General features: G+C 68.9%; 60 protein-coding genes and 8 pseudogenes (1 of these 68 running past the window's edge). 33 read left to right on the forward strand and 35 right to left on the reverse strand.

Features of this window, described 5'->3' with window-relative positions; translation table 11 throughout:
* Positions 1-117 precede the first annotated feature (117 nt).
* The 10 genes from ABZ567_RS20160 to ABZ567_RS20205 all read right to left on the reverse strand — a co-directional run bounded on the left by ABZ567_RS20160 (position 118) and on the right by ABZ567_RS20205 (position 5,358).
* Entirely contained in the window at positions 118-501 is a 384-nt protein-coding gene (locus tag ABZ567_RS20160) for a hypothetical protein (protein WP_360791731.1), read from the reverse strand.
* Between the two features lie 278 nt (positions 502-779).
* Positions 780-1,388, reverse strand: a complete 609-nt coding sequence (locus ABZ567_RS20165) for a hypothetical protein (RefSeq protein ID WP_360791733.1) — start codon at positions 1,386-1,388, stop codon at positions 780-782.
* A gap of 187 nt (positions 1,389-1,575) precedes the next feature.
* The gene (locus tag ABZ567_RS20170; protein ID WP_360792308.1) at positions 1,576-1,914 is read right to left on the reverse strand and encodes a gas vesicle protein K; all 339 of its coding nucleotides are present in this window, start codon (positions 1,912-1,914) and stop codon (positions 1,576-1,578) included.
* Between the two features lie 79 nt (positions 1,915-1,993).
* Positions 1,994-2,215: a gas vesicle protein gene (locus ABZ567_RS20175; protein ID WP_360791736.1), complete on the reverse strand. Its 222-nt coding sequence runs from the start codon at positions 2,213-2,215 to the stop codon at positions 1,994-1,996.
* Positions 2,212-3,048, reverse strand: coding sequence for a GvpL/GvpF family gas vesicle protein (locus ABZ567_RS20180; protein WP_360791739.1), 837 nt, complete (start codon positions 3,046-3,048; stop codon positions 2,212-2,214). Before ABZ567_RS20180 ends, ABZ567_RS20175 begins: the two co-directional genes overlap by 4 nt.
* A complete protein-coding gene (locus ABZ567_RS20185) occupies positions 3,045-3,407 on the reverse strand; it encodes a gas vesicle protein (RefSeq protein WP_360792310.1) in 363 nt (120 codons plus the stop codon). The genes ABZ567_RS20180 and ABZ567_RS20185 overlap by 4 nt, the downstream gene beginning before the upstream one ends.
* Positions 3,408-3,482: 75 nt before the next feature.
* Positions 3,483-3,731, reverse strand: coding sequence for a gas vesicle protein GvpG (locus tag ABZ567_RS20190; RefSeq protein ID WP_360791742.1), 249 nt, complete (start codon positions 3,729-3,731; stop codon positions 3,483-3,485).
* 40 nt (positions 3,732-3,771) lie between these two features.
* Complete coding sequence (locus ABZ567_RS20195; protein WP_360791745.1) at positions 3,772-4,491, reverse strand: GvpL/GvpF family gas vesicle protein; 720 nt, start codon at positions 4,489-4,491, stop codon at positions 3,772-3,774.
* Positions 4,492-4,494: 3 nt separating this feature from the next.
* Positions 4,495-4,953: a gas vesicle structural protein GvpA gene (locus ABZ567_RS20200; RefSeq protein ID WP_360791748.1), complete on the reverse strand. Its 459-nt coding sequence runs from the start codon at positions 4,951-4,953 to the stop codon at positions 4,495-4,497.
* A gap of 27 nt (positions 4,954-4,980) precedes the next feature.
* The gene (locus tag ABZ567_RS20205; RefSeq protein ID WP_360791750.1) at positions 4,981-5,358 is read right to left on the reverse strand and encodes a gas vesicle protein; all 378 of its coding nucleotides are present in this window, start codon (positions 5,356-5,358) and stop codon (positions 4,981-4,983) included.
* A 221-nt stretch (positions 5,359-5,579) separates the two neighbouring features.
* Here ABZ567_RS20205 and ABZ567_RS20210 point away from each other — a divergent pair, with 221 nt between their 5' ends.
* Positions 5,580-6,536, forward strand: coding sequence for a histone protein (locus ABZ567_RS20210; protein WP_360791753.1), 957 nt, complete (start codon positions 5,580-5,582; stop codon positions 6,534-6,536).
* A 3-nt stretch (positions 6,537-6,539) separates the two neighbouring features.
* Positions 6,540-7,643, forward strand: a complete 1,104-nt coding sequence (locus ABZ567_RS20215; RefSeq protein WP_360791756.1) for an SRPBCC family protein — start codon at positions 6,540-6,542, stop codon at positions 7,641-7,643.
* A gap of 113 nt (positions 7,644-7,756) precedes the next feature.
* On the opposite strand, the gene ABZ567_RS20220 is transcribed toward ABZ567_RS20215, so the two are convergent.
* From ABZ567_RS20220 to ABZ567_RS20230, 3 genes are all read right to left on the reverse strand, one after another.
* Positions 7,757-7,930, reverse strand: a complete 174-nt coding sequence (locus tag ABZ567_RS20220) for a CsbD family protein (RefSeq protein WP_360791759.1) — start codon at positions 7,928-7,930, stop codon at positions 7,757-7,759.
* A gap of 471 nt (positions 7,931-8,401) precedes the next feature.
* Complete coding sequence (locus ABZ567_RS20225) at positions 8,402-9,070, reverse strand: hypothetical protein (protein WP_360791761.1); 669 nt, start codon at positions 9,068-9,070, stop codon at positions 8,402-8,404.
* Positions 9,061-9,639: a sigma-70 family RNA polymerase sigma factor gene (locus ABZ567_RS20230; protein ID WP_360791764.1), complete on the reverse strand. Its 579-nt coding sequence runs from the start codon at positions 9,637-9,639 to the stop codon at positions 9,061-9,063. Before ABZ567_RS20230 ends, ABZ567_RS20225 begins: the two co-directional genes overlap by 10 nt.
* 211 nt (positions 9,640-9,850) lie before the next feature.
* On the opposite strand from ABZ567_RS20230, the gene ABZ567_RS20235 reads away from it, so the two are divergent.
* The 5 genes from ABZ567_RS20235 (at position 9,851) to ABZ567_RS20255 (ending at position 12,308) form a co-directional block, all read left to right on the forward strand.
* Complete coding sequence (locus ABZ567_RS20235) at positions 9,851-10,330, forward strand: Asp23/Gls24 family envelope stress response protein (RefSeq protein WP_360791767.1); 480 nt, start codon at positions 9,851-9,853, stop codon at positions 10,328-10,330.
* Between the two features lie 63 nt (positions 10,331-10,393).
* On the forward strand, positions 10,394-10,573 hold the full coding sequence (locus ABZ567_RS20240) for a hypothetical protein (protein WP_360791770.1): 180 nt from the start codon (positions 10,394-10,396) through the stop codon (positions 10,571-10,573).
* Positions 10,570-10,974: an Asp23/Gls24 family envelope stress response protein gene (locus ABZ567_RS20245; RefSeq protein ID WP_360791772.1), complete on the forward strand. Its 405-nt coding sequence runs from the start codon at positions 10,570-10,572 to the stop codon at positions 10,972-10,974. Before ABZ567_RS20240 ends, ABZ567_RS20245 begins: the two co-directional genes overlap by 4 nt.
* A gap of 34 nt (positions 10,975-11,008) precedes the next feature.
* Positions 11,009-11,656: a DUF6286 domain-containing protein gene (locus tag ABZ567_RS20250; RefSeq protein WP_360791774.1), complete on the forward strand. Its 648-nt coding sequence runs from the start codon at positions 11,009-11,011 to the stop codon at positions 11,654-11,656.
* Positions 11,657-11,708: 52 nt separating this feature from the next.
* Positions 11,709-12,308: an alkaline shock response membrane anchor protein AmaP gene (locus tag ABZ567_RS20255; protein ID WP_360791777.1), complete on the forward strand. Its 600-nt coding sequence runs from the start codon at positions 11,709-11,711 to the stop codon at positions 12,306-12,308.
* A gap of 624 nt (positions 12,309-12,932) precedes the next feature.
* On the opposite strand, the pseudogene ABZ567_RS20260 reads toward ABZ567_RS20255, so the two are convergent.
* Positions 12,933-13,947 (reverse strand): annotated as a pseudogene (locus tag ABZ567_RS20260) (IS1380 family transposase); the annotation flags it as partial.
* A gap of 149 nt (positions 13,948-14,096) precedes the next feature.
* The gene (locus tag ABZ567_RS20265; protein ID WP_360791780.1) at positions 14,097-14,771 is read right to left on the reverse strand and encodes a LysE family translocator; all 675 of its coding nucleotides are present in this window, start codon (positions 14,769-14,771) and stop codon (positions 14,097-14,099) included.
* 1,137 nt (positions 14,772-15,908) lie between these two features.
* Here ABZ567_RS20265 and ABZ567_RS20270 point away from each other — a divergent pair.
* Complete coding sequence (locus ABZ567_RS20270; protein WP_360791782.1) at positions 15,909-16,673, forward strand: hypothetical protein; 765 nt, start codon at positions 15,909-15,911, stop codon at positions 16,671-16,673.
* On the opposite strand, the gene ABZ567_RS20275 is transcribed toward ABZ567_RS20270, so the two are convergent.
* Positions 16,666-17,160: a hypothetical protein gene (locus tag ABZ567_RS20275; protein WP_360791784.1), complete on the reverse strand. Its 495-nt coding sequence runs from the start codon at positions 17,158-17,160 to the stop codon at positions 16,666-16,668. The genes ABZ567_RS20270 and ABZ567_RS20275 overlap by 8 nt on opposite strands.
* A 210-nt stretch (positions 17,161-17,370) precedes the next feature.
* Positions 17,371-17,655, reverse strand: coding sequence for a DUF6233 domain-containing protein (locus tag ABZ567_RS20280; RefSeq protein WP_360791787.1), 285 nt, complete (start codon positions 17,653-17,655; stop codon positions 17,371-17,373).
* Between ABZ567_RS20280 and ABZ567_RS20285 the strand changes: the two genes are divergently transcribed.
* A complete protein-coding gene (locus tag ABZ567_RS20285) occupies positions 17,639-18,037 on the forward strand; it encodes a hypothetical protein (protein WP_360791790.1) in 399 nt (132 codons plus the stop codon). The genes ABZ567_RS20280 and ABZ567_RS20285 overlap by 17 nt on opposite strands.
* A 412-nt stretch (positions 18,038-18,449) precedes the next feature.
* Here ABZ567_RS20285 and ABZ567_RS20290 read toward each other — a convergent pair whose 3' ends face one another.
* The 3 genes and pseudogenes from ABZ567_RS20290 to ABZ567_RS20300 form a co-directional block, all read right to left on the reverse strand.
* Positions 18,450-18,842: a hypothetical protein gene (locus ABZ567_RS20290; RefSeq protein WP_360791792.1), complete on the reverse strand. Its 393-nt coding sequence runs from the start codon at positions 18,840-18,842 to the stop codon at positions 18,450-18,452.
* Positions 18,843-19,067: 225 nt separating this feature from the next.
* Positions 19,068-19,476, reverse strand: a pseudogene (locus tag ABZ567_RS20295) (DUF6415 family natural product biosynthesis protein).
* 271 nt (positions 19,477-19,747) lie between these two features.
* Positions 19,748-20,698, reverse strand: coding sequence for a glycoside hydrolase family 16 protein (locus tag ABZ567_RS20300; protein ID WP_360791794.1), 951 nt, complete (start codon positions 20,696-20,698; stop codon positions 19,748-19,750).
* Between the two features lie 347 nt (positions 20,699-21,045).
* Between ABZ567_RS20300 and ABZ567_RS20305 the strand changes: the two genes are divergently transcribed.
* From ABZ567_RS20305 to ABZ567_RS20315, 3 genes are all read left to right on the forward strand, one after another.
* Positions 21,046-21,282 carry a hypothetical protein gene (locus ABZ567_RS20305; protein WP_360791797.1) on the forward strand — a complete coding sequence of 79 codons (237 nt, stop codon included), beginning with the start codon at positions 21,046-21,048 and terminating at the stop codon, positions 21,280-21,282.
* A 233-nt stretch (positions 21,283-21,515) separates the two neighbouring features.
* Entirely contained in the window at positions 21,516-23,591 is a 2,076-nt protein-coding gene (locus tag ABZ567_RS20310) for a glycosyltransferase (RefSeq protein ID WP_360792312.1), read from the forward strand.
* Between the two features lie 2 nt (positions 23,592-23,593).
* Entirely contained in the window at positions 23,594-24,853 is a 1,260-nt protein-coding gene (locus ABZ567_RS20315) for an acyltransferase (RefSeq protein WP_360791800.1), read from the forward strand.
* 97 nt (positions 24,854-24,950) lie between these two features.
* Here the strand turns inward: ABZ567_RS20315 and ABZ567_RS20320 are convergent, their stop codons facing one another.
* The gene (locus ABZ567_RS20320; protein ID WP_360792314.1) at positions 24,951-25,241 is read right to left on the reverse strand and encodes an aldehyde dehydrogenase family protein; all 291 of its coding nucleotides are present in this window, start codon (positions 25,239-25,241) and stop codon (positions 24,951-24,953) included.
* 279 nt (positions 25,242-25,520) lie between these two features.
* Between ABZ567_RS20320 and ABZ567_RS20325 the strand changes: the two genes are divergently transcribed.
* From ABZ567_RS20325 to ABZ567_RS20335, 3 genes are all read left to right on the forward strand, one after another.
* A complete protein-coding gene (locus ABZ567_RS20325) occupies positions 25,521-26,057 on the forward strand; it encodes a DUF4240 domain-containing protein (RefSeq protein WP_360791804.1) in 537 nt (178 codons plus the stop codon).
* 91 nt (positions 26,058-26,148) lie between these two features.
* Positions 26,149-26,553, forward strand: coding sequence for a hypothetical protein (locus tag ABZ567_RS20330; RefSeq protein ID WP_360791806.1), 405 nt, complete (start codon positions 26,149-26,151; stop codon positions 26,551-26,553).
* Between the two features lie 32 nt (positions 26,554-26,585).
* Positions 26,586-27,383, forward strand: coding sequence for a DUF4253 domain-containing protein (locus tag ABZ567_RS20335; RefSeq protein WP_360791809.1), 798 nt, complete (start codon positions 26,586-26,588; stop codon positions 27,381-27,383).
* A gap of 58 nt (positions 27,384-27,441) precedes the next feature.
* On the opposite strand, the gene ABZ567_RS20340 is transcribed toward ABZ567_RS20335, so the two are convergent.
* A complete protein-coding gene (locus ABZ567_RS20340) occupies positions 27,442-27,936 on the reverse strand; it encodes a DUF5958 family protein (RefSeq protein ID WP_360792316.1) in 495 nt (164 codons plus the stop codon).
* Here ABZ567_RS20340 and ABZ567_RS20345 point away from each other — a divergent pair.
* Both ABZ567_RS20345 and ABZ567_RS20350 read left to right on the forward strand, forming a co-directional pair.
* Positions 27,906-28,316, forward strand: a pseudogene (locus ABZ567_RS20345) (helicase associated domain-containing protein); the annotation flags it as partial. The gene ABZ567_RS20340 and the pseudogene ABZ567_RS20345 overlap by 31 nt on opposite strands.
* Positions 28,316-28,447: pseudogene (locus ABZ567_RS20350) on the forward strand (IS630 family transposase); the annotation flags it as partial. The pseudogenes ABZ567_RS20345 and ABZ567_RS20350, both read left to right, overlap by 1 nt.
* 29 nt (positions 28,448-28,476) lie before the next feature.
* Here ABZ567_RS20350 and ABZ567_RS20355 read toward each other — a convergent pair.
* Together ABZ567_RS20355 and ABZ567_RS20360 are read right to left on the reverse strand one after the other, a co-directional pair.
* On the reverse strand, positions 28,477-28,740 hold the full coding sequence (locus ABZ567_RS20355) for a hypothetical protein (protein ID WP_360791812.1): 264 nt from the start codon (positions 28,738-28,740) through the stop codon (positions 28,477-28,479).
* Complete coding sequence (locus ABZ567_RS20360) at positions 28,740-29,033, reverse strand: DUF6247 family protein (protein WP_360791815.1); 294 nt, start codon at positions 29,031-29,033, stop codon at positions 28,740-28,742. The genes ABZ567_RS20355 and ABZ567_RS20360 overlap by 1 nt, the downstream gene beginning before the upstream one ends.
* Positions 29,034-29,139: 106 nt before the next feature.
* Between ABZ567_RS20360 and ABZ567_RS20365 the strand changes: the two are divergent.
* Together ABZ567_RS20365 and ABZ567_RS20370 are read left to right on the forward strand one after the other, a co-directional pair.
* Positions 29,140-29,433 (forward strand): annotated as a pseudogene (locus tag ABZ567_RS20365) (helix-turn-helix domain-containing protein); the annotation flags it as partial.
* Positions 29,434-29,646: 213 nt separating this feature from the next.
* A complete protein-coding gene (locus ABZ567_RS20370; protein WP_360791818.1) occupies positions 29,647-31,551 on the forward strand; it encodes a rhamnogalacturonan lyase in 1,905 nt (634 codons plus the stop codon).
* Positions 31,552-31,828: 277 nt separating this feature from the next.
* On the opposite strand, the gene ABZ567_RS20375 is transcribed toward ABZ567_RS20370, so the two are convergent.
* Positions 31,829-32,395, reverse strand: coding sequence for a TetR/AcrR family transcriptional regulator (locus tag ABZ567_RS20375; RefSeq protein ID WP_360791821.1), 567 nt, complete (start codon positions 32,393-32,395; stop codon positions 31,829-31,831).
* 93 nt (positions 32,396-32,488) lie between these two features.
* On the opposite strand from ABZ567_RS20375, the gene ABZ567_RS20380 reads away from it, so the two are divergent.
* From ABZ567_RS20380 to ABZ567_RS20395, 4 genes are all read left to right on the forward strand, one after another.
* The gene (locus ABZ567_RS20380) at positions 32,489-33,085 is read left to right on the forward strand and encodes a DUF2867 domain-containing protein (protein WP_360791823.1); all 597 of its coding nucleotides are present in this window, start codon (positions 32,489-32,491) and stop codon (positions 33,083-33,085) included.
* Between the two features lie 172 nt (positions 33,086-33,257).
* Positions 33,258-33,884 carry a class I SAM-dependent methyltransferase gene (locus ABZ567_RS20385; RefSeq protein ID WP_360791826.1) on the forward strand — a complete coding sequence of 209 codons (627 nt, stop codon included), beginning with the start codon at positions 33,258-33,260 and terminating at the stop codon, positions 33,882-33,884.
* Between the two features lie 471 nt (positions 33,885-34,355).
* Positions 34,356-35,096: a class I SAM-dependent methyltransferase gene (locus ABZ567_RS20390; RefSeq protein WP_360791829.1), complete on the forward strand. Its 741-nt coding sequence runs from the start codon at positions 34,356-34,358 to the stop codon at positions 35,094-35,096.
* Between the two features lie 277 nt (positions 35,097-35,373).
* The gene (locus ABZ567_RS20395; RefSeq protein ID WP_360791832.1) at positions 35,374-35,706 is read left to right on the forward strand and encodes a DDE-type integrase/transposase/recombinase; all 333 of its coding nucleotides are present in this window, start codon (positions 35,374-35,376) and stop codon (positions 35,704-35,706) included.
* Between the two features lie 54 nt (positions 35,707-35,760).
* Here the strand turns inward: ABZ567_RS20395 and ABZ567_RS20400 are convergent, their stop codons facing one another.
* Positions 35,761-36,423, reverse strand: a complete 663-nt coding sequence (locus ABZ567_RS20400; RefSeq protein WP_360791835.1) for a response regulator transcription factor — start codon at positions 36,421-36,423, stop codon at positions 35,761-35,763.
* On the reverse strand, positions 36,420-37,547 hold the full coding sequence (locus ABZ567_RS20405; RefSeq protein WP_360791838.1) for a histidine kinase: 1,128 nt from the start codon (positions 37,545-37,547) through the stop codon (positions 36,420-36,422). The genes ABZ567_RS20400 and ABZ567_RS20405 overlap by 4 nt, the downstream gene beginning before the upstream one ends.
* A gap of 198 nt (positions 37,548-37,745) precedes the next feature.
* Between ABZ567_RS20405 and ABZ567_RS20410 the strand changes: the two genes are divergently transcribed.
* Positions 37,746-38,168: a DUF6223 family protein gene (locus ABZ567_RS20410; RefSeq protein WP_360791841.1), complete on the forward strand. Its 423-nt coding sequence runs from the start codon at positions 37,746-37,748 to the stop codon at positions 38,166-38,168.
* 895 nt (positions 38,169-39,063) lie between these two features.
* The gene (locus ABZ567_RS20415; protein WP_360791844.1) at positions 39,064-39,585 is read left to right on the forward strand and encodes a hypothetical protein; all 522 of its coding nucleotides are present in this window, start codon (positions 39,064-39,066) and stop codon (positions 39,583-39,585) included.
* 552 nt (positions 39,586-40,137) lie between these two features.
* On the opposite strand, the gene ABZ567_RS20420 is transcribed toward ABZ567_RS20415, so the two are convergent.
* Positions 40,138-40,707: a TetR/AcrR family transcriptional regulator gene (locus tag ABZ567_RS20420; RefSeq protein ID WP_360791847.1), complete on the reverse strand. Its 570-nt coding sequence runs from the start codon at positions 40,705-40,707 to the stop codon at positions 40,138-40,140.
* A gap of 82 nt (positions 40,708-40,789) precedes the next feature.
* Between ABZ567_RS20420 and ABZ567_RS20425 the strand changes: the two genes are divergently transcribed.
* Both ABZ567_RS20425 and ABZ567_RS20430 read left to right on the forward strand, forming a co-directional pair.
* Positions 40,790-40,936 (forward strand): hypothetical protein, encoded by a 147-nt coding sequence (locus ABZ567_RS20425; protein ID WP_360791850.1) that lies wholly within the window; start codon positions 40,790-40,792, stop codon positions 40,934-40,936.
* On the forward strand, positions 40,933-41,460 hold the full coding sequence (locus tag ABZ567_RS20430; protein WP_360791852.1) for a hypothetical protein: 528 nt from the start codon (positions 40,933-40,935) through the stop codon (positions 41,458-41,460). Before ABZ567_RS20425 ends, ABZ567_RS20430 begins: the two co-directional genes overlap by 4 nt.
* A gap of 61 nt (positions 41,461-41,521) precedes the next feature.
* Here the strand turns inward: ABZ567_RS20430 and ABZ567_RS20435 are convergent, their stop codons facing one another.
* The 3 genes and pseudogenes from ABZ567_RS20435 to ABZ567_RS20445 form a co-directional block, all read right to left on the reverse strand.
* Complete coding sequence (locus tag ABZ567_RS20435; RefSeq protein WP_360792318.1) at positions 41,522-41,962, reverse strand: DUF4396 domain-containing protein; 441 nt, start codon at positions 41,960-41,962, stop codon at positions 41,522-41,524.
* A gap of 620 nt (positions 41,963-42,582) precedes the next feature.
* On the reverse strand, positions 42,583-43,290 hold the full coding sequence (locus ABZ567_RS20440; protein ID WP_360791855.1) for an SDR family oxidoreductase: 708 nt from the start codon (positions 43,288-43,290) through the stop codon (positions 42,583-42,585).
* A 187-nt stretch (positions 43,291-43,477) separates the two neighbouring features.
* Positions 43,478-43,818 (reverse strand): annotated as a pseudogene (locus ABZ567_RS20445) (alpha/beta hydrolase); the annotation flags it as partial.
* 401 nt (positions 43,819-44,219) lie between these two features.
* Between ABZ567_RS20445 and ABZ567_RS20450 the strand changes: the two are divergent.
* From ABZ567_RS20450 to ABZ567_RS20470, 5 genes and pseudogenes are all read left to right on the forward strand, one after another.
* Positions 44,220-44,336: pseudogene (locus ABZ567_RS20450) on the forward strand (IS5/IS1182 family transposase); the annotation flags it as partial.
* A gap of 306 nt (positions 44,337-44,642) precedes the next feature.
* Positions 44,643-45,608, forward strand: coding sequence for a hypothetical protein (locus tag ABZ567_RS20455; RefSeq protein WP_360791858.1), 966 nt, complete (start codon positions 44,643-44,645; stop codon positions 45,606-45,608).
* Between the two features lie 122 nt (positions 45,609-45,730).
* On the forward strand, positions 45,731-46,198 hold the full coding sequence (locus ABZ567_RS20460) for a hypothetical protein (RefSeq protein ID WP_360791860.1): 468 nt from the start codon (positions 45,731-45,733) through the stop codon (positions 46,196-46,198).
* Positions 46,199-46,597: 399 nt separating this feature from the next.
* Entirely contained in the window at positions 46,598-46,894 is a 297-nt protein-coding gene (locus tag ABZ567_RS20465; RefSeq protein ID WP_360791863.1) for a DUF1778 domain-containing protein, read from the forward strand.
* Complete coding sequence (locus ABZ567_RS20470; protein ID WP_360791866.1) at positions 46,891-47,277, forward strand: fic family toxin-antitoxin system, toxin component; 387 nt, start codon at positions 46,891-46,893, stop codon at positions 47,275-47,277. The genes ABZ567_RS20465 and ABZ567_RS20470 overlap by 4 nt, the downstream gene beginning before the upstream one ends.
* 277 nt (positions 47,278-47,554) lie before the next feature.
* On the opposite strand, the pseudogene ABZ567_RS20475 reads toward ABZ567_RS20470, so the two are convergent.
* Both ABZ567_RS20475 and ABZ567_RS20480 read right to left on the reverse strand, forming a co-directional pair.
* Positions 47,555-47,818, reverse strand: a pseudogene (locus ABZ567_RS20475) (HNH endonuclease); the annotation flags it as partial.
* 18 nt (positions 47,819-47,836) lie between these two features.
* Positions 47,837-48,487 carry a hypothetical protein gene (locus tag ABZ567_RS20480; RefSeq protein WP_360791869.1) on the reverse strand — a complete coding sequence of 217 codons (651 nt, stop codon included), beginning with the start codon at positions 48,485-48,487 and terminating at the stop codon, positions 47,837-47,839.
* 633 nt (positions 48,488-49,120) lie between these two features.
* On the opposite strand from ABZ567_RS20480, the gene ABZ567_RS20485 reads away from it, so the two are divergent.
* Complete coding sequence (locus ABZ567_RS20485) at positions 49,121-49,405, forward strand: hypothetical protein (protein WP_360791871.1); 285 nt, start codon at positions 49,121-49,123, stop codon at positions 49,403-49,405.
* A 49-nt stretch (positions 49,406-49,454) separates the two neighbouring features.
* On the opposite strand, the gene ABZ567_RS20490 is transcribed toward ABZ567_RS20485, so the two are convergent.
* Positions 49,455-51,890, reverse strand: coding sequence for a polysaccharide lyase 8 family protein (locus ABZ567_RS20490; RefSeq protein WP_360791874.1), 2,436 nt, complete (start codon positions 51,888-51,890; stop codon positions 49,455-49,457).
* Positions 51,891-52,201: 311 nt separating this feature from the next.
* On the reverse strand, positions 52,202-52,742 hold the 3' portion of the coding sequence (locus tag ABZ567_RS20495; RefSeq protein ID WP_360791877.1) for a GAP family protein. It continues 104 nt past the right edge of the window; 541 of the gene's 645 nt are visible here — the last part of the coding sequence; the start codon falls outside the window, past its right edge; it ends in the stop codon at positions 52,202-52,204.

A 52,742-nucleotide genomic window follows, 5' to 3' on the forward strand; every position in this document is an offset into this window, starting at 1 on the left:
CGCCAACCTCATATCTGACCGCTGCACCACCGCCTGAGAACAGGCCATGAGCAGGTCAAACACGCCTCACCCACTATCACGCACCAACTCGTTAGCAGTTGCGCCCACGGCGGCGCATCACGACGAAGACGAGGAAGGCGGCTGTCGCCGAGAGCAGCGGAACCCACTTGGACCCTGCGCGTGCGCCGTCTGAGCAGCCTTTGCGCGGACGGCGTCGGGGGTCTTGTCGGCTGCGAGGTGGCCGGCTCGGCGGGCGGTGTCGCGGACGTGCGAAGCGGTTTGGTTCACGGTGTGCAGGAGTGGCTCGGGTGTCTTGTTCTTTGCCAGCTCGGTCGCGTGGCCGGCTTTCGCCCGGGCCTGGGCGGTGGCCTGTTTGGCTGCGGCGATGGTGTGGTCTTTGATCGCGGCGGTCCTCTCTTTGGCCGTGGGCTGGCCGTCGGCTCCGGCGCCCGGTTCTCCAGAGGGATAGGGAGACTCGTTGCTGTCATGCGGGCTGGTCATCGGGGTGCTTCTCCGTCCCGGCCGTATCGGCCGCGGCTGCGTCAGTGGTGCGCTCCCAGGCACGCTGGCTTTCCGGCTTCGATCCTCGTCGGGGGCCCGCGCCCTGAGTGCCCGTGCTGTGATGATTGCCCGCTGAGCGGCTGTACGCCCGGAGCCGGGCTGGTGGGCTACTTCTGTCGGACGCAGCAAGGACCCGATGAGCGGTACCGGCCCGACTGCACTATGGCTGGCGGCGGGATCGCCGTAAGCAGTGCGTGTAGCTAGCCCGCGTGAGGCCATCACCGTGTGCGGTATCGATTCCGGACGTCTTGCACGTCGGGTACGTGGGGAGCAAGCTGACTGGCGCGCTGCCACATGCCGCGGAGCTGTGATGTGGGCCGTTGCTGTTCGCCGTGGAGGGCATTGAGGATCAGCAGGCCGCCCGTGAGAGCCGGAACCGCCCACTGCGCGTAGGAAAGCTGACGTTCAGCTTTGACCGTGTCGTATGGGCGGCCTTCGGCGTCTTCTGCGTCTTGTGGGAGGCCGACGGAGACCAGCTCGATCTTCTTGCCCAGCGTCCGGGCGTATGCGGTGACGGCGAGAGCGGCCCCGGTGAGGACGGTCTTGGCCAAGGTGGAGGCCGTGACGCCTTGCTGGGTGGCGACACGGGCAGCGTTGGTCCCGAGCAGTCCGCCGGCGCCGACCAGGTGCATGCCGATCGCGGCAGCGCTGACCGGTGTCCACCTCGCCCAACCGGAGCTGGCGAGTGCCGCGTTCTCTTTCCATGGCCTGGGATGGTGTTTCACTGCGCCGTTGAGGCCGACCGCGCCCATCAACGAGCCGCCGAACCAAGCGGCGAGCCCGACATCGTGGAGGCTGCGCAGGACTGTGTTGCGTTCGGACGTCATGTGGCTCCCTACGGCATGCGGCGGGGACGCCGTCGTCGTAGGAAGCGGCGCTGCTACCACCGTCCACCGCGGATGCCGCCGACGGCCAGCGCAGCTGCTCCGAACGCCTGAGCGGTGGGAGGTAGCTGAGTCGAGCGGCGGGGCGCTCGGGGCGGCGGCAGGGTCGGTGGGCCCGCGGGAGCTTGCGCTAGGTGCGGGGCGGCAGGAGGGGGCCCAGCGGGCCGAGATCGAGGTTGAGGTCCTCCAGTGCGTAGCCGTGCTGGGCGCACAGGTCGGCCAGGCGGTCGTGGAGGGCCAGGAGTGTGGCTCCCAGCTCCTCTTCCTGTTCGTCGGTGAGGTCTCCTGCGTCCACGCGGCGCAATGCCTGGCGCTCGATGAGCTGGCGCAGGAGTTCGACGAGGGTGAGCACGAGTTTGAGGAGGTCTTCTTCGACCGTGTCGCGGTCGGTGTACATGCGGTGGGCTGGGCGTGGGGTTGCCTCGCGTGGCGTGGGGGGTGCCTGGAGCAGCCGGAAAGCCTGGGACATGGTGTCGCCGACGCCGTCCAGAGCGGGTGGTGGGGGCGGGGATGGGCGGCGGGACGGCCGCTGGGAGTGTTCGCGTTCTTCACTCACGGGGGCCGCCCTCCTGCGGTGCGATGGCTGGGCGTGTCTCGGAGCTCACGGACACGATGAGCGCGCGCAGGGAGATGCGGACGAGGTCGATGTCGGCGATGGAGAGAACGATGTCGCCGGTGATGACGACGCCGCCGCTGAGCAGCCGGTCGAGAAGGTCCACGAGCGCCACCTGGCGCCCGGGAAGCGGCTCTCCATACCTGTCGACAGTCATGGGGTGCGCTCCTCGCCGGTAGCCGCGTTGTGGCGTTCGGCCGGCGGCATGGCGAAGGAGTAGGGGGCCCAGGGACCGGTCACCTCGACACGAACGTCGTCGAAGACTCCGGCGGCCTCGGCGATGGCGGCCTGAAACTGTTCCGCGTACGGGTCGGGGATCAGGTAAGCGTCGTTGAGGACGTTCTCAGCGGGACCACTCAGGGTGCCGCTCTGGGTGGGGTGGCGCACGCGCTGTGAGGCGTATCGGGAGGTGATGGCATCGATGGCTGCGGCGGCCTTCTGCGCCTGGCTGTAGACGGCTTCCTGGGCGTTGTGCTGGGCCCTGCGGCGTTGGAGGTACGCCTTGCCGGGAGTGTTGCCGGCGTCGGCGGCGGGCCCGGTATCGGGCGGGGCGGTGGTGGAGGCGAGGTAGATTTTCACGCCGAATTCGGTGTGGTCGGCGAGCTGGGCGATTCTGTCGGCGAATGCGTTGTGCTGTTCGGCGAGCGCTTGGCGGGCGCGGTCGTCGTCCTGATAGACGGTGGCCATACGCAGGGGCAGGACGGTGGCGTGCAGGGAGAGTGCCTGGACGACATCGTGGTGTGCGCGGGCGACGCTCTCGAGCCAGTCCAGGTCCTCGAAGTGGTTCTTCAGCGCGTGCTCGCTGAAGTCACGGTGGGGAACGTGGCTGGTGGCGAAGCCCAGGGCCGGCTGGGTGGCGGTAGGGCCGGCGGTGAGGAAGAGAACGGGTGATCCGTAGATCCCGCGGAGGCTGCCGGCGGCGTCGCGGAGGTCTTTCGTAAGCAGGGCCGCGGCGTAGACGTAGGTGAGGGTGTCGTCGGTTGTGTTCATGTGCGGCGCCCCCGTGCGGTTCCCCCGCCCGTCTCGGGTTCCTCGCCGGTGGTGCGGGGCGGGAATTCTTGGCCGTCGATGCGGTCGCGGCGCAGGGCCTCCAGCTCGGCGCGCAGGCGGCGGTTTTCCTGCTCGAGGGGGCTGCCTGTGTGCCGGGAGGAGAGTGAGGGGTCGTGCTCCCACCAGTCGATGCCCATCTCTTTCGCCTTGTCGACGGAGGCGACCAGGATCCGGAGTTTGATCGTCAGCAGTTCGATGTCGAGGAGGTTGATGCGGATGTCACCGGCGATGACGATGCCTTTGTCCAGGACTCTCTCCAGGATGTCGGCGAGGCTGGAGGTGCTTTGTCCGTACGGCATCGGGGCGGCGCGGGACGGGAAGGATCCCAGCCGGTCGGGTAGTGGCTCAGACACGAGGGAAGCCTCCCTTGCCCATCAGGGAAATTGCTGGCGGAACTCCGCGATCTCTGTCAGCCGGTCGATCAGTTCATCCTCCCGGAGGTCGAAGGTCTCCTGGTCGATCTCGCCGCGCAGCAGGCGCCGCTCGAGGTCGGCGAGTTCGCGCCAGATCGGGGCCGGGTCGTAGTACTCCTCTTCGGCCTTCTCGGCGATCCGATGGGCTGCCCATACGACGGCTTCCACCGGTGCGATGGGAAGGGTGAACAGGCGGCTCAGCAGTCCCATGGTTCGTCTCCTCCTTCCGCGTTCGAAGCATCGCGGCTGGTCATTGGACGAAGCTGTAAGGGGGCAGGGGGCCGGTGAGCCGGAAGTCGACGCCGCCGTCGATCTGCGCGGCGAGTCCGGTCTGCGCTGCCAGGAAATCGTCTTTGCGCTCGTGCGGTACGAGCAGCGACAGATTGAGGAAGTCAGGGGGCGAGGGCGGATGAGTGACGTGCTCTCGCGCGTAGGGAGTCAGTGCTTGGACCAGCCCGGCGGCCAGTGCATCCTGGCGTTCTTGTACTTCGCGGGCGACGAGTTCGCCGAGCGTGAGGGGCAGCTGCGGATCCTGCGCGCCAGATCGGATCCGCTCGTTGAGTTCCCTCGCCTGGGGGGAGTCCTGCAGGATCTGGCGCAGCAGTTCATCCTCGTTCGCCTGGGTCGCCCTTGCGTGGTACTCGGCGCAGCCGTCTAGTCGTTCGAGAGTGGCCAGATAGCCATCCGGATTCTCTTCCAGGGCCTGCCGTACGGCCTGCTCATCGCGGGCGATGTAGCCGAACTGCAGCGGTAGGACCACTGCACCGGCCATGAGGCGCTCTTGGACTTCCTGGTGTGCTTGGAGGTCTCGGCGCTTGGGCCGGATCTCTTCGGAGATGTCGCTGACCACCGCGTACAGGGGCCCGGCGGCGACCGCGCGCACGGGTGCGGGGTGCGAGCCGACTCCGGTCAGGCCCTCCAGGCGTCGCGGGTGGTCCTTGCCGGTAATCGCGTATACGTAGAGCGCCATCGGTCACTCCCTCTCCCGGCGTACCGGGCGCCGGGCGGGACGCCGCTTTCTGGGGGCGGCTTCCTCTTCGGCTTCCTCCTCCAGTTCCTCCTCCTGCTTGGAAGGTCGGCCAGTCAGGGATTCGGTCACGGCGTCGACCGCTCCGCTGAGCGCGCCCTTGGACTTGCCGCGGGCGCCGCCTTCCATCATCGTTCCGACGACCTCGGGGAGCTGGGCGGGCGCCTTGCGGCCTGCTTCGAGATCGAGGCGGTTGCACGCTTCGGCGAAGCGCAGGTAGGTGTCCACACTGGCCACCACGATGCGGGCGTCGATCTTGATGAGTTCGATGCCTACCAGCGAGATGCGGACGAACACATCGATGACCAGACCGCGGTCGAGTATGAGTTCCAGGACGTCGTAGAGGCTGCCCGAATTGCTTGTGCCTCTGCTTACGCTGCTGCCGCTCTGCGGCACCATGGTCATGGCGCTTCCCTTCCCGGCGATCTGGTGTCAGGTCGGCCGGTCGATCATGCCTCGGCTGTAGCGGCGGGTGCGTTCGTAGGAGACCAGTTGTCCCTCCGGATCCAGAGTGACTTTGTAGCTGGCCATCACGCTGGTCGTGTCGGGGATGCGTTCCAGTTCCACTACTTCCACCTGTGCTTGCCAGCCGTCCTCGGTCGGTTTGAGGGAGGAGACGGAGTCGGGGGTGCGGCCCAGGAGTTGGGCCAGCTGCCCGGCTGCGGAGCGCATCGCCGAAGCCGCGCTGGGAACCCCGGCCTTCCGCTTGGAGGCGGAGGTGCGGTGTGCGGGGGCCCTGTCCTGCGTCTCGACGTGTTCCTCGGTCGGGCGGGGACGGGCTCTGCGTGGTCGTGCCGGTTCTGCGGCCATCGGACGCTCCGCTGGGGGAATACCGCTAGCAGAATCTATAATGTCAGCATATAGGGAAATATGTTCCGCGTTAGGGGAGGCGGCCTACAGGCCGCCTGAGCGGGGCGTACTTCAGCCGGCGCCAATCACACAGCAGTCGGCACATCCGCAGACCCACCCAGACGGTGTTCCTGGGCAGCGTCGTACAGCCCGCAAGCGCCCTGGTGAAGGGACAGCAGCTCATGCAGGACACAACCAAAATCGCGCTCGCGACCGCCGTGGCCGGGGGCTACGTACTCGGACGGACAAAAAAGGGCCGCCTCGCGTTCACCGCGGCGACCTACCTCGCCGGCCGACGCTTCGGTCTCGAGCCCGGCCAGCTCATGGCGCAGGGCCTCACCAAGCTCAAGGAGACGCCTCAGTTCGCTGAGATAAGCGACCAGCTTCGCGGTGAAGCCCTGGAGGCAGGCAAGAAGGCTCTGGGAGCCGCGGCCAACCGCAAGCTCGCCGACCTCGCCGGCTCGCTGCACCAGCGGACCTCCGAACTGGGCAGCGTCACCGCAACGGAAGACGAAGAGGACCAGGAGGAGCCCGAGGAGTACGAGGACGCAGAGGAAACCGAAGGCGAAGACGAGGACGAGGAGGGCTACGAGGAGCCGGAAGCCGAAGAAGGCTACGAGGAGTCTGAGGCAGACGAGGAAGAAGAGGGCGAGGAAGAGGAGGGCGAGGAGGAAGAGGGCGAGGAGGAAGGGGGCGAAGCCGAGAACGCCTACGAGCCCGAGGAAGAGGAACCCGAGGAAGAAGAGGAACCTGAGGAGGAACCCCCGCCCCGCAGGCGCGGCCGGCCCCGAACCAGGGCTGCCCAGGACGCACCCGCTCGCACGGCGCGCCGCTCAGCTCCCTCAGAGGCCCCGGCACGGAAGACCGCTGCGAAGAAGACCGCTGCGAAGAAGGCGCCGACGGCGAAGACCACGTCGAAGACCGCAGCCGCGAAGAAGACCGCGCCGTCCAAGACCGCTGCCAGGAAGACAGCGACGAAGGCCCCGGCGAAGGCCCCGGCGAAGAAGACCGCGGCGCGCGGCGCGGCGGGCAAGACAGCCGCGAAGAAGACCGCAGCGCGCACTCCGGCACGCAAAACGGCAGCCAAGAAGACTGCGGCGAAGAAGACACCGGGCCGCAAGCCGTCCACGCGGAGGTAGGTCATGGCAGAGTCAGACCGCGCCAGCGCGCAAGGGCCCAAGTCCGGGCTTGACCAGCTGCTCGAAGCGCTGACCACGTTCCTGGGGGCTCAGGCCGGGCAGCTCGCGGACAAGGCGTCGGACAAGCTGGGTGATGTGACAGGCCAGCTCCAGGACGTGGCGGAAGGCAACGGGAAGCTGTCCGACGTCGCCGGTATCGGGGGGCGGATGCTGCAGGGCGACTCGCCCATGAAGGCGATGATGAGCCAGGGCATGAGCGGCCTCAAGGACAAGGTGACTGGCGCCGCCTCCCAGATGTTCGGCAAGGGCAAGAAGGGCCGTAAGAGCGGCGGCAAGGTCATCAACATCGTCGAGTTCCTCGATGTCGGCCTGCCGCTGCGCACCGTGTACGACCACTGGACGCAGTACGAGGACTTCAGCGGCTTCGCCAAGGGTGTACGCGACGTCTCCCGCAACGATGACACCACCAGCGACTGGAAGGTCAAGGTCGGGCCGTCGACACGTGGCTGGAAGGCCACCGTGCAGGAGCAGGTACCGGACGAGCGGATCGTATGGACCTCCGAAGGCCCCAAGGGCACCACACGCGGCTGCGTCAGCTTCCACGAGATCACGCCGACGCTGACCCGCATCATCGCAGTGGTCGAGTACTACCCCTCCGGACTCTTCGAGAAGACCGGCAATGTGTGGCGCGCTCAAGGCCGGCGCCTGCGCCTGGACCTCAAGCATTTCCTTCGGCACGTCTCGCTCACGACCGATGAGGCGGAAGGCTGGCGTGGCGAGATCCGTGACGGCGAGGTGGTCCGCACCCACGAGGAAGCCCTGGAAGAAGAAGGCGAAGCGGAAGACCAGGACACCGACGAGGAGGAAGGCGCATACGAAGGCGAGTACGAAGACGAGGAAGGGCAGGAAAGCGAGGACGGACAACCTGAGGAGGACGAAGATTTCGGGGAGGACGAAGAGGAACCCGGGACGTACGCCGACGAAGCGGACGAGGAGGAGTACGAGGACGAAGAGGGTCCTGAAGAGGACGACGAAGAAAACGAGGACGACGAGGACGACGAGGACGACGAGGACAAAGCAAGCCGTCCGCGTCGGCGGCGCAGATAGCCGCACACAAGGCCGTGCCATCCGGGCGGCCGCCGACAAGGGCCGACGTGAGACGTCGGCCCTTGTCTATGGGTTTCCCGGAAGTCCCCGGTACCGGGGCTCCAAGTGTGGGGTCAATGCTTGAGCGTGTCCTTGGCCTTCTGCATGGTCTGCTTCGCATCGCCCGCCATCTGCTCGCGGGCCCCCTTCGCCTCCAAGCTCTCGTTGCCGACAGCCTGACCGGTGGTTTCCTTCAGTTTGCCCTTGGTCTTCTTGGCTACGTTCTTGACCTTCTTGCCAGCCGCCATCTCTGTCACCTCCCGCACCCGTGCATGGCGCGGTCTGTCGATGAGCTGCCCTGTGCCATATCCGGACGGGGCACCCTAAGCGAATTATGCACCCAAAACGGAAAAAGACCGGTCTTCTACTCTGCCTTCTTCTGGTCTGGATGCGGCTTGCAGCGCTCCCGGGGGGATAGCGGCACAGCGCCGACCGGGGAGCTGGCGCAAGCGGGGCCCGCCATGAAGATTGTTTCCTCCGAACACGTCGCGGACCCGTGTCTGCGGTGCCGGGACCGGCGCGTGACGGGCCTCTACGACGCGGTCGTCAGCGTGCAGGCTGCAGCGCGCCTATCCGCTGCGGGTATGCGCGGCGGATACCGGCCCGGCTTGTGGTGGCTGCGCTTGTCGCGTGGTGCGCGCGTGAGACTGCGAGCGGCTACGCCGGGAACGGCGATGATCTTCGGCCGCGGTTCGCTGAATCCCCTCCTGTGAATGCGGTCATCTTTCGCTCAGTTCTGCCCGCTCGCCGCTCGGTATGCGGGAGGGCTCCAGCACGGCGTTGACTTCTACGTCGACGGTGGTGACGGCGAGACCAAGAACATGCTCGGCTGCGTGCAGTACGGCTTGGCGCACTGCTTCGGCGCGCTCTCGCAACGGCTTGTCGAGCTTGGCCGCGACCGAGACAACGGCATGGACGGTGCGGTTGCCGTTGGACGGGGTCAGACGGCAGCCGGCTGTACGGGCACCGGGCACGGTGTCGGCTGCCCGGCGCAGAATTTTGGTGCTTTCTGCGATGCGCAGGTCGTGCTCGGGGTCGGCCAGTCCCAATAGGGTGCCAAGCCGTACCTCCGCGCGGACAGCGCTGATGACTCGGTTGGCAAGGCTGTGACCGTCGGGGCGTTCCTCGGCGCGCAGAGCACGGGTGGCCCGGTCCAGCGCTCTCAGCCCTTTAATGGCTTCCCGGCAACTGGGGCAGTGGCTGACGTGCGGATCTGTCGTGCCGACGGGGGTGCGGGCTTGTTCCCAAGCGTGGCCCAGGGGGCGTCCGCAGGGCAGAAACTCCGCGCCGGCAAGCATGTCGGCTTGTCCCCCGCGTGCTTCGGCGCTCGTGGCGCTCACGCTTTCGGGCTGGTCGCCGTCGGCCAGTGGCGGGTCTTCTAGCGCCATGGGCGCATCGCCTCCATCAGTATGCGTCGGGCGCGAGCAAGTCTGCCGCGAACCGTTTGTTCGCTGCTGCCCACCACGTGGGCGATTTCGTCGTAGTGCAGGCCGTGCAGTTCCCGCAGGACCCAGCACGCGCGAAGCTCGGGGCGCAGTCCCAGTAGCGCTCGCATCAGCGCGGTTGTAGCTGCGTCGGCCTCTGCCACTCGGGGCGGTGAGCTGCCCGCGTCCGCGGCAGCAAGTTCCGAAACGGTGTCCAAGGGAAGCGGGTGGGGCGGGCTGCGCAAGGTGTTGAGACAGCAGTTCGTCACGATGCGGTACATCCACGTGCCGAACGAGGCGCCGTGCCGCAATTCCGGCAGCTGCCTCCAGGCGCTGAGGAAGGCGTCCTGAACCGCGTCCTCGGCGTCCGCACGGTTACCGAGCAGATGCTGTGCGAGGGCGAGCAAGCGGCTGCTGTGCCGCCGGACCAGGACGGCGAAGGCCTCCTCATCGCCTTCGCACGCCCATACCACCAGCACGCTGTCGTCCAGGCCCGCGGGGGCCTCCTGATCCACAGCGGCGACGGCGGGCACCGAGTCCGGCCGCAGGGGGAAACCCGTGCTGGGAGGGGGAGGGAAACTCGTCCGGTTGCGCATCCGCCGCTCGCTTCCTGTCGCAGAATCGCGGCCCGCGTATGCCCTCCTCGATGGTACGGCTGCGAGCGTGAGGAATATCCGTGCGGTGTGTCTAAAACATGAGGGCGCCGCACCGGCGCGCCCGGATCGACATCATGGGGAGGTCCTCATGTCGGACACCGTCAACCCCACCGCAGGCGGGAAGACGCCACGCTCTGCGAGTAAAGCCCTCGCGGGTCAGGCCGGAGCCGGGGCCGCGCCTGAGACGCGGGGCCGGACGACCATCGCCGACAGCGTGGTCGAAAAGATCGCAGGTATGGCCACACGTGAGGTGCCGGGCATCCACAGCCTCGGCTCAGGCATGGCCCGCACGCTCGGGGCGGTCACGGACAAGGTTCCCGGCGGCCGTCCCAGCGTGTCCCGCGGCGTGAAGGTCGAGGTGGGCGAGCGGCAGGCCGCCGTCGATCTCGACGTCGTCGTGGAGTACGGCGTCGCCATCGTGGACATCGCCGGCGACGTCCGCACCAGTGTCATCACGGCGGTGGAGCGCATGACCAGCCTTGAAGTCGTCGAGGTGAACATCGCCGTCGACGACGTCCACCTGCCCGACGAGGAGGACGACGAGGAAACCACGGGCCGTGTGCAGTGACCCCTCGACCCGGCACGGCCACCGGGACGAAAGACGACCGACCTGAAAGTTCAGGTGAGTGAGATGAGCGCAGCAATCGTGGGCCTGCTTGCCGGCATGGCCTTGGGCTTCGCCGCCTATTTCGGCGGCTTCTGGGCGTTCCTGCTCGTGGCGTTCCTGGGCCTGGTGGGCCTGATCATCGGCCTCATGATTCAGGGTGACCTCGAGATGTCCGACTTCACCCGTTCCCGGGACCGGCAGTGACAACGCAGCCCGGCGCTGCCCTGCCCGGCGCCGCGGACCCCACCCAGGCGGCAGTCCTGCCGCCGGCCGAACGCGGTGCCACCGTGATTCCGGAGAAGGTGGTCGCCCGCATCGCGGCCCGCGCCGCGAAGGAGGCACTGGCCGCGCACACAGGCACCTCGGCCGCGCACGCGAAACTGGCGGCTCCGCACGCCTCCGCGACCATCGGCGGCGGCTCGGCACGGCTGAGGCTGACCGTGGACCTGCCCTATCCGACAGACCTCGCCACCGCCTCCCGGCAGGTGCAGCACTACATCAGCGAGCGGGTCGCCCACCTCACGGGGATGCGCGTCACAGAGGTGACCCTTGCCATCGAGCACCTGGTTTCCGCAGATGGCCAGGAACGCCGGCGCGTGCAGTGAACCGGAGCGCATTCCCCCGGGAAGGAGAGCCGGCATGGAACGCGACCAAGAACCCCCAGCCGCAACGGAGCAGCTCCCCGCGGCCGACGAGGTGACCTCCCGCACGGTAGAGCAACTGGCCAAACAGCCTGCGGCCGAAGGCCGGCCGACTCCCCGCCCCTGGTCCGCGCGCCGGATACCCGCCGCGCTCACGGCCCTGCTCACCGGGGCCGCGGCAGGCATCCTCTTGTTCGACGTCGTCAGGGTCCGCGCCGGCCAGACTGCCGCGGCCTGGCGCACGCGCCTGGCCGATGAACTGGCCACCCGCCCACTGCATGACATATGGATACAGGTCGGTGCCGCCGTCATCGCCGTCCTCGGTCTTTGGATGCTCGTCATGGCACTCACCCATGGTCTGCGCCACCAGCTGCCCCTGAAAACCCCCGACGCCCAGACGCACGCCGTGCTGGACCGCGCCGGCGCGGAACTCCTGCTGCGGGATGCCGCGATGCGCGTCCCCGGTGTCAGCGCCGCCAGGATCCGGATCCGCCACAACCGCATCGGGGCGCGCGCGGACGTGCGCTACCGCGCCCCCGCCGACGTCAAGGCCGACCTCCGGGTCGCTCTCCTGGCGGAACTCGACCGGCTCGCCCTCGCGCGTCCACCTCGGCTCACCGTCAAAGTGCGCCCACGCCGCAAGTAGCCCGCGCGCCTGGGCATGCCTGCCGCCGAGCGAGAGACAGGGATGGGATCCCATGAAGAGGAAATCCGCCGTCAACCGAGTCCTGCTGGCCCTGGCCGGAATCGTCCTGCTGGGCACCGGCCTCCTTATCCTGGCAGGCAGTCTCGACCTCTACCGGCACTGGCGCATGACCCCACCCGACGGCTGGCCCCTGACCACTCCCCAGGGCGTACTCCTCGATGACGCCGGCCGCACTCGCTGGGTCGACGAGGGATGGTGGTGGCCCGCGGTCATCGCCTTCTTGGCCATCGTCGTCCTCCTCGCCCTGTGGTGGCTGCTGGCACAACTGCGCCGCACTCATCCCGGCCCCACACCCGTCGGCGCCGACCCCGTGGAGGCAGCGGAACTGAACGAGCGTGCCCTCAGCGACGCTCTGACAGCCGACGCCCGGCACCTGCCCGGCGTCCACCAGGCCCGCGCACGGATGACGGGATCCTCCCGCCATCCCGAAGCCCACATCGACCTCGCCCTCACCCCCGACACCGAGCCCGGCCCCGTCCTGCAGGCGCTGTGCGACGGACCCCTGGAACATGCCCGCCAGTCCACCGGCCGGCCCCTTCCGGCAAAGGCGCAGCTGCGGGTGCCCCCGCACAAAGCACACCGCGCTGCATAGGACTCAATGCGGCTCCTAAAACGCCGCACAGGGGGCAGGCGCATCACCACACCGGGAACTCCGGACCCACGGCGGCGTGCCCCGACCCGCGCCTCTCGACTCCAGCCGACGGCGCGGGACCGCTGCGCTGGGGCGGCTGCGTCGACGCGCGGACCATGCGTGCGCCAGTTGCCGCCCCGCGCGGCGACCGCGTACGAAACCACCGTAACCGCCTACCTCAAGCAACACGGCACAACAGTCACCGTCTTGGTTACAGTCCCCCGCCCCCTCAAGCCCACCCGGGCCATGGCGACGGCATGCAACGCCCCCGGACGGCACACGAGAGCACCCGTTTTCAACGGAACAGCGTCACCACCAACGCCACAACGACCGTGCAGCTCGACACGAACAGCATCGAAATGCGACTCAAACCAGACGCAATGTGTGACTCACCAACGAAATCATCCACATAACCACTAACCTCGATCTTTCGTGACGGGTTGTCGGATTCTTCGGTGGCCCGTTTCGGCTTGTCGGGTCGGTGACGGGTAGAGCGAGGGCCCGACTGTCGCGTCGGGTGTGCGCCGGGTTCTACGGGGCCGGCAGTGGGTGGTGCTGCTCGTTGGGGTGGGTGGTTGTTGCTGCTCAGCCGGGATTCGGGAGGGCGTCGAGTCTCTGGATCGCGCTGGTGATCACGTCTGTCCCAGGGCCAGTGGCGGGCGAGTCTCAAGTGCCGGCGGCGGGCGGTGGTGACGAGTTGAGCGGCGGCGCTGAAGAGGCGAAGCCGCAGGCGGCGGGGCTCCCAGAGACGGGGTTTGCCGGTCAGGGCGAGCATCGGCAGCCAGGCCAGCAGGTCCAGCGCGAGCTGGACGATCTCAAGCCAGATCCGGTTCTGGGCGGTGTCGTGAAGGGGCAGGTTGCGCAGGCCGGTGGCGCGAGCGTTGCGGATACGGTCCTCGGCTCTGGCGCGTCGGCGGTGCCGCAGCTCAAGTTCAGCGATGGGGCTGTTGATGGTGTTGGTGGCGAAGCAGTTCAGCCGCAGGCCGTCGGCGTCGGTGAACCGCAACTGAGCGCCGGGGTGCGGACGTTCCTTGCGGACGATCAGCCGCATCTCCTTGGGCCAGCCGGTGAGTACGTCACCGTCGAGCTCGGCGACCCAGGCGCCGTCGCGGATCTCGCCACCCGGTTCGACGGCGGGCGTCCAGGCGGAGGCCGGGACCTTCAGGGCGGCCTGATGAATCTGCTCGGTGATGGTCATCCCGACCGAGTACGACAGCCACCGGCCCCGCTTCGCGAGCCAGGCCACGAACTCGCGCGTCCCGCCGCCGGAGTCGGTACGGATCAGCGTGGACCGGCCCCGCCGATACCTCTTGGGAAGCTGGGCCAGGGCGAGCTGGGTGGCGGTGATGTGGTCGGCGGCGGTGTTGCTGCCCGCGTTCCCGGGCCGCAACAGAGCGGCCACCGGCTCCCCGGTGCCACCATTCTCGTGATCGACGAACCCCATCAGCGGGTGATGTCCGTAGGTCTTCTTCCAGGTCGCGGCCGCGTCCTGCTTGTCGGAGTGGGCCAGCACCAGCACCCCGTCGAGGTCCACGATCACCTGACCCGAAGCGTCCGGCGACGAAGTCCCGGCCAACTTCCAGACTCGCTCGCGCACTTCTCGTAGGTGTCCTCCAGGGCTCGAGGTGCCATTGCGTTCATCACCGCGGTGTCCGCTGGCCACTGCCTCACGTCGCCTCCACGCCCGGAGCGGCGACTTGGTCGGCGCGGGCGACCGGGACGTCTCGGACAGGCTTCGGAAGCGTCGGGTCACGCGACCACGGCGACGCCGATGCCAATGACGATGAACAGCCAGCCCGTCGTCAGATCCCAGCGGTGGCGGATCTTCGGACGGGCCAGCAGGGCGCGCAGCTGGGCTGCGACGGCTACCAGGACGAACCAGAAGACGACTCCGATCAGGACGTCCAGGATGCCGAGGAAGAAGATCTGCCGGGTCGTCGAGCCGCCGTCGTTGACAAACTGCGGCAGGATGCTGAGGAAGAACAGGGCCGCCTTGGGGTTGAGCACGTTGGTGAAGAACCCCTGGACGAAACCGGAGCGCCATCGCGCGCCGCCCGACTGCGTCTCTCCCGCAGGTGCCTGTTCGGCCGCGTACGGCTCCTCGCCCTGGGGTGTCCGCCCCGCGGCGCGCTCCCGGGCGGCCCGCCGGGCGGCGAGCACCGCGCGTACGCCGAGGTAGACGAGGTACGCGGCGCCCAGGAGCTTGATGGCGTCGTAGACGAGAGGCGAGCGGGCGGCGACCATCGAAAGGCCAATGGCGGCGGCGAGCATGTGCACGCACAGCCCGGCCTGGGCGCCCAGTGCCGCCGCCCGCCCCTTCGACGGGTGTTCGGCCGCCGAGCGGACCACCACCAGGAAGTCCGGCCCCGGGACGACGTAGGCCACCAGCACCACGCCGAGGAAGCCGACAAGGTCGACCGACATCCGTACTCCGTTCGTTGGCCCCGTGCTTGGCTGCTCGGGGCTCCTGCTTCTGGTCGGGCCGGGGTGCCGGGTCAGGCCACCAGGGCGCGGTCGCCGACGACGGCCTCGTCGAGTGTCTCCAGGCCCTGCTCCAACTGCCCTTCCTCCACGGAGAGTGGGGCCGCAGCTTGACCACCTCGTCCTGCGGGCCGGCGGTCCCCCGCAGCTGTGGCGCCCTGAAGGCGGCGTCGCACACGTCGCGGGCGGCGCCCAGGCGGTCCATTGGAAGGCCCCAGGCCAGGCCCGGCCCGCGCGGAGCGCTCAGCCCGTGGCACTGTGCGGTCTCGGTGAGGCAGCGGCGTATCCGCTCCCCGAGCGCCGCGGTGCGGGCGGCGAGGGCCCCGTCCGACCAGTGCACCTCCAGGGCCCGGGCGGCGGTGACGAAGGCGGGTTGTAGCCCTCCGGCAGGTGCCGTTGTACTCGCCCGGGCCCCGCATGTCGTACTCGGGGCGCATCAGTGTGAGGGTCATGAGCATCCCGTACCCGCTGATGGACTTGGACAGGCAGATGATGCCACTTGACCCCCGGCGACTCCGCGTAGTCCGACGGTCAGTCCGCGGTACTCATGTGCGCGCCGAGCGGCTCCGGATGCTGATCGCGGGCTGCCTACGGTAGAGGTCAATTGTCGGTAGTGGCCCCGACGTTCATCAGGGCGAGCAGCACACGAAACAAGACGGGTGGCGCGGGCGGGGTCAGTACGGCACTTGGTGAGGATCCGCCAGTTCTCCAGGTGGGCAGAGCTGCGTTCGACGGGGACGCGTCCGGCGGCACGTGCCCTGACATCCTTCTGGCCGGGGGTCAGCTTGCGGGCGCGGGGGGCCTTGAATCCGGTGACGAACGCCGGAGGTGACCAGGACGGGGCATGGACCCTGGCGTCCAGGCCGCTCTGGAGCAGGAGAGCGTGTCAGTCATGTACGGGGCCGACGACACTGACGGGGTACCGAATCCAGCCCAGTGCCCGCACCGCCGTCGTTCTTCAACGACTGTGGCCCGAGCGTCGAGTTTCCGACGCTGCGGGCGCCCAAGGCCAGCGGCGGTCGGAGAGCCTCAGTGTGACGAGCATCCGGCCGTCAGTCCCGTCGCCGTCCCGCAACAACTTTGGCTTCGAAACTCCACCACCGCACCGTCCTGCGAACTGCAAACTGCGGGTACTGCGCCCCGAAGGAGACCGAGCTCACCGACGACGAGGTCGAGGGCGCGCTCGCGCTGATGAAGACGATAACCGAGGGCTCGATCACCGACCTCGACGTCTCCGACCGTTACACCGAGGCGCTCCTCGAGGTCATCCAGGCGAAGGCCGAGCACCGGGCGCTCAAGCCGGTGGACGGCGAGGCGGCACCGGCCGGTCAGGTCGTCGACCTGATGGCTGGCCTGGAGAAGTCGGTCGCCGACGCCCGCGAGCGCCGCGGTGAGACCGGCGACGGGGGCGAGGCGACCGTGCACGACCTGCCCGCGCCGAAGAAGAAGACGCCCGCGAAGAAGGCCCCGGCCAAGAGGCCGCTGCAAAGAAGACGGTCGGCGCACGGCGCCGGAAGTCCGCCTGATCTGGGCCTCGAACGAGGCCTCGCCCCCGTCCCCACCGGCCTTACGCTGTCCTGGAACTCCGCCGTCGTTGAAGGCCACGTCAACCGGATCAGAATGATCAAGCGATCAGGAGTACGGCCGGGCCGGCTTCGACGTGCTGCGGAAGCGAGTCCTCCTAGAGGACGCACTGTTCCCTGGATGGTCGATGCCCAGGAGAAGGCTCGTGAGCTCCACGCGATCGCGGCAGACCACGACGCCATGACCGCCTGGGTCACGCGGGCCGTCGACTCATGCCGGAGCAAGCTGGGCCTGGCTCCCGTGCCGTATGCGATCAGCTGAACAAGCCCGCCCCTCGATCGACAGAGCTGCAGTCAGGCATCGAAGGAGTGTCCGCGTCCCCGAGCAGGGCGGCTGCGATCCCTGAGTCGAAGCTGTCCCAGAGGAACCCGTGCCGGCTCGTGATCACTTCGACCGAGTCCGGCAGAGCGGGGAACCTCTCCCTCAGCGCGGTCACGTTCGCAGCCGCCTGCCGACTGAGTTCGTGTGCCAGCAGTGTGAACTGGTCCTCGGTGCGAAACAGATCGGAGCCGACCCGGACTGCGTCCACGTGGAAGGCCAGGTGGTCCACGTCGTGCCACAGCCACATCGCACCGACGTACAGACGGCTGCCGGCAATCCGCGGTGGGGTGAACTCCACAACCCCAAGCCACCACCCGTGATCATCAATCCACAGCCGCGACCGCCTTCGCCGGGCCAGGCCGAGCGGCTTCAGGGACTCCCGTGCCGCGGAGGTGACGATCCGGAGTACCGGACTGCGATCTGCCATGACCGGCATTATCGACTGCTCTGGACCGGGCCCGAGCTCCAGGAGCTGGACAGGCCGGCGGTCACGTCCTCCTGGTCCCGGTGGGGGCCATGAACAGGGAGCGCCGTCTGGGCGTCAGCCCGCGGACCGCCGAGGTCTGTGACGCGGCGCCCGAAAGGGTCACCGCGAGGCGGGGCGATGGGTGCCGACGATCGTGGCTCAGGGACGACGTCAGTCGAGCAGGCCGAAATCGGAGTCCGGCCGACAGATTTCGCAGGCCGGAAGTCCGCCTTCGGTCAGGGCGCGGCGGGCTTGGTCTCGGGTGAGGGGCTTGGTGTGCTTCCTGGCGAGGCGGCAGTCGTCGATGTGGACGGCGGCGGGTACCGGGCGGCCGTGCTCGCGGAGGTGGGCCAGGACCCAGCCGGGCTCTGTCGGCCCGGCCCGTACTGGTGTGCGTGGTGGGTGGCTTCCAGAAATCGAACAGAGGTACGTTTCTGGTGTGAGTGAGAACGGCACTGCGAAGAAGGACGACCCGTACGGCTTCCCCGAGGACCTGAAGACCCTCCAGGCCCGGCTGCATCAGGCCCGCGCCGAGTACCAGGCGCTGTGCCGCGCCCACCCCTGGTCGGTGGAGCCCCTGCCCGGCTGGCCCGGCACCGTGCACCCTCATACCGGGGAGGTGACGGGCGGGCGTGAGCCGTCCCCCGGCTACACCCCGGAGCAGGCCGCCGAGGAGCGGCGGCTGTGGGATCTCGTGCGGGGCCTGTCGGTCGCGGTGTCGACACATCCGTACTGGAGCGAGCTGGAGCGGGGCCCGGATCTCGTGAAGGCCAGGATGGCGCTGAAGAGCCATGAGGACGTCATGGCCGCTGTCACGGGCGTGGCCGAGGCGGCGTGAGCGGGTGTCCGTCATGGAGATGCCGACAGCCGACCGGCTGGGGAAGCAGCGGAGGTCCTCGCCGAGGCCGCCGCCGAAGCGCGGGCCTTCGGCGCCGGCCCGGCGGCCGCCGTCGACGAGCTGGTGCGCGGCCTGCTCAGGCGGTTGGCCGACTAGTAGCAGTCGATTGGCGAGCTGAGCCGCGCGCTCACCACGGCAACTGAAGGCCGACCGCTACCCGGCTGGTCAACCGACGTCGGCCGCACCGAGGACATCGGGTGACGCCAGGCCCGCACCACGCTGCTCGAGGCCGGCGCACGCCACCACCACGCTCACCTGCTCGCCGCCATCGTCGAGCTCGGCGGTGAGCTGGAGCTCCCAGCTACCCGTAACGGGCGCTTCAGGGGCGCGGTCATCCCAGAAGGCTGCGCGGTCAGCGACGCCGGCCGCCGCCGATGCGGCGGTCGTCGGCCAGTGCGGTAAGCGGGCCGAACTCGCGGGCAAGCTCGTTCCACGTCAGAACCTCGCCACAGCGGGCCGGGAACTCCTTCGGGTTGAACTCGGGCATGGTCCAGGTGCCAGTGCCCCGGTCCCGCAGCCACAGGTCCCCGTCACCGTCGACCACGGTCGGCGGGACCGGTACGGGCTCGGCCTGCTCGGTGGGCTCCCAGGTGACCCGGCCCGGGTGGGAAACGCGGCGAAGCTCGGTGGTGGCCAGCCGCGCGGCCAAGTCACGGGTGGACTCTTCGGCGTCCTTGACCGACTCGAGTCGGAATGCGTCGTCAAGTACGGGCAGGGCTGGATTCTTGCTGCGCTTTGAACTCATACGCTGACTACCTCCGGTGGGGGGCGTCACATCCGTTATGGCACCCCGTAAAGGAACACGGTATCCGAGACGGGAGCCGGGCCAGGCCTCCTCCGCTGGAACGATCAGCAAGCCCGCCGACGCTCAGGAAGATGTTCTGCGCCAGGTCAGCGACTTGTCGGGTGAGGCGAGGAAGGCACTCGACACGCTGACGAAGCAGCTGGAAGCAACCGTCCAGCCCACGGTTCAGCCCCCGCTCGGTGCAACCCTCTCCGGAGCGAGCGCGGCCTCCAGGCGGTCCAGGCGTTCGTCGAGGGCGCGGACGAGGCGGGCGTGGTTCTGGACGCAGCGCACTGTGCCCTCCAGCGTCGCGGACAGCCGGCCTTCCGCCTCGCGCAGGACGACGTCGGCGAGCGCCTTGGGTCCGCCGTCCTGGGCAGCTGGTCGGCGCGGCGGCGGACGTCGGAGGCGACCGCGCGGGCGTGGCCGGTCAGCTGGAGGGCGATCTGCTCCAGGTCACAGGCGGTGAGGGTGTCCTCGTCGGCCCACGCGAGGACGGCCGTGACGAGGCTCTCGTACGGTCCCGATCGAGCGGGAGCCCGGCTTCGATCAGGCCGTCGGGGTCGTACAGGACCGTGTGGGTGCTGGTGTGCATGGCGGACCTCCCTGCGGGAGCGTCCGTGGGCGGGTGGCCGGCGGTCACCGCTGGGGGTCCTCGCCGCCGTCGGCTCCGTCGTCCTGGTCGTCGTCGTGCTGGCCGAGAAGGGCGTGTCGCAACTACGGAGTCAACTGGACCACACCGAGGTGATCGCTGCGTGGGGAGCGTGCCCGTAGGCGTTAACCTCCGGATTCGGGAACCACGCAGGCCGCCCCGTCGGCAGTTCCGTGAAACCCCCGGCCAGTCGCTCACGGTGCAGCGGGTGTGGTCAGGGCTTCGGGACGGTGTTGATGTAGTCGGTGCCGGTGCGGTGGAAGCCGTCAACCGTCTTCTGGACGTCCGCCCGGGAGACGGCGTCATCGGCCTTGTGGTAGACCCAGTCGACCTTCATGTCCCAGATGCGCGGGCCACCGGTGAAGGGGAGGTCGATGAGCCAGTTGCTGAAGTGGATGTCCATCTGCTCGCGCGGGACGTACTTGCCGGAGCTGGTGAAGAGCTCCTCGCCGTCCAGGGAGTAGGTGACCTTTCCGTCCATGGCGGTGATCATCATGGTGTGCCAGCCCTCGAGGCGCCGCTTGAGGGTGTTGTGGACCCGGTCCGGCGGGTCTGCCCTGTACCAGCTGACGTTGTCGAGCTGCGGACCCACCGAACCCCAGCCGCCGTTCGGCAGGTACTCGAAGTCGAGTTCGCTGTAGTTCTCCGAGGAGTCCGAGGGGGAGATCGGGAAGAAGGTCTGGACGACGTGGTCGCCGTCGCGTCCGTTCGTGGGCTTGTCGCTGAGGTGGATCCGGGCGGCGAAGGTGCCCTTGAAGAAGTTCCGGCTCGTGGTCTGCACCTCGACCTGCGTCGTGCCCTGCTCGGTACCGTCGGTGGAGGAGCGCAGTCGTAGGACTTTGCCCCCCTTGGCCGTCGGGTCGGAGAGGAAGGCGGCGCCGTCGGCACTCCAGGTGCCCTTGATCCCCGGGCCGCCCCCGCCGGTACGGATCTGCCAGCCGTGCGCGGCGAGGGAAGGGTCGTCGGCGCCGGTGTAGTTGAAGTTGTCGAACAGGGTTCCCGGCGGTCCGGTGGGCGTCGGCGAGGCGTCCCGCGCGGGCCCGGCGGCGTCGGCGCGGGCGCCGGCCGCGGGGTCGGCGGAACACGCGGCGAGTACGCACAGGAGGACGGGCAGCGTGAGGGCCGTCCACGCGCGGCGACGAGAGGTCCGGCGGGGCTGGCTCACGCAGGCTCCTTGGGGCGTAGGGGTGACGTCTGGGCGCGCCCCTTGCTTGGGGGGCAAACGCTGATCACATGAAGTGAGGCGTCATCCTAGCGAAGGGTTTCGGCCACTCCGTTGCGTGTGCCCGACCGGCACTCATGGGTCGAGACACACTTGTCGACATACCGATCTGGTTACAGCGTTCGATCGGATCACGCTAAAAGTGGACATTATCTGCCAATCGATCAGAGGCGTCCACTACGGTGCGCTCTACGCTTCAGCCGTCTATCTCCTGCACAAAAAGGCCACACGAGATGCGCCAGTCCTCCACATCCTTCGGGCGTGGGTCGGCATACCCGGTACAGGTCGGCGTGGCCGAATCTAGTCTCCAGGAGCCCGTTCCGACACCGGTGTTCGTCGACCAGTCGGGTCTACGCAGTCGTCTGTTCCGGCGCTTCGGCTGGCCGGTCTCCGTGGTCGGCGCGATCCTGGCGGCCGCCATGGGCAGCAGCCTGATCGGTATGCAGTCGGACGCCCCGGCGATGGAGATTCCGCCGAAGCCCTCGTACATGCCCACCAGGGCGCCCCTGCCTCCGTCCTGGCCCTGAAGGGCCCGGTCTGCGAGACCCCACCGGAAAAGTTCGGCCATCACGCCGAACATCGCGACATTCCGCGGCATCCCGCGACCATCGTGCCGCCCGGAGCAACGCCTGCGGGCCGGCCGAGCGTGCCTGATCGTCCGCACCACCCATTTCCAGGAGCGCCCTTGTCCCGCCACCAGCGTCGTCGGCAGTCCCTGCTGAGGCCGCGCCGACTGGCTGCGCCGCCGCTGCGCTTCTTCATGCCGCTGTCCCTGCTGGCCTGCTTGCTCGCGCTCCTCGTCCTGCGCGGCCTCGCCACCAACGAGGCCTTCCACGACGACCGGATCGCAACCTCGGTCGACAAGACGATGGTGCCGCGCCACCTGCTCAAGGGCGGCCCGATCATCGACGCGCGCGGCGACAGGAACGAGCGTCCGGTGAGCTACCGGGTCCCCGACCGCACCGTGGTCCTGAGCTTCGACGACGGCCCCTCGCCTGAGTGGACCCCGAAGATCCTGGACGTGCTCGCGACCCACGACATCCACGCGGTCTTCTTCGTGACCGGCGCGATGACCACGCGCCATCCGGAGCTGATCCGGCAGATCGTCGCGGGCGGCCACGAGATCGGTGTGCACACCTTCACCCATCCCGATCTGGTGTACCAGTCCGAAGCCCGGATCAGCTGGGAGCTGGCGCAGACGCAGTTGGCGCTGGCCGGCGTGGCGGGCGTCCACAGCGCGCTCTTTCGCCCGCCGTACTCCTCCGACGCCTCGGCGCTCGACAACTGGAACTACCCGGTGATCAAGTACGTGGGTTCCCACGGCTACCTCACCGCGTTCATCGACCGCGACACCGACGACTGGAAGCGTCCCGGCGTCGACGCGATCGTCAAGGCGGCGATGCCGCGCAAGCCGGGCGCGGGCGAGCTGATCCTGCTGCACGACGCGGGTGGCGACCGTACCGAGACCATCGCCGCGCTCGAGCAGATCATCGAGAAGCTGCAGGGCGAGGGGTACCGCTTCGCCACCGTCTCCGAGGCGCTCGGCGCCACGGATGCCACCGTGCCGGTGCACGGCTACCAGCTGTGGGCGGGCAAGTGTTTCATCTGGGCCAGCCAGGCAGCCGTGCTCACCCTGCCGGTGCTGGTCGCGCTGCTGGCTGTCGTCGGCTTCCTCAACTTCGGCCGGTTCGCGCTGATGCTGGTCCTCGCGCCGCTCCACGCCCGGCGCTCCCGGCGGCGGGACGCGTGGGGACCACCGGTCATCGAGCCGGTGACCGTCCTCGTCCCTGCCTACAACGAACGCGAGTGCATCGCGAACACCCTCAACTCGCTGGCCGTCAGTGACTATCCGATCGAGGTCATCGTCATCGACGATGGCTCCACGGACGGCACGGCGGACATCGTCGAGGTGATGGCCCTGCCGTTCGTCCAGTTGATCCGCAAGGCCAACGGCGGCAAGTCCAGCGCGCTCAACACCGGTATAGCGGCCGCGTCGCACGACATCATCGTGATGATGGACGGCGACACCGTCTTCGAGCCGTGCACCGTGCGCGAGCTGGTCCAGCCATTCGGCGACCGGGGGATCGGCGCGGTCGCGGGTAACGCCAAGGTCGGCAACCGCGACAGCCTGATCGGTGCCTGGCAGCACATCGAGTACGTCCTCGGCCACAACCTGGACCGCCGGATGTACGACATGCTTAACGTCATCCCGACCATCCCCGGCGCGGTCGGCGCCTTCCGCAAGGAGGCCCTGCAGCGGGTTGGCGGGATGAGCGACGACACCCTTGCCGAGGACACCGACATCACCATGGCGGTGCTCTGCGACGGCTGGCGGATCGTCTACGCGGAGCGCGCCCGCGCCTGGACCGAGGCCCCCGCCAGCATCCAGCAGCTCTGGTCCCAGCGGTACCGCTGGAGCTACGGCAGCATGCAGGCGATGTGGAAACACCGGCGCGCCGTGACGTCCCGGGGTCCGGCGGGGCGCTTCGGCCGGATCGGGCTGCCCCTCGTCGTGCTGTTCGGCGTGGTCGCCCCGCTGCTCGCGCCGCTGGTCGACATGTTCCTGCTGTACGGCGTGCTGTTCGCGGACGCCCCGATCACCCTCGCCAGCTGGAGCGGCTTCATCCTGCTCCAGGCCGTGCTGTCCTGGTACGCCTTCCGACTCGATGGCGAGAAGCCCCTGCATCTGATCAGCCTGCCGATCCAGCAGCTGGTCTACCGGCAGCTGATGTACATCGTCCTGTTGCAGTCCACGATCACGGCGCTGACCGGTGGCCGACTGCGCTGGCAGAAACTCCGGCGCACCGGCGAGGTCGCCGTACCGGTGGAGGCCTGACCATGACCGCATCCTTCGAGTTCGGGGGAACCCAGGACACCGTCCGACTGAGGATCCCCGCCGCTCTGCGACGGGAGGCCCAGCCGGAGCCGGAGCCGTCGACACCGTCCCCGCGCAAGGGCGGACGAGACCGCTATCTCGACCTGTTGCGCGCGGTGGCGTTGGTCCGTGTAGTGATCTACCACAACTTCGGCTGGTTCTGGCTGCCCATCCTCTTCCCGTCGATGGGCGTGATGTTCGCGCTGGCCGGGTCACTGATGGCACGCTCGCTCAGCCGTCCCGCCCTGGGCGTCATCCGGGGCCGTCTGCGTCGGCTGCTGCCGCCGATGTGGCTGTTCGGCGCGGTCGTGCTCACCCTCGAGATCATCGACGGCTGGGAGCCCGAGGCCGAGGGGCATCCCAACTGGTGGTGGGGCAAGCTGCTGTTCTGGCTCGTGCCGCTGAGCACTCCGCCGTACGGCGAATCACTGAACGGTTTCGACCATCTTGTGGGGCAGGGGTGGGCGGCGCAGGTCATCGTCCCGCTCTGGTACCTCCGCGCGTACCTCTGGTACGTCCTGCTCTCACCGTTGATGCTGTGGGCGCTGCGGCGGATGCCGGTGGTGACGCTGTCTGTGCCGCTCGTGCTGTCGATCGTCATGAACACGTTCTTCATCGACCAGGAGTTCGTCTACGGCCGGGTCTGGGAGACCGTCAGCGACTTCGCCACCTTCGGTTCCTGCTGGATCCTCGGCATGGCCCACCAGGAGGGCCTGCTCAAGAAGATCCCGCAGTACGTCGTGCCGTCCGTCGCGCCGCTGATCATGGTGGCCGGCTGGTGGTACCTGCAGACCCGACCGGTTGATCCGACCGTACCCACCGACATCGAGAGCTGGCCGATAGCCCAGGCCCTGTGGTCCTTCGGCTTCGTCGCCATCCTGCTCCACGTGAGTCCCTCCTGGGAACAGTGGTCCCGACCGCTGGAACGCTGGAACGGCCTGATCAGCCTGCTCAATACACGCGCTGTCAGCGTCTACCTCTGGCACCAGGCCGCGTTGGTGGCCGCCATCCCGCTGATCGACCCCCTCTGGTCAGTCGGCTTCTTCTACGAGCACTTCCAGTGGCTGCTGTCCAGCCGCTGGTTTCCGCTGATGGTGGCGATCCCACTGACTGGGCTGCTGGTGTTGACCTTCGGCTGGGTCGAGGACGTGGCCGCGAAGCGCTCTCCGCGGCTCTTCCCGTACCCGCGCCGCGTGCGGGGCAGGCGCCGGGCCGGCGCCTGACGCTGGCCGTCCGCCCCGCACACGTGCAGGGACGGCAGTGACCCGCGCCACCGATTCCGGTGCCGCGGGTCACTGGTCGGGGCCTGAGGCCCGATGCTCAGCCGGCGATGCGGATGGGCTTGCAGTTCGCGAACTCGTCGGCACCGTAGCGGCCGAGCTCCCGAGCGAAACCGGATGCCTTGACACCCCCGAACGGCAGTCGGGGCTCCTCGGCGGCCACCACATCGACGTAGACCATGCCGCCTTCGATCCGGCCTGCGACGCACTGCGCCTGCTCCGGGTTGGCAAGCGCACGCCCCTCCTCCTCGGAGGCCACCCGGAAGACGTGGGCGAAGGAGCCGAAGAACTCCTGCTTGGCGGTCTCGTGCTCCGGGCCGATGTCGACCAGGACCGTCGGTCAATCGCCGTACGCCTCCAGGTCATGCCCGAAGTCGAGCCGGTAGGCCGGCGTGTGCAGGGCCTCCAGGCGCGTGATCAGACGGCTAAGGGTCTGCCGATCATCAACCTGTCGCTTTGATCTTGCTGTCGGGGCTCCCGCCCGGTGAACGGTCCAGTGATCAGCCGGCACACTGAGCGCGTTCGTCCGGGCCTGCGAGTCGGTGTAGACATCCGTGGCAGTGCACCGTGCCGGGAGCCGATGTCAGTACGTGGTGGCATGCTCGCGGCCATGAACAAGGAGCAGTTCCGGACGTTGATCGAGAAGGCCCGTGAACACGTACCTGACACCAGGGACGGTTCCGATATCGCCGGCCACGCCTCCGCGTTGCTTGCTCGCCGCTCAGCCCAAGAGATCACCGCGGCACAGCAGACCCTGTGGGATCTCATGGCCGAGTCCTACCAGAACCCTCTGTGGGCCGCCGCCTATGTCGTCAACGGCGGCTGCTCGGACGACGGCTGCGACTACTTCCGCGGCTGGCTGATCGCACAAGGACGTACGACATTCGAGCGCGTCCTCGCAGCTCCCGATGCACTTGCCGAACTCCCCCACGTCCGCGCCGCCGCGGCTGAGGGTATCGACCTCGAATGCGAAGACATGCTGAGCATCGCCTGGAACGCACACCAGAAGGCCACCGGCCAGGAACTTCCCGCCGACGCCTTCACCATCCGGTACCCGGACCTGGATCCTGCCTGGGACTTCAATTTCGACGACTGTGATGAGATGGCCCGCCGGCTTCCCGCCTTGACCGCGCTGTATTCGTACTGACAGCAGTCGGCAACATCCCGTGATTCCGACAGAGCCCAGCCTGAACTGCCCCGCCTCGAACCGCTACTCGAGTCCTGTCCGGAAGGTCATCATGAGCTGGGACGTGATCCTTCTCCGCCTGCCCGACGACGTCACCTCGGTGCAGGAGATCCCCGCCGACTACACCCCGGACGCGCTCGGTCGGCGACACGACGTACTCGCGGCTGTCACCCAGGCCGTGCCCGATGTTGATCTCTCGGATCCCGCGTGGGGCGAACTTTCCGGCCCCACGTGGTCCATCGAGCTCAACATCGGCTCAGAAGACCCGGTGGACTCCGTCATGCTCCACATCCGGGGCTCCGGCGACGACGTGCTGACGCCCGTCCTCCGTCTCGCCGAGGCTCTGCGGTGCAAGGCGCTCGACTGCGCCGAAGGGGACCTGATCACTCCGGGGCAGACGTCGGGCGGGCACGCTTTCCAGCAGTTCCGCGATCGAGTGATGGGACCCTTTCAGTGATACCTCCCGGCCACAGCGCCGGCATCCACCCCATGCACCCCGAAACCCGATGGGACCTTCCGCCCGGTCGGATGGTCACGTCCGATGAGGGCGAGGGAGATGTACAACCCCTCTGGCTCAGTGAAGGGTCGGCCGCGATCGAGCTGTGGACGCGAATGCACGCTGAACACGCACGTTCCGGCCTGTGGCCGCTGCTGCTCGACTCGCTGGATCCGAATGACGGCGAATTCCGCCCGTGGGGATCCGGAGAGGTCTTTCCCGAGCAGATGTCGTCCTCGGCGAGCCACGACTCTGTCGGCCTCCTCGCCCGGTGGTGGGATACCTACACAGCGGTCGACGAAGACGACATGCTCGACGCAGGCAGGCGCCTCGCCGTCACGACTCCCTTCGGGCAGACTTGGCCCGGTCTCGCGCCCAGTCGGGCGACGACAACGCACCCCGATCAACTGGCCGCCGGGTTCGCGCAGGCCTTCCTCGCTGACCGCCCCCAGACGCGTCTGGGGCTCGTCGCCGCAGCATCCGGTGCCGAGGCGCTGACAGCCGCGGGCTGGACCGGCCCCTGCAACTACGACAACGACACCGCGAAGTTCTCCGCGGTCGTCCGCGACTGGGAGCACCGGTTCGGCGCCCGTGTCGTCGCGGTCGGGTTCTCCACGCTGCACCTCAGTGTCGCCGCGCCGCCTGCGGGCGAGCACGAGGCTCTCCTGGTGGCGGCCGAGCACCTCGCCTTCTGCCCGGACAACATCCGGCAGGGCAGCGGGCCGTGCACACTGCCCGCATACGCCGAGCGGATCACCGACGCCCACCGCTGGGACTTCTGGTGGGACTGATCCTGTCCGCAGAAAACGCTCAACTGGGAAGTGAGCTCAGGGGTGCGGTGCCGGCGCTTCAGGCGGCGGACAGTCTGTGCCACCAGTGACTGCAGCCATGGGAGCAGAAGCGCTCGCGGCGCCGCGCGTCGGCAATCGCGAGCACCGCGATCAGCAGCCTGAACGCCTTGCGGCGTTCGTCGAGAGGCGCGAGACCGGCGATCTTTCCCAGCTGCTCGTCGATCCGGCCTCGTGAGATCAGCACTGCGGGCGTATGCGTCGGGCGCAGCCCGGCACGGCGGATGCTCTCCGGTCCGTCTTCGGGGACTGCGCGCGGCTGGGTGCAGTGGTGAACCAGGAACCGTAGAGTCTGGGCTCTGGTACGTCTTGGCGCAGATGGTCGGCGCGGACAGGCGGACGGGCCGGGTGGTGCGGATGAGGCGGCGTAGCCGGGCGGCCGAGGGCGCCGGGCGGGCGCGGCCGGCTGCGCAGGTAGGAGTGCGCGGGGTGGGCGTCGGCCCGGGCGGCGCCGTGGATGTTGCCGGCCGGGGCAGGGACGCGGAGCGGGCGGCAGAGCGCGCGCAGCGACTGGCTGCGGTCGATGAGGACTGGAACTGCCCGTGGCCGCTGGACTGGCAGTGGCACTACGGCGTCCTCGCGGACCTGGTCGATGCCGATGGCGTCCTGCCGGCCATCGAACCGGGGGTGTTGTTCGGGGGCGACGACCTGGGAAAGTGGCTGGATCGGCAGAAGAGCCCGGGCAGCTGGGCGCAGCTTCTTCCCCAACAGCAGGAGCGGTTGTCGAAGCTGGGCGTACAGCCCAACCAGGCCCCGGCACCCACATTGGCGGCCCCGCGTTCGGCGAAGGGCCCAAGCAAGGCGCAGGCGGCGTTCCAGCGGAATCTGGCCGCCCTGACGCAGCGGGTGGAGCGGGAGGGCTCGGACCGGCCCGTATCTCCAACGCCGCCTTCAGCACACCCGAACACCCCGCCCAGCGCATCCGCCGCGGTCTCGGCCACATCCAGTACCGCAGCCACCTCGTATACGGCTGCCTTGCCGAGACGGGACTGACCATCAACCCCTGATCACCGAGGACGGCAACACGAGTTCAAGCTCAGGAGCCGAGCCAGACGATGTCCAGGACCGCCAGGTGGCGGGTGAGCCGATTCGCCACGTAGACGACGGAAAGCTGTCCAACGGAGGCAGCTCGGACGTCCTCTCCTTCCACGTCGCTGGCATTCCACTGGGGCCAGCCCCATGGGGAGCGCGTCGCGATGTCAAGGACGTCCCGGACGGTCTCCTTGGCGTGGTCGGGGAGATCGGTGAGCGTCTTCGCGGCATGCGGGGAGAGGCGTATCACCCAGGGCTGTTCGGGCATCAGCGGGCACCGAGGACGTCGGCCAAGTCCACGAAGCCGCTCTCGTCCCGGCCGGAGTCCATGTAGGCGTCGACGGCCGGGGCCGCGGCAACGCGCAGCTGCCAGGTACGGACAACGTCATGGAGGGGCGTAAGGCTGAAGGTATGACGGGCGTCCTCCAGGGCCTTGGACCAGTCCCGCTCGAAGGCCGGTACCCAGCTGCCGGCACGTCGATCGGCACGCAGTTGGGCCATCAGCTCGGCTGCGGCGGCCGGAGCCGGCGGGACGGGCACTTCCTCAGGCTGCGCACTCATCGGCACCTCCGGACGGGTTGGTCGTGGCACCACCGTACGCGGAGCACGGGGTACCGGGGAGGGACTCTGCGGTGATGCCCTTCTGGCGAAGTGCTCACCCGCGACCGACCGGCAGGCCATGGCCGAACTCGTCCGGACGGTGCTGGGCCCGCTCCAGGAGGCCCGCGGCGGCGCGCGACCGCTTCCGGACACTCTCACCGCCTACTTCGACACGGGCTGCGTCACCGCCCAGGTGGCCCGCAGCTTCAGCCTCAGCCTCAGCGTGCGGGCCATGACGTACCGCCTCGACCGCATCCACCGCCTGACCGGCGCGGACCCCGCCGACCCGGTCCAGCGCCACACCCCTCCAGACCGTTGTCATCGGCGCCGTCTCCTGGACTGGCCCCACCAGCCCCTGTAGAGCCCGCGGGGTCGACGCGGCAGGGCCGCTCGACGGAGATCCCGCGAAGAAGTCACGAATTCAAACAAGGGGGAACAGAGAGGCGCAGCATGCTTCTTGACCTGGCGTCAGCAGATTCCTACGCTCACAGCCGTGGGAGCGTTCCCACACCCCTTGAGCGCCTAGGCGCTGCGAGAAGCCGCGTCAGGGCACCCCCATGCCACGGAGGTCACCATGACCGACGCACACCGGAGCCACGATTCGGCTTCGCAGCCCACCCCCAAGGCGGGGAGCCGGTCGAGGAGCAGGCTGCTGCGCGGGGTGACCGCCGCCGCGCTCGCCTTCTCCGCGCTCGCCGGACTGCCCCAGACCGCGCACGCGGCCACCGCACGGCAGGTGGAGCGACTCGACCGGGGCCTCACCAGTACCCACACCAGCACCGGGAACCTCGTGTCGTGGCGCTGGCTCGCCACCGATCCGAACGACGTGGCGTTCCACGTCTACCGCGGCACCACCAGGCTCACCTCCACACCCGTCACGGCCTCCACGAACTACTTCGACGCCGGAGCCCCCGACTCGGCCGACTACACGGTCCGAGCGGTGGTCAACGGCACGGAGCAGCCGGCCTCCGAGCACGCCCTCCAGTTCCGCCCCGGATACCTCGACGTCCCGATCTCGCCGCCCGTCGGTGGGTCGACCCCGGACGGCGTGGCGTACACCTACGAGGCCAACGATGCCTCCGCAGGCGACCTCGACGGCGACGGCAGGCTCGACCTGGTCCTCAAGTGGCAGCCGACCAACGCCAAGGACAACTCGCAGTCCGGCTACACCGGCAACACGATCGTCGACGGCATACGACTCGACGGCACCCGGCTGTGGCGCGTCGACCTCGGCCGCAACATCCGTTCCGGCGCCCACTACACGCAGTTCCAGGTGTACGACTACGACGGCGACGGCCGGGCCGAAGTCGCCATGAAGACCGCCGACGGCACCCGCGACGGTACGGGCACGGTCATCGGCAACTCCTCGGCCGATTACCGCAACTCCAGCGGATACGTCCTGGCCGGCCCCGAATACCTGACGATGTTCAACGGCCAGACCGGCAAGGCCATGGGCACCGTCGACTACGTTCCCGCCCGCGGCACCGTCTCCTCCTGGGGCGACTCCTACGGCAACCGCGTCGACCGCTTCCTCGCCGGCACCGCCTACCTCGACGGCGCCCGCCCCTCCCTGATCATGGCCCGCGGCTACTACACCCGTACCGTCATCGCCGCCTGGGACTGGCGGAACGGCCAGTTCACCCGCCGCTGGACCTTCGACACCAACTCCTCCACCAACACGGGCAAGGGCTACGACGGCCAGGGCAACCACAGTCTGTCGATCGCGGACGTCGACGCCGACGGCAGGGACGAGATCGTCTACGGCGCGATGACCGTCGACGACAACGGCGCCGGCCTCTGGACCAACCGGCTGGGCCACGGCGACGCGGGCCACGTCGGCGACCTGGACCCGTCCCGGGCGGGCCTGGAGTACTTCAAGGTCTCCGAGGACAAGAGCAAGCCCGGCTCCTGGCTGGCCGACGCGCGCACCGGACAGGTCCTGTGGCAGACCGCCTCGGGCGCCGACAACGGCCGGGGCATCGCCGCCGACATCTACGCCGGCAGCCCGGGCGCCGAGGCGTGGTCCGCCGCCGACACCACCCTGCGCTCGGCGGCCGGAGCCCCCCTCGGCCGGGAACCGTCCAGCATCAACTTCCTGTCCTGGTGGGACGGCGACCCCGTCCGCGAACTCCTCGACGGCACCCGCATCGACAAGTACGGCACCTCGGGCGACACCCGCCTGCTGACCGGCTCCGGCGTCTCCTCCAACAACAGCACGAAGTCCACGCCCGCCCTGTCCGGGGACATCCTCGGCGACTGGCGCGAGGAGGTCGTCTGGCGGACCGGCGACAACCGCGCCCTGCGGATCTACTCGACGCCCCACCAGACCGGCAGCAGGATCACCACCCTGCTCCACGACACCCAGTACCGCACGGCCCTCGCCTGGCAGAACACCGCCTACAACCAGCCCCCGCACCCGAGCTTCTTCATCGGCGCCGGCATGCCGACCGCGCCGCGCCCGACCGTCTACACCCCCTGAACGACGAGGAGATTCAGCGCCGGCCGGGGCGTCGTACCGCCTGGGTCCGGATCACCAGGAGGCCCGCCGCGGTCAGTGCGACGAGAGCGGGCGCGCGGCCACCGAAGGAGAGGAGCCGGCCCAGGGCGGCAGGAGCGGGCAGAGGTCGTTCACTTGCCGGACAGGGCAAGTGGCCGAGGAGGGTCGATGGAAGAGCCGGCTTCCGTGTGGTGCTGACAGAGGCAGGAGAACGGAAGACGGAGGTGGTCCGTGCGCTCCGTACGCGGTTCTCGGGCCGCTAGGACCCCTCGGCCAACAGTCGGTTCCTGACCGCGGCGAGGACTTCCGTGCGGCCGCGGGGGCCATTGTCGGCTGCGATGAGGTGGTTGCCGATGCGCAGTGAGAAGGTGATCAGGCAGCGGGCCTCGGCATCGCCCTCGTCGGGGCAGAAGGTTGCGTAGAGCTCGCGCAGATAGTCCATGCGCCGGTTGTCGGCCCGTCGGAGGCAGCGTGCGACGGCTTCGTCGCGCCGGGCCCAGTCGCGGATCGCGAGTTCGATCCCGGCGCCGGTGACGGGCGCTTCGCCCGACTCCACGAAGTCGAAGAGGCGCCCGAGTCGCTCGCGGGCGTCGCCTCCGTCGCGTTCGATCCGCTCGATGACATCCTCGGTGACCCCGCGTTCCCAGGTGTCGAGCATTTCCTCCAGCAGGCCGGCACGGTTGCGGAAGTAGCCGTAGAAACCGCCCTTGCTGACACCGAGCGCCTGGGCGAGGACCTCGACCCGGACGGCTTCGGGGCCGCCCGCGGCAAGCGCGCGCAGTCCTTCCTCGATCCACTTCTCCCGCGGTGTGCGGATCGTGCCCATCGGTGTCTCCTCGCATGTCCCACCCCAGTATACGGAGCCGTATGGATGGGCCTATGCTCGATCTATACGCCACCGTATAGACAGGGGTCTGCCATGAGCGATCTACGCCTTCCCGCAACCGACCACACGTCCCGCCCCTGGCGGATCCACGAGATCGCCGGCGACTTCCGGCTCGAGGATCTGTGGGCACTGCCGACGCCGGGCGGCCCGGACGACCTGCACCTCCTGGTCCAGCAGATGGCGGACGGCAAGGACGGCCCGGACGGTGGCAACCCCGTGGGCCGATTCCTCTTCTCGGTGCGCTGGAAACTCGGCGCGCTGCTCGGATGGGACAAGCCGGACTCGGGCGTCGGCGGCCGTGTGGCGACGCTGCGCGACCGGCTGCCGGACGACCTGCGTGAGGGACCGCAAGGGCCGGATCTCAGCGGGGCGCCCTTCACATCGGTCTTCCAGACACACGACGAGTGGGCCGCCGAGTGCGCCAACAAGACCATGCACGGGGTGATGCACATCGGCTGGGTCTCCGACGGGAACGGCGGTTACCGCGGCCAGATGGCCGTCCTGGTGAAGCCCAACGGCCGCCTCGGTTCGCTGTACATGCTCGGTATCAAGCCCTTCCGGTACCTGGGGGTGTACCCGGCCTTGATACGAGCGATCGGCCGGGAGTGGCGAGAGAACACGGCGCGCTGACGCGTTCCCTCCCTGCAGCCCCTCATCGAACGGCGCGGGCTTGGGCGAAAGCACGAGTCGAGGGTGACGACCCGGGTGCCTCGCGAGGTGCGCACCTACGGCCGCACGTAGGGTGATGCCACCGTCTTCGCTCCTGCTTGCTGGGCGAGGCTGACCGGAAGGTACTGGGACCATGACTGGGCAACGCGACCGTTGGGCAGAATTGACCGGCGGACAGTCCGGAGAGGACTACGCTCGGCGCTTCGCGCAGCTCGCCGAATCAGGCCACGACATCCACGGCGAGGCCACCTTCTGCACCGCATTGGTGAAGCCCGCCGCCCGGGTGCTCGATGCCGGCTGCGGCACCGGTCGGATCGCGATCCGACTCGCGGAGCTGGGACACCACTGCACCGGCGTGGACGTCGACCCCTCGATGCTCGCCGTGGCCCGCCGAGACGCCCCCGCGCAGGAATGGCTGTTCGGTGACCTGGCCCGCCTGGACACCCTCGGCCTGGACCAGGGCTTCGACCTGGCGCTCGCCGCCGGAAACGTCATCCCCCTGCTGGCCCCCGGCACCGAACCCGTGGTTGTTCGGCAGCTGGCCGCCGCACTGCGCCCCGGCGGTCTGCTGGTCACGGGCATGGGCTTGGACGCAGCGCATCTGCCGCTACCGGAACCGATGGTGACCCTGACGGAGTTCGACCAGTGGTGCGCCCAGGCCGGACTGACCCTGCGCCAGCGCTACGCCACCTGGAGCGGTGATCCCTACTACCAAGGCTGCGGCTACGCCGTCAGCGTGCACTGCCGCCCCGCCACATGAGTCCGCGCCTCCGTACGTCGGTCCGGCCCGGGCAGGCGCCCGAGTGATCTGATGACTTGATCGTCTGCATCCGGCGACGGGCGGCAGGGTGTCGGACGTGACCACGCATCCGATCCGGAATCCGACCCCGCCGGGACAGAAGACTCTGGCGCCCCTCCGCCCCGAGCTGATGCCTGAGCCTGTCCAACCTGGCATCCGCGCTGGTCAGCGCACTGTCGTTGACAGGCTAACCGAGTCCAGCCCGGGCTCCTGGCCAGATCTTCACCAGTTGACTGGCCTCCGGGGAACTGCTGCAGGGTCCTCCGACTGACAGGTGCTTCAGGTTGACAAAGGCGCACTGATAATCCGGGGTGCGGGTGGTTCGGTCGAAGCTCTGGCAAGGCGACGACGAGTTGTGGGCGGTGCATGCTGCGCCGCGGAGACCTTAAATGCGTCGACAATGCCTCTCGGCACCCGGCAAAGTGGCCACCCGTGACGAGCAGTGAACTGTGGACCCGCGCGACCGCCGACCGCTACGACGCCGAGGAGGCCGAAGCGTCCTCGGCTGCCGTTCTCGGACCGACCCTCGCCTTCCTCGCCGAGCTCGCCGGAGACGGGCGGGCACTGGAGTTCGCCATCGGGACCGGACGCGTGGGCGTCCCGCTCCGGGAACGTGACGTACCGGTCGTAGGCATCGAACTGTCCGAGCACATGGCGGCGGTGCTGCGGCGCAAGGTCGACGAGGATACCCTCCCGGTGATCATCGGGGACATGGCCACCACTGTCGTTCCGGGCGGGTTCACCCTGGTCTATCTCGTCTACAACACCATCACGAACCTGCTTACGCAGGACGAGCAGGTCGAGTGCTTCCGCAACGCCGCACGGCATCTGGAGCCCGGCGGCCGATTCGTCATCGAGCTGGGTGTACCGCCGCTGCGGCTCCTGCCGCCCGGCCAGGTCGCTGTGCCCTTCGACGTCTCCCAGCAGCATCTCGGCTTCGACACCTTCGATCTGGTCGAGCAGATCCTCGTCTCGCACCACTTCACCCGCGACGGCGACGACGGCCACTATCGCCGCGAGAACTCCCGGCACCGGTACGCCTGGCCGGCGGAGCTCGACCTGATGGCACGGATCGCCGGGCTCGAGCTGGAACGTCGCGTTGCGGATTGGGACGGATCTCCGTTCACCCAGGACTCCGCGAAGCACGTCTCTGTGTGGCGCAAGCCAGCCTGAGGTCGGTCACGGTGCCATCAACGTTGGCCGTGCCTGTCTCGAACTTCTATCGGGAGTTCAGGCGTCGCCAGCAGATCTGCCCGTCCAACGTGGCGGCGGCCCGGACCGTGAGTGACGCCCAGGTCGAGGACGCTGTCCGGTCGCCGACCTTCACGACCACCGCGGCCGGGCAGCGTGTGCTGGCTCCGAAAGGGTTCTATGGGCGGAGCAAGATGCTGGCTCTGCTCCGCCGGACTTTGCTGCCCGAGGCCGGATTCGGCGCCGTCGACCGTGCGATGTGCTCGCTCGGGCTGGCCGGCGCCGTCCGTGGGAAGAGGCCGAGAACCACGACCCGGCCGATACCAGGGCCCAGGACCCGCTGGACAGGGACTTCACCACTCCGGCTCTGGACCAGAAGTGGAGCACCGACTTCACCTGCGTGCGCACCTACCAGTCGTTCACCTGCGTGGCGTTCATCGTGGACTGCTTCTCCCAGAAGACCGTGGGCTGGCATGCCTGCATCAGGAAGGACGTGGAGCTGGTCGACGTGCCGCTGCGGATGGCGCTGTGGCGCCGCGACCACGAAGGAAACCCCGTCCCGCGAGGCCAGTGCCTTACCCCGCAGTCATAGCTCACGGAGTTGGTGCAGCGGGCCGATCGGTGACTTTGACGTAGGCGTCGCATGTCAGGAGTTGTGGGGCGTCACCAGGCCGGATTCGTAGGCGAGGACCACGAGCTGGGCGCGGTCGCGGGCCCGGAGTTTGGTCATGGCCCGGTTGATATGGGTCTTCGCGGTCAGTGGGCTGATCACCATGCGGGCCGCGATCTCGTCGTTGGAAAGGCCCTGCGCGACCAGGACAACGGCCTCCCGTTCGCGGCCGGTCAGCTCTTCCAGGGCCGTGCCAGGGGCGGTGGGGGGCGGCTGGGTGACGTACCGGTTGATCAGTTTGCGGGTGATCGAGGGGGCGAGGAGGGCGTCGCCGCGCGCGGCCACGCGTACTGCGTGCAGGAAGTCCTCCGGCACGATGTCCTTGACGAGGAATCCGGCTGCGCCGACGCGCAGGGCGTTGAAGACGTGTTCGTCCAGGCCATAGTTGGTGAGGATGACGACGTGCATTCCGGCGAGGGCGGGGTCGGCTGCGATGCGCCGGGTCGTCTCGATGCCGTCGAGGACCGGCATCTGGATGTCGATGAGTGCGATGTCGGGGAGGTGCTCTCTGGCGAGCTTGAGGCCCTCCTGCCCATTGGCGGCCTCGGCAACGACCTCGATGTCGTCTTCGAGGTCGAGGAACGCGCGGAATCCGCTGCGGATGAGCGGCTGGTCGTCGATCAGCAGGACACGGATCACGATGCTCGTTCCACGGGTAGTTCGGCCTGGACGGTGAAGCCGCCTTCGCTTCTCGGTTCGGCGCGGAGCCGGCCGCCAAGGGCGGTGACGCGTTCGCGCATCCCCAGGAGCCCGATGCCGGGCTCCGGCGCGCTGTCCGGCGTGGCTTTGCCGTCGTCGTCGATGCGGATCGCGAGGGTGTCCGGCCGGTAGTCGATGTGGACCGATGCCGTGCCGGCGTCCGCGTGACGGGCGATGTTGGTCAGCGATTCTTGAACGACCCGGTAGGCGGTCCTGCCCACTGCGGTTGGCACGTCGTGTCGTCGGCCCTCGATCGTCAGCGTCGCCTCCAGGCCGCTCTTGCCGGCCCGCTCGACAAGTTCGGTGACGTGATCGAGCCCGTGCGGCGGGGTGGTGTCGTCGTCGCGCAGCGCCTCCAGGGTGGCGCGGAGCTCGCGGGACGCCTCCCGGCCGGCCTCCCGGATCGCCAGCAGGGCCTCCGGGACCTCTTCACCGCGCCTTTGTGCCACGTGGACGGCGGCTTCGGCCTGCACCTTGATGACGGAGATCTGATGGGTGAGCGAATCGTGCAGCTCCCGCGCGATGTGCAGGCGCTCCTCGTCGGCGCGGCGCCGCGCGGTCTCCTCACGGGTGCGCTCTGCTTCGTCGGCCCGCTGCTCGGCTTGGCGGAGTGCTTCACCGGCGGCGCCGGCGGCGATGAGCCAGGCGATTTGGAGGGCGCCCCGGGCCTGCGCGAACGCCTCGCCCGTGCTGTGCAGGCCCGATACGAGAGCCGCGAGGGGGAGAGAGGCCAGCACGGCCACGCTCACCGCTACCGTGACGATCCGGTGTCCCGCCCGCATGGCCGCGTACACCGCGAAGAGGAACGCGACGGCAGCCACGTCGAACCCGGCCGCCTGGTAGCCCACCGCGCAGAGCCCGGTGACGGCGAGGACGGCGACCGGAGCCCGGCGGCCTGCGGCCAGCGCCAGGCCGCCCACCGCCAACAGCACGTAGCCGAGCAGGCCTAGGCCCGAGGCGGAGTGATGCACCGACAGACCGGTGACCAGAAGCGCCGCCGCCACGCCTACGGCGATCAGCCAGTCCCTGACACCAGTCCGCACGCGGAACCGTCCTTTGTCCATGCGCGCACGGTAGCCCGTGGCCGCCGCGGGCGAATCCCGCTCGCGGACGAGCGGTCGACTACCGCGCGCGCAGTAGCTCGGCGGCACCTGCCGCGTCCGTGGTAGCGCGAGGTGTCTGCGCCTGCTGGACGACCTGCCATGGGCCCGGCCGACATGCTCGAACCACATCCAGACGTGGGAAGAGAAGGAGCACCCCTGATGTCCGCTCATCGCCTGTTCACCGCCTCCGCGACCGCCCTGTTCGCCGGGGTCGGTCTTGCCACACCAGCGGCAGCGTACGACTCGGTCCAGCCCTTCGCCGCCGAGGTCACCGGCTTCAGCCTCGGAAGGCTCGGAGCCACCACCGGCGGGCTGCTGGGGCTGGCCGCCGTGGTCATCGCCGTGCTGGCGCTGAACCGGCCCGCCAGTCGTCTTGGCATTGCCAACGGGTCGTTCGGGGCCAGGGCGGCCGTGGGCTCGGGGCTGATCGCCATGGCTCTCGGCGGGCTGGTCGCGGCCACCGCCGACGGAGGACTCGGTACCGGCAACGGGCTCGGCGGCGCCTACGTGGCGCTGCTGCTGGGGCTGATCGGGACGACCCTGGGCGGGCGGGCTCTGGCCCGTTCCCGCCACACCTGTTGACCACAGCGGATGCGTGTCTGACGGTGAACGTCTCGTTTGATCACCGGGTGACCGGAGGTCAGTGTGAACAGGCACGCCCATGGCAGCCAGCCATCCCCGCGATGGGCATTCGGCGGCAGCAACGTGGTCACCGTGCGGCAGCCATGATCACTAACGCGGTGCACTCTGAGCAGGAACAGCCTTCCCATCCCTGCTGGCGCCCAGGGACTCACCTGCGCACCCATTCACAGCACGGGGTCAGCGACCGTACTTCTCCGGCACAACTCGGGGGCGCCCATGGGGGCCTGAATGCCCTGGGCTTGGCGGCAGAGCTCGCGCATCTGCGGGGCCTGCCGTCGTCGGCTGCCGACGCGGGGTGGTCTGGTGGGGCTTGGTGGCCGTCCTGGCGGGAACCTTGGTGGTCTTCCTCTTCGTGTTCTTCGTGTTCTTCGTGCTCTTCGTGGTCGCGGGCCGCTTCGTCGTCGTCGGTGGTCCGGTGGGCGGGCTTGGCGTCGCCGGGCCGTACGGCCCGGCGCGCGGCGGCCGGTGCGGTGAGCGCGGGGGCGGCCTTCGGCGGGGTGGGACGGGGGTCGGTAGGGGCCAGGAATTCGCGGGGTGCGGCCGGGGTGGTGCGATGTGCCGTCTACATGACAGTCAGCGACCTGGGGATGTACCGCACTCTGTCAGCCACCAGAACACAAGACACCACCTCGTGTCAGCGACCAACCATCGCCATAGGGCCAGAGACCTGCAAGACCATGCCGCTCCTGACCAGCCGTCACTGCCATGACCTCACTACCATGAGTTCGACACTTCGCAGACGACGCCCAGCAGTGAAGAAGCCGCGACGCCCCTCAGGCAAGCCGGCCTTCGGCGGCTGGGTAGGGGGCGGCCACCGGAAGCCGCGAGCAAAGCCATGCCGTATACGCTCGCCTGGTTCTACAACGCCAGGGGGGGGACCCACATGATCCGCAAGAAGTCCGTGCGAGGCACCGCATTAGTCACCGCCGTCCTGGCCGCCCTGGCCGTCTCCTGCGGCACAACTCCCGAGCCCGACCGCCCGGCATCGGGCGCAGGTACGCCCGACGGGGCCGGCGCAACCCCCTACCCGAACGACGAGTACGCGCCCTCCACCGGCGAGAAGGTCCGGGACGCCTTCGCCACCCTCCAGGCCACGCTCTACGACTCCTGCGCGAAGGACTGCGGCTATTTCCTGGGCCGTGTGAACAAGGAACTCCAGGAGCTGGACCGGGCGATGAAGAACGACCCCAAGGGACCCGGACACTTCCCCGAGCCGATCCAGAAGATGACCGAGCTCAACAAGACGCTCGGTGGCAACGCCTCCTTCGAGAACCTCAAGAAGCACGAGAAACAGCTCGTCGCCACCCGCGACTTCATCAACACGTGGATGCAAGACCACCCCGACGACTACCGCTAACCGGGGTGGCGGCCGTGCGGGCCAGGTGCGTGCAGCGGACGCCGTCGGCCAGATGCCACTCCATCGCCAGGACGTCGGCTCTGGAGTGCTCGGTGCAGTGGGCACTGGGGACAAGGGCGCCGCAGGCCTGACGCGTGCACCGGCATATCGAGCTGGGGGTGGTGTCGGGCGGACATCGCGAACCTGGCCGCCCAGGGTTCCTTGCCGAGCCCTGCCGCGCAGACCGGCGGGCCAAGCGAGGGTGATGCGCCGGCCTCACCCGCATCTTCCGCGGCAGTGATCTGCCTGCGGCGTGGAACGTGGATCCCAGCGCGTGTCAGCCGAGGGCACTGCGACGGTGACCAGTACGGCCAGCGCCCTTGTAGGGCGTAGCCGAGCGTTGTCTGTCGCGAGGCCATGTATGGGGCCGAGGCCGCTTCCACCGACGAGTTCGCCGAATCTCGGAGGACTCTGACCGGGAACCGGCGGCGATTCTGCCCTATCGCGGAGAGTCTGGCGTGGGTTGGGCTCGATGCCCTGGGCGAGACCGGCGACCGCAAGACACTGGCCGGTTCAGTGAGTCGGGCGCAGGCCGTCGAGGGTGACGGCGACCAGACGGGCCACCGCGGTCTGGGACGTGAGGGCGGCCGCGGCGGTCAGGGCGTGGAGGCAGTACTGCGCGAGTTCGGCCGGCGGAACGTCCGAGCGCAGGTCACCAGCGTCGGCCGCTTCGGCGAGGAGGTGCTGGAGCAAGCCGGTCAGGTGCCGCTCGGCGTGTGGGACATGTTCGCCTTGGTGTAGGAGGGCGGCGAGTTCGCCGCCGTGCCGCTGGCGGGCGATGCCCGCGTACGCCTCCAGCACCGCTCTCAGGCGCTCCACGGCGCTGCCGGTCTGGTCGCGGATGCTCGTGAGTTGCTGGAGGTGGGCGCCGACCTGGCGCTCATGCCAGGCCAGCAGGACCGCTTCGACGTCGGAGAAGTACTTGTAGAGCGTGGCCCGCCCGATCCCGGTCTGCTCGGCGATCTGGGACATGGTCACCGACCGCAGGCCGCCTTGGGCCGCTAGCTTCGCGGTGGTGTCCAGGATCGCCTCGCGCACGGCGGCGCGGTGCGCGTCGATCGTCTCGTTCCACAGCTTCGGCACCCACCCAGGATACGGACGTCCACAGGGCATACACTCAGTTTCTGGTAGAGACACAGTGTCTCGAAAAATGGGTGGAGGCGTCATGGCAGGCTCACCGGACCGTCACGATGACGACGGCGAGGGGGCGCCGCGCTGGGTGAAGGTCTCCGCGGCGGTCGCTGTCGGTCTGGTCGTGGTGTTCGTGATCGTGCACCTGGTCGGCGGCGGCATGGCGGGGCACGCGCCGTGAGCCCGTTCCCGCCGCGGCTCCGCAAGCTGATGCTCACGCTGCACGTCACCTCCTCGGTCGGCTGGCTGGGCGCGGTCGCCGCCTTCCTCACCCTCGCCATCGCTGGCCTGACCAGCAGCTCATCCCAGACGGTGCGGGGCGCCTATCTGGCCATGGACGTGGTGGGCTGGTACGTGATCGTCCCCTTCAGCGTTGCCTGCCTGCTGACCGGCCTGGTGCAGTCGCTGGGAACGGCGTGGGGGCTGCTGCGGCACTACTGGGTGATCGCTAAGCTGCTGATCACCGTGGTCGCGACGCTTCTGCTGCTGGTCCACATGCAGCCGGTCGGCCACCTCGCGGATGCGGCCGCCCGGGCTGCCCTCGCGGGCGGCGAGCTGGAGGGCATGCGATTCCAGCTGATCGCGGACGCGGCCGCCGCCCTGCTGGTGCTCCTGGCGGCGACCGCCCTGTCGGTGTTCAAGCCGCGCGGGGTGACCCGCTACGGACGCCGTCGCCGGCGCGAGCAGATTCCCCAGCCGCGCTGAACCGCTCAGCTGAGCCGTGTTCAGCGTCTCGGTCAGCCTCTCCATGCGAGCGGGGCTGGGGTCAGTGGTAGGCGTGGACGACGGCGTGGCCCTTGCCGCGGCCGATCATCCACTTGTTGACCGGTGTCGTGATCACGAAGGCCACGGCGAAGCCACCCAGCAGCGCCGTCCAGAACAGCGCGTCCGACAGGTGCGCGTCCATCGCCCCGGGCGTCAGGGCGATGATGCCGTTGTCGACGAGCTCCATCACCGCGATCGAGACGGTGTCCGCGGCGAGCGCCACCTTGATCGCGCTCTTCCAGTCCAGGCCGGCCCGGCGGACAGCGAACAGGGTGAAGGAGTAGCCGAAGACGAACGCCAGGGTGATGGCCAGGACCATCGTCTGGACATTGCCCCACATCAGGGCGGTGCCGATGACCATGCCGAGGATCTCGCCGATCGCACATCCGGTCAGGCAGTGCAGCGTCGCCTTCGCGGCCGCCCCCCAGGTCACCGGGCCCATCCGATGCCCGGAGTGACCCGCGCGCGCCTGGTGCGCCGTGTGGTCCGGTGCGGTGTCGGTGTGGTGTGCGCTGTCGTCCATGACCGTCATCCCCAATCCCGTCCAGTGTGACCCCGCTCTCGCGGACTCACATCAAGCATATACCCCTGGGGGGTATTCCGCGAAGGGTCGTGAGCGCCGCAGAAGGCGGAGGGGTGTGCCGGGCCGTGGGGCCTGGCACACCCCTCCGCTGGGGTGGGTCAGCTCCTGTCGAGCAGGCGTTCATCCTGGTGATCTCGACGGTCTGCGAGGTGATGACGGCGTCGGCCATTGTGAACAGGCACGCCCATGACAGCCAGCCATCCCCACGTCGGACATCCGGCAGCAGCAACGGTCACTGCGCAACAACCATGATCACTAACGCGGTGCGCTCTGAGCAGGAAAAGCCCTCCCATCCCTGCTGACGCCCCTCCGATGTCACCGGCGCACCCATTCACACAACCCTGAGCTGCGTATTAACCCAGCTCAAAACTCGAACGGTGCTGGTTCGGGGGCTCGGCGTAGGCGCTGGGAGCGTGCTTGTCAGAGTCCTGCCAGCAGAGCCGGTTCAGCCCGGTGGGCGACAGCCGAGTAGGAGCCTCCTACCAGGCCAAGGGTGCGCCTTCCCGGAAGAAACCGCCGGTAGGACCGGAATCGGGCACGGTGGCGGCCCAGACGACACTGGCGGCGCCCTGCTCGACAGGTCCGCCACTCGGACCGCCCATGTCGGTGGCGATCCATCCCGGACAGACGGCGTTGACCAGGATCCGCTCGGCGAGCAGTTCGTCAGCGAGCTTGCGGGTGAGGGCGTTGAGGGCCGCTTTCGAGACTCCATAGGCGGGGGTCCCGCCGGACATGTGCGACAGGGAGCCGGACTCGCTGGAGACGTTCACCAGGCGGGGGTGGGGTGAGCGGCGCAGGAGCGGCAGGAACGCCTGCGCGGTTCGCCAGGCGCCGAAGAGGTTGGTCTCCAGGGTGCGCCGGACCTCGTCGAGGTCGGCGAAGACGGCCCGCTGGGTGGTGTCGTAGTTGATGGCGGCGTTGTTGACGAGGACGTCGAGGAGCCCGAACTCTTTCTCCACGTTGCTGGCGAGAGTACTGACGCTGTCAGCGTCGGTCACGTCCAGCCGGTAGGGCAGCAGCGTGCCGGGCACTCCGGGGGCCAGGTCGGCGACGGCCTGTTCGGCGTCCTTTGAACGGCGGGCGCACAGCAAGACGGTGTGGCCGAGCGCGGCGAGCTGCCGCGCAGTCTCCCGGCCGATTCCCCGGTTGGCGCCCGTGACCAGCGAGACTGGTGCAGCGGTGCTCATATTCTCTCCCCTACGCGGACGATCTGGACCCAGCAGCACGTTATGGCATCGTCCTGCGTACACAGATCAGGCACGGACTGGCAGCGGGCAATGCGGGCAGTGCCCTCCTCAAGCTGAACGCGAACCCGCGGAAAGTAGACGCTCTCGTTCCTTGTACCGCCACTGCCGAACCTTTACCTCATTTCGGTCACGCCGCGAGTGGACGGGGTGGGGGCGCAGCGAGTTCGCCTAGGACGCGGGCTGCCGGCGCGGGGTCGACGAGCATTTCAGGTGACCGCCTTCCAGGGTCTGGACGTCGTACGGATTGTCGGGTGTCAGCTCGTGGCCCTCGTGGATCAGGCGGTCCTGTATGGCGAGGGGCAGGCTCGTGTCGTCGGCCAGGCGGATGTAGGTCTTTGGGATGCGGCCCCAGGTCAGGGCCTGGGCCCGGTCGGCGGAGCCGCCGACGTCCAGGTTCTCGTCGGGCTGGAAGGTATTGAGGAAGGTGAGGAACTGCTCGTCGGTGCCGTCGGCGAGGCAGGCCGCCTTACCTGTTCCCGGCCTCACCTGTGGGATCAGCGGGCCAGCATCCACGCTACGAAGAGACTGCCTCGCCCTGTCAGGGCTGGCGCTCGTGCATCTCATCCGCAGTCAGCCAATGCCTCCAGCACCGAGGACCACTTTTTCGATCATTTTGACTGGGCTCAAGCCATACCGGGGCCGAAGGCCGGGCGCTTCCGCGCGAGGTCACGACGACGGTACCGCGGCGCCGGGTCCGAGCCCGAGGATCACGCGGTGGGACACTCTCTCGGTGGCTTGAGCAGGAAGGACCACCTGGCTCGTGACAACCGGGCACAGCTCTGCCCATCCACGTCACCACGGGCCAGACCGGTGACGCGATGGCCTTCGAGGCCGTCATGGCCGCAATCCGCATCACGCGAGGCGGACTCGGTAGGCCAAGGACCCGCCCCCAGGTCGTCCCGGCCGACCCGGCCCACTCTTCCCGCGCGATCCGTGGGCACCTCTGTCGACGCGGCATTCGGGCCGTCATCCCGCAGCCAGCCGACTCGCCATGACCCGCTCTTGACAGAGCGGTCGGCACCAGCGGGACCATGCCGCTGCGGAGAGCTTCGATGAGACCTTGACCTGAGACACCAAGAAAGGAAGCGTCGGCCAGGAGCGCGTGAGGCAGTCACGCCGCGTTCCAGGGACTATCCGGTCACAACGCGACGCGTCGTCAGTGGACTTGGCGGCATCATCCCGATCGCTTCCAGGCGGAGCTCAGTTAAGCTGACTGCTGCCGCCTGGCAAACGGTGTCCACGCTTCGGGGGAAGCCCCCAGGCCAGTTCAACCTCGCCCCGGGAGCATTCCAATGAAGCGCACTGACGCCCCACGCCGGACGGAGGTCTCGAGTGGACGCCACACCCAACGCCCGACCACCCCGGTCGGAGCGATCGTCGCGCTGGTCTCGCTCATCCTGACCGGATGCACGGCGGCCACCGAGGCGTCCCAGCGCACCTCGGTAGTGGGTGAGAAGCTCACCTATGCCCAGGAGTTGCGGATCGCCGACGCCGAGCAGCACCTGATCACGCGCTGTATGAGGCAGCAGGGATTCCACTTCTGGGAGGAGAAGTCGCTGACCCTGGAGGAGAGCCGGCCGATTGGTTACGTCCAGGACGACATCGACTGGGCGCGCAGTCACGGCTACGGCAGCCGGATCATGGCGAAAGAGGACCGTGCCCGCCTGCGCAACCCCAACATCGCCTACCGCAAGTCCCTTTCCCGTTCGCGCCAGACGGCCTACGACACCGCGATGGACCGTGGGCGGAACGCAGTACTGCTGAAGTCGACGACACCGTCCGGCGGCACGATCACCAAGCAGTCCGGCGGCTGCGCCGGGCAGGCCGAGAAGGTGCTGTACGGCGATCCGGCGGCGTGGTTCCGCACCGACGCGACCGCCAGAAACCTGCGCCCCCTGTACGTGGGCAAGCTGCTGCGCGACAAGGAGTTCACGACCGCGGTGGGCGCCTGGTCGACTTGTATGAGCAAGGCGGGCCACCCCTTCCCCGATCCCGCCGAGGCCCGTCGATCCGCGCGCGAGCACCGCGCGGAGCAGACCCAGGCCGAGGAGGCCAGGACTTTCGCGAACGAGACGCGGATCGCGGTCGCCGACGCCACCTGTGCCCGGTCCGTCTCTCTCCGCTCGATCGGCGAGCGGCGCGAGGCCCATTACGTCGGCGAACTGGCCGGTCAGTACGGCGACCTACTCGACGCCCGCCTGCAGATGCAGCGGCGCGCCCTCGCCCGCGCCGAGCGCCTAGTGCCCGCCCGTGCCTGATTCGGATCGCTCGGGCTCCCGACTTCCGCGACCTCTTGTCATGGACAGACCCCGCGACAACGCTCGCGGTTCGTCAACCCGCCCACGCCTCCCACGAGGCGGAACCAGAACAGGAATCCGTCATGCGCAAACTGACCGTCTTCGTTGCCACCCTGGGCGTCGCGGCCCTCGGCATCGCCATCCCGACCGCGGCCCACGCGGGCCCCGGCTGTAACGCCAACTGGAACTCGCACGGCCGTGACGGCAACGTTCGCGCCTGGGACGGCACCGACTGCGGCGGGTCCCTCCTCGGCGTAACCCCCGGCAATGACCCCTCGTGGGGCGACGGCTTCGGGCCCTTCCAAGGCTCAGACGCGGACAGCGCATCGTCGGTCATGAACAGCGGTTTCATCGGCGGCAAGGATGTCGTGGCCTTCTACTGGCGCGATCAGCCGGACTCCACCTCGTACGGCTGCCTCAGCCCGGGCGAGTTGTACGTGGACGACCTCAGCCGAAACCGTTTCACCAACGACGCGAACATGAACAACAACATCCGGTCGCACGTCTGGGTGACCGCGAGCGCCTGTGCCGCGGGCTCCTTTATCAGCTGAAGCCCTTTGTGACGACCATAGTTCCCCGGCCAGTCATGGCCCGTCGGCTTCGCGCCGACGGGCCGTGCCGTTCACTGCCTGCTCGAGCGGCATTGACGTCACGGCCAAGAGAGATGCCGCTCTCGGCCCACTGCAGGGTCTATAGGTTGATGGCGTGCCAGTAGGTCACCCGCCGTTGGCAGCCACCGTGCCTGTGGTGGCTCGCTCCACACCTCGTACACCCACCCTCCCGCTTCCACCATCTGGCGTATCCAGCCGAAGGTGAAGTCCACGGTGTGTTCGCTCGGGCATCCCCTTCGCGTTGTACGGCAGCAGGCCAAACCCGCGGTGGAGGAATGAGACGGGCGGCTGCCGGCAGGGCCCTGCCCGCAGCATGGTACCGGTGGTACCGTTGGCGCTATGACGGAGCCGAAGGCCATGAATCTGCGTTTCCCCGACCCTGAGCAGCGGGCTGCAATCGCGGCCGCGGCGAAGCAGGAGGGTGTGAGCCTGCAGGAGTACATCCTTTCCGCCGCTTATGCCCGTGCAACTGCGGTCGAGCAGCGGTTCCTGGAAGGCTTCAAGCAGTCGACGGCGCGCAGCGGGGCCGCGTTCGCCGCCGAACCCAGCACCACTGACCTCTCACAGGAGCAGCGGGCCGCCGAGCGGCAGGCCCGCACCGAGCTTGAGCAGCAGAAGCGGGGCCAGGCCGCGTGAGCCAGCCCGGACCGCCGTACCCGCTCGACATCACCTTCCTCCTGCACGCCGCCGAGCTACTCGACGGCGACCCGCAGGTCGACGATCTCGGCCCGCTGTACGCAGCTGTCTCCCGGGTCAACGCCGGCGCCATGGGACGCGACGTCTACGACTCACTTCACCTCAAGGCTGCTGCCCTGCTGCAGACCCTGGTGAAGCTGCCCTGCCTCGAGCACTCGGGCGAGGCGTTCGCCTGGCACTCCACCGAGGCCTACCTCGCCCTGAACGGCCACCAGCTCGACTACCCGCCCAAAGCAGCCGTCGCCCTCGTGCGCGACGCCGCCGACGGGACCCTGGGCGTCGCCCGCATCGCCCGCCAACTGCGCGACTGGACCGTCGACTGACCAACACGCCCCTCCAGTCCCGCCCATCGATGGTGGGACGTGTCAGGGCAACCCGGGGCCGCCGCCAGAGGTAAAGGCCACCCGAAGGGTTGGCTCAGGGGAGCGCCCCCGGTACGACGAGCGCGGTGGAGGTTCCTGGCATTCCGGTCGACGACGTCGCAGTCGTCGGCCGCCGCCCACCACGCCGGCGGGCCGCTGTAGCCGAAACGAGCGGCCGCCGACGGGCGGTCCGGTGCGTGGCCCGCGGGCTGCGCCGGTTACGGGGCCGGGGTGTAGGGACGACGGTGGTCTCACACGGACCGCCGGCGTAGACGCTGATGGCGTCACTCTCACGCTGGTCGGCGGCCTGGCCCCAGCGGAGCTTGGTCGCGGTCCACACGGCGAGGCGAGGTCGCGGCAGGTCGCGCCCGGGGCCGGCGGCATCCACGTCGCCGGGTCTCAGTCCGCCTTCTGACGGTTCGTCCGCGCGGTCACCGCGACCAGGCTAACGGCCGCGCCCTGGTCGTGTCGCGTACGCCTCACGCCGCGCTGCGTCCCAGGCCCGCCGCCACAGGCGCGGTCAGCCCGTGAGGAAGGCGCCCTCGGAGCAGGTGCGGCAGACGAAGACGTAGCCCAACTGGCCGCCGAGGTTCATCGCGGTCTGCCGGTCGATCCCCTCCTCCAGGTGTGCCGCGAATTCCGTCGTGCCGGAGCAGGAGGGGCACCCGGGCAACCGGTCGTCGTCCAGGTAGGAGGGGCTGCCGCCGAGCGATCCGAGCACCTCGCGTTGCTTCCCGAACCGTTCGCCGGGCTCCCGCTTCCACCCTGAACGGGCGAGGTCGTATGCGTCGCGCCGGAGATCGTCGCTGGGGTCCTCCGAAGGTTCGAGCGTCACGACCCGGGTCGTGATCGCCGACACTGCAGGCAGAAGCGTCACGCCCTTCTCGGGTACGGCCATCGGTACCAGTCCCGTGGACGGGAGAAGAAGGACCCGATTCGCCCCGGAGGTCGCGTCCCACAGCTCGCAGGCGCCCGGTTCGTTCTGGCACACGAACACCGACAGGACGCCGTACTCGACCGGCAGATGTGCGAAGAACTGCATCGGCCCTCCGCAGTAGTCGCCGCACACCGGCCAGGTGAACCCCTCGGGGGCCAGCGGCACACCCCCGGTACGGGGCACGTCTGCATCGGGCGCGGCCGTGCCGCCGTAGATCATCAAAGTTGCCTGCATGGAGGAAGGCTACGGGCAGTCGACAGCTCAGGATCCCTGCACCGTGCGCCGTCGCAGGACATCCCGATGCGCTCCGAAGAGGGGGCGGGCACTCCACGAGCTCGGCGACACCGGCGGCGGTAAGCGGGCCAAGGACGGCGCGATGCTGATCCTCAGTCAGTCTTCCGCGCTTGTGTACGGCCCGTCGGTGATGGCGCAGGCGGACTTGCTCTGTGTGAGAAGGCCCGCGAACCTGGTCCAGCGTATCGACGAGCACGAGCAATGCCGATGAGACGTGTGGTCAATCGCGGAATGCTCCGAGGTGGCACCCGGGCCGCGCCCTCGCTCGAGCGCTTACCCGCCATGGGGTCTTCGATGGGCCGAAATGGGGGGCCGACCCAGCGTGGGGCCGCGCTCAGGGTCAGCCGCTCCACGATCCGGTGCCGACGCGAGGTTGCGGCTACCCAGGCCCATGCAGGACGAGATGGCTTCGGGGTTCCGGTCCCGAAGCATTACCGCGGGCCCTCGCGGCCCACAACGCACAGGCCCCCACATCGCTGTGCGTAGCGCTACTCAGGCGCCGGGGGGCCGCCCTGCCACACGATGGAAGCGTCGTCTACACGGCGGAACCGATCCGCCCAGGAGGAATCGCACATGCGAGACAGCCATGCCCGCACATTCGTCCGGCTCACGTTCGCCAACCCCGCCTCGCTGGTCTATCTCGGCCTGGTGGTCACGGCCGCGCTTCCCCTGGTGTTCGCCTCAGTGACCGCCGACGCCGGCTTCGCAGCCGTCTGGCTCCTCCTGATCACTGCCCCCACCAGCATGGTTCTGCTTGCTGACCAGGACACTGATGAGTGCGTCGGCGGCGCGATCTCGGGGGCGCACCCCGACGAGAGGAGGGCCCACCTGGGAACAGGTCGCATCGGCCCGCCGTAGGGCCCGAGCCGCCCTCCCCCGCGCGCACGCGGGCGCGTCGCGGCGGGTTTCACGCGAGCCTGACCACCGCCTTGTGCGTGGCGGCGAGCGTTCCCGGCGTGATCCGGAGCTGGAGCGCGGAACCCGTGGCCACCACCTGGACCGTCGCGTCCTTGGACAGCACCGCCGACACGGGGCGGTTCCAGGTGAGGTCGATCGTCGCGCCGTCGCGCAGGGGGCCGGAGACGCACACCGTGGCGGTGGTACCGGACTCCCGGATCAGCACGGACGCGGGGGCGCCCGCGGTGACGCCGCCGACCGTGCCACCGAGCCAGAAGTTGATGCCGGTGAAACCCTGCGCGGGAACGCGTACGCCCTGCTGTTCCTTGGTGTTGACGAGGACGGTGAGCCAGTTCGTGTCGGCCGCGCGGGCGGCCGTCTGCGCCTGGCTCGCGCCGGGCATCAGGACGTAGGAGTACGCGGCCCAGGTCGGATCGGTGCCGTGGTCGAACCAGAGGGTGAGGTACCGGCGGGTGACCGGATCGGTCACGGCGCCTTTGTTGATGTCCGACCACGCGCCCGTCCGGGCCTGGCGCAGGGCCTTCAACGCCGGGGCGCCGCCGGGGAATACGTACCCGGCGTGACCGGCGAGGTGCGCCCACCGCGCGCCGGTGAGGGTGGCGCTCCAGCCGAGCGTGGTCGGCTGGGCCGTGCCGTCGACGGTGAAGGCGTGCACGCCGGTCTCACCGAGGTTGCGGTTCTCCACGACCGACTCGACGCCCGTGCCGTCGCGCCCGTGGATCCCGGAGCCCAGGCAGACGATCGCGTCGTCGAGAAAGAACCAGGACTTCTTGGCCAGCAGCGTGGAGGACAGGCCCTTGAGGTACTGGCCCACGGCCGCGTGCGTGCCGTCGGTCGTCCCGCCCACCCAGCGCACGTCGGGCCGGGCCGCGCCCCAGGTGCCGCCTTCACCGTCGACGAGCGGCTTGCGGGAGGCGGTGGTGCCCGGCAGCCGGTACGGGTCGACCGTCGGCCAGAAGTCGTCGCTGTACTGGCCGTTGGCGAAGGTGTCGCCCCACCAGTAGAGCATTCCCGAGCCGCTGTGCCAGGCGCGCAGGTTCTCGCCGTTGCCGTTCTCGTAGTACGTGATCCGGTTCGACGACATGGAGAGCGAGGCCGCCCAGCCGGCGCGCCGGTGCACGGCCCGGTCCATACCGGAGAAGAGGCGGTGGCCGGACGGTTCGGGGCTCACCGAGGCCGCGCCGTCGTTGACGGCCTTGAGGCGGGCGAGCGCGGCGACGCCCAGCGCGGGGCTGACGAGCAGCGGACTGTAGTGGTCGCGGGCGATCCAGCCCTTCACCATCCCCTCCCAGCGGGCCTTCTCCACCGCCGACGCGGTCTGCGCGAGCAGCGTGACGCACGCGATGATCGCGTGGCCGCGCAGATGGTCGTCCTGACGGACGCCCCGGGTGTCCGACTTCTGTATCCCCCGGCTGATCGCCCGTCCGGATACGGCGTCCATGGCCAGACCGTTGAAGAGGAAGGGTGCGTACGCCTTCTCCACCGAGTCGAACACCACCTGCCGACCACCGTCGGTGACCTCCCATGGCGAACCCTTGAGCAGCGTGAACAGCAGGGACAGGCCGCCGAGCATGACCGCGCCGTACGAACCCGCGTAGGGGACGTAGGTGTGCTGGATGAAGCTCCCGTCGGCGAAGAGCCCGTCCCCACTCGTGACGTACGGGAAGACCGGCGTGAGCGCGTCACGGGCCAGGGTCAGCTTCGCGGCGGATCTGCCGACGACGCCCCGCAGGGCGAGGACCCGGCACAGGTCGACCCGGTTGGCGCCGGTGGACGTGCCGGTGTAGTTCGCCACGACGCTGTCGGGGACGAAGTGGTCGACGGCGGCGCAGTGTTCGGCGATCCGGGTCGCGCCGAGGTGGTCGTACAACAGGATGTCGATGTCGAGCAGCGCCTGCGGAATGCCGATCTGCCAGTTGTACCAGTTGCCGTAGCGGGCGTGTGTCGGGTGGTACGCCTGGTCGTGGAGGTGGTCGAGCCCGGCGAGGATCTCGGCCCGCAGGGCCGTGTCGCCGGTGAGACCCGTGCCGGGCTGGGAGTACGCCTCGGCAAGGGTGCGCAGTCGGTTGTAACTGGTGTTGAGGTTCCCGGAGTATGTGTACGACTCGGCGTCCGTGTCCGGCTCGGGGTCGGCGTAGGGCAGGTCCGGCCAGAGCGAGCCGTTCGTCCGTGCCATGGAGGAGCGCAGACCACGGGCGGTGTCGCCGAGCGCGGCGAGCTTCGAGGCGAAGGGCTCGGCGGTCGGAGTGACGTTCGTACCGAGGATCAGTTCCCGCCACGTCACGCGCAGCGCGTCGTACGCGTCGGCGGCGCGCGCGGGCGTCGCGGCGAGCGGCACCGCGAGCGGTGCGACGGCGGCGGTGCCCAGGGCGGCACGCAGCAGACCGCGTCGAGACAGCAGGGAAGCGGGCACGGAGGAGTGCATGGCGGGGCGGACCTCCTGGGGAAGGGCGCCCGGCGGTCGGCGCTGTGGCCGACAGCATGCCCGGGACAGAAAGGTTTTAGGCCAAGGGAACAGCGTCAGCCACGCGCTGGGCGAGCTCCCCGCACCCGCGGGCAGCTTCAACGTCTTCCTCCGCCTGCGCTGGCCCCAGCAGCCCGCCCTCACCGGCGACTGGACCCCGCCCACACTGCAACGCACCAGCTGAAACCTGAGGGCCCCGTCACCTCCCCGAAGGATTACTCGTCGACGCCATCAAGCCGAACAAGAGGGATCGCAACCGGGGCCCGCCTGCTTCAGGAGACCAGCTCGTAAATGCTCACGGCGGTCAGCCAGAGACCGGCGAGCAGGGAGATCGTGACGATCAGTTGTTCCTGGTGCTGCCCCAGCCAGTTCCGCAGGGCGTTCAGCCGGGCGTTCGCGGCCGTGGGCGCCCAGACCGCGTACATCTCCATGACGATGAGGCTGAGGGTGGCCAGCAGGCAGTAACAGGTCAGCGCGAGCCAGTCCCCAGCGGTGGAGAGGTTCGCCTCAAGGGCCGCTGCGGCACCGGCGCCCACGAGTCCCCAGGGCTGCAGCAGCCACGCCAGACCGGCTGCCGTGACCCAGGATGCGTTGTCGATCCGCGCGGCCCAGCGCGGTGGGCCGTGCGGGCGGGGCGGCCGGCGCCGCCGGTGCGCGCCGTACAGCACCAGGGCCAGACCGATGGCGAGCTTCGCGGCCAGCGCGGCGGTCGAGGGCGCGCTATGTCGAGCCGGAGGCTGCCCGCCCGTCAGCAGCACCACGACGGCGATCACGGCGATCAGGTTGGCCAGCCACGACAACAGGAACGCCAGA

The sequence above is a fragment of the Streptomyces sp. NPDC016459 genome, from assembly GCF_040632845.1.
In the GTDB taxonomy this organism is placed as follows: Bacteria; Actinomycetota; Actinomycetes; order Streptomycetales; family Streptomycetaceae; genus Streptomyces.

Coding starts and splice junctions, on each gene's coding strand:
- ABZ567_RS20265 (WP_360791780.1), bottom strand. CDS start 14,771: ATGTCGGTCGACCTTGTCGGCTTCCTCGGCGTGGTGCTGGTGGCCTAC.
- ABZ567_RS20325 (WP_360791804.1), top strand. CDS start 25,521: ATGAACAAGGAGCAGTTCCGGACGTTGATCGAGAAGGCCCGTGAACAC.
- ABZ567_RS20380 (WP_360791823.1), top strand. CDS start 32,489: ATGAGCGATCTACGCCTTCCCGCAACCGACCACACGTCCCGCCCCTGG.
- ABZ567_RS20250 (WP_360791774.1), top strand. CDS start 11,009: ATGGAACGCGACCAAGAACCCCCAGCCGCAACGGAGCAGCTCCCCGCG.
- ABZ567_RS20435 (WP_360792318.1), bottom strand. CDS start 41,962: ATGGGCCCGGTGACCTGGGGGGCGGCCGCGAAGGCGACGCTGCACTGC.
- ABZ567_RS20370 (WP_360791818.1), top strand. CDS start 29,647: ATGACCGACGCACACCGGAGCCACGATTCGGCTTCGCAGCCCACCCCC.
- ABZ567_RS20180 (WP_360791739.1), bottom strand. CDS start 3,048: ATGAACACAACCGACGACACCCTCACCTACGTCTACGCCGCGGCCCTG.
- ABZ567_RS20170 (WP_360792308.1), bottom strand. CDS start 1,914: ATGTCCCAGGCTTTCCGGCTGCTCCAGGCACCCCCCACGCCACGCGAG.
- ABZ567_RS20480 (WP_360791869.1), bottom strand. CDS start 48,487: ATGCAGGCAACTTTGATGATCTACGGCGGCACGGCCGCGCCCGATGCA.
- ABZ567_RS20235 (WP_360791767.1), top strand. CDS start 9,851: ATGTCGGACACCGTCAACCCCACCGCAGGCGGGAAGACGCCACGCTCT.
- ABZ567_RS20240 (WP_360791770.1), top strand. CDS start 10,394: ATGAGCGCAGCAATCGTGGGCCTGCTTGCCGGCATGGCCTTGGGCTTC.
- ABZ567_RS20330 (WP_360791806.1), top strand. CDS start 26,149: ATGAGCTGGGACGTGATCCTTCTCCGCCTGCCCGACGACGTCACCTCG.
- ABZ567_RS20220 (WP_360791759.1), bottom strand. CDS start 7,930: ATGGCGGCTGGCAAGAAGGTCAAGAACGTAGCCAAGAAGACCAAGGGC.
- ABZ567_RS20200 (WP_360791748.1), bottom strand. CDS start 4,953: ATGACCATGGTGCCGCAGAGCGGCAGCAGCGTAAGCAGAGGCACAAGC.
- ABZ567_RS20460 (WP_360791860.1), top strand. CDS start 45,731: ATGCGCAAACTGACCGTCTTCGTTGCCACCCTGGGCGTCGCGGCCCTC.
- ABZ567_RS20190 (WP_360791742.1), bottom strand. CDS start 3,731: ATGGGACTGCTGAGCCGCCTGTTCACCCTTCCCATCGCACCGGTGGAA.
- ABZ567_RS20485 (WP_360791871.1), top strand. CDS start 49,121: ATGCGAGACAGCCATGCCCGCACATTCGTCCGGCTCACGTTCGCCAAC.
- ABZ567_RS20360 (WP_360791815.1), bottom strand. CDS start 29,033: ATGAGTGCGCAGCCTGAGGAAGTGCCCGTCCCGCCGGCTCCGGCCGCC.
- ABZ567_RS20490 (WP_360791874.1), bottom strand. CDS start 51,890: ATGCACTCCTCCGTGCCCGCTTCCCTGCTGTCTCGACGCGGTCTGCTG.
- ABZ567_RS20175 (WP_360791736.1), bottom strand. CDS start 2,215: ATGACTGTCGACAGGTATGGAGAGCCGCTTCCCGGGCGCCAGGTGGCG.
- ABZ567_RS20355 (WP_360791812.1), bottom strand. CDS start 28,740: ATGCCCGAACAGCCCTGGGTGATACGCCTCTCCCCGCATGCCGCGAAG.
- ABZ567_RS20375 (WP_360791821.1), bottom strand. CDS start 32,395: ATGGGCACGATCCGCACACCGCGGGAGAAGTGGATCGAGGAAGGACTG.
- ABZ567_RS20160 (WP_360791731.1), bottom strand. CDS start 501: ATGACCAGCCCGCATGACAGCAACGAGTCTCCCTATCCCTCTGGAGAA.
- ABZ567_RS20335 (WP_360791809.1), top strand. CDS start 26,586: ATGCACCCCGAAACCCGATGGGACCTTCCGCCCGGTCGGATGGTCACG.
- ABZ567_RS20210 (WP_360791753.1), top strand. CDS start 5,580: ATGCAGGACACAACCAAAATCGCGCTCGCGACCGCCGTGGCCGGGGGC.
- ABZ567_RS20405 (WP_360791838.1), bottom strand. CDS start 37,547: ATGGACAAAGGACGGTTCCGCGTGCGGACTGGTGTCAGGGACTGGCTG.
- ABZ567_RS20455 (WP_360791858.1), top strand. CDS start 44,643: ATGAAGCGCACTGACGCCCCACGCCGGACGGAGGTCTCGAGTGGACGC.
- ABZ567_RS20440 (WP_360791855.1), bottom strand. CDS start 43,290: ATGAGCACCGCTGCACCAGTCTCGCTGGTCACGGGCGCCAACCGGGGA.
- ABZ567_RS20415 (WP_360791844.1), top strand. CDS start 39,064: ATGCCGTATACGCTCGCCTGGTTCTACAACGCCAGGGGGGGGACCCAC.
- ABZ567_RS20410 (WP_360791841.1), top strand. CDS start 37,746: ATGTCCGCTCATCGCCTGTTCACCGCCTCCGCGACCGCCCTGTTCGCC.
- ABZ567_RS20315 (WP_360791800.1), top strand. CDS start 23,594: ATGACCGCATCCTTCGAGTTCGGGGGAACCCAGGACACCGTCCGACTG.
- ABZ567_RS20290 (WP_360791792.1), bottom strand. CDS start 18,842: ATGAGTTCAAAGCGCAGCAAGAATCCAGCCCTGCCCGTACTTGACGAC.
- ABZ567_RS20425 (WP_360791850.1), top strand. CDS start 40,790: ATGGCAGGCTCACCGGACCGTCACGATGACGACGGCGAGGGGGCGCCG.
- ABZ567_RS20165 (WP_360791733.1), bottom strand. CDS start 1,388: ATGACGTCCGAACGCAACACAGTCCTGCGCAGCCTCCACGATGTCGGG.
- ABZ567_RS20225 (WP_360791761.1), bottom strand. CDS start 9,070: ATGGCGCTAGAAGACCCGCCACTGGCCGACGGCGACCAGCCCGAAAGC.
- ABZ567_RS20215 (WP_360791756.1), top strand. CDS start 6,540: ATGGCAGAGTCAGACCGCGCCAGCGCGCAAGGGCCCAAGTCCGGGCTT.
- ABZ567_RS20255 (WP_360791777.1), top strand. CDS start 11,709: ATGAAGAGGAAATCCGCCGTCAACCGAGTCCTGCTGGCCCTGGCCGGA.
- ABZ567_RS20195 (WP_360791745.1), bottom strand. CDS start 4,491: ATGGCGCTCTACGTATACGCGATTACCGGCAAGGACCACCCGCGACGC.
- ABZ567_RS20275 (WP_360791784.1), bottom strand. CDS start 17,160: ATGGCAGATCGCAGTCCGGTACTCCGGATCGTCACCTCCGCGGCACGG.
- ABZ567_RS20205 (WP_360791750.1), bottom strand. CDS start 5,358: ATGGCCGCAGAACCGGCACGACCACGCAGAGCCCGTCCCCGCCCGACC.
- ABZ567_RS20185 (WP_360792310.1), bottom strand. CDS start 3,407: ATGCCGTACGGACAAAGCACCTCCAGCCTCGCCGACATCCTGGAGAGA.
- ABZ567_RS20385 (WP_360791826.1), top strand. CDS start 33,258: ATGACTGGGCAACGCGACCGTTGGGCAGAATTGACCGGCGGACAGTCC.
- ABZ567_RS20465 (WP_360791863.1), top strand. CDS start 46,598: ATGACGGAGCCGAAGGCCATGAATCTGCGTTTCCCCGACCCTGAGCAG.
- ABZ567_RS20310 (WP_360792312.1), top strand. CDS start 21,516: ATGCCGCTGTCCCTGCTGGCCTGCTTGCTCGCGCTCCTCGTCCTGCGC.